55 protein-coding genes and 1 pseudogene (2 of these 56 running past the window's edge) are annotated in these 55420 nt (G+C 63.6%); 31 read left to right on the forward strand and 25 right to left on the reverse strand.

All coding sequences use genetic code 11. The features are described from left to right. Together KIH45_RS10805 and KIH45_RS10810 are read left to right on the forward strand one after the other, a co-directional pair. Positions 1–11, forward strand: the end of a protein-coding gene (locus tag KIH45_RS10805; RefSeq protein WP_213176001.1) for an SRPBCC family protein. Its footprint begins 523 nt before the window's first position; 11 of the gene's 534 nt are visible here — the last part of the coding sequence; its start codon lies beyond the left edge, outside the window; it ends in the stop codon at positions 9–11. Next, on the forward strand, positions 8–349 hold the full coding sequence (locus KIH45_RS10810; RefSeq protein WP_213176002.1) for a hypothetical protein: 342 nt from the start codon (positions 8–10) through the stop codon (positions 347–349). Before KIH45_RS10805 ends, KIH45_RS10810 begins: the two co-directional genes overlap by 4 nt. 7 nt (positions 350–356) lie before the next feature. Here KIH45_RS10810 and KIH45_RS10815 read toward each other — a convergent pair whose 3' ends face one another. The 3 genes from KIH45_RS10815 to KIH45_RS10825 form a co-directional block, all read right to left on the reverse strand. Further along, complete coding sequence (locus tag KIH45_RS10815; protein WP_213176003.1) at positions 357–740, reverse strand: hypothetical protein; 384 nt, start codon at positions 738–740, stop codon at positions 357–359. A 104-nt stretch (positions 741–844) separates the two neighbouring features. Continuing rightward, entirely contained in the window at positions 845–1273 is a 429-nt protein-coding gene (locus tag KIH45_RS10820; protein WP_213176004.1) for a cytochrome c, read from the reverse strand. A 104-nt stretch (positions 1274–1377) separates the two neighbouring features. Continuing rightward, complete coding sequence (locus KIH45_RS10825) at positions 1378–2253, reverse strand: energy transducer TonB (RefSeq protein WP_213176005.1); 876 nt, start codon at positions 2251–2253, stop codon at positions 1378–1380. A gap of 99 nt (positions 2254–2352) precedes the next feature. Between KIH45_RS10825 and KIH45_RS10830 the strand changes: the two genes are divergently transcribed. The 3 genes from KIH45_RS10830 to KIH45_RS10840 all read left to right on the forward strand — a co-directional run bounded on the left by KIH45_RS10830 (position 2353) and on the right by KIH45_RS10840 (position 3902). Continuing rightward, complete coding sequence (locus tag KIH45_RS10830; RefSeq protein ID WP_213176006.1) at positions 2353–2997, forward strand: hypothetical protein; 645 nt, start codon at positions 2353–2355, stop codon at positions 2995–2997. Positions 2998–3225: 228 nt separating this feature from the next. After that, complete coding sequence (locus KIH45_RS10835; protein ID WP_213176007.1) at positions 3226–3567, forward strand: Imm8 family immunity protein; 342 nt, start codon at positions 3226–3228, stop codon at positions 3565–3567. A gap of 173 nt (positions 3568–3740) precedes the next feature. Continuing rightward, the gene (locus KIH45_RS10840) at positions 3741–3902 is read left to right on the forward strand and encodes a YqaE/Pmp3 family membrane protein (protein WP_337925462.1); all 162 of its coding nucleotides are present in this window, start codon (positions 3741–3743) and stop codon (positions 3900–3902) included. A gap of 218 nt (positions 3903–4120) precedes the next feature. Here the strand turns inward: KIH45_RS10840 and KIH45_RS10845 are convergent, their stop codons facing one another. Continuing rightward, positions 4121–6391: an NADP-dependent malic enzyme gene (locus KIH45_RS10845; protein ID WP_213176008.1), complete on the reverse strand. Its 2271-nt coding sequence runs from the start codon at positions 6389–6391 to the stop codon at positions 4121–4123. A 148-nt stretch (positions 6392–6539) separates the two neighbouring features. Between KIH45_RS10845 and mutS the strand changes: the two genes are divergently transcribed. Genes mutS through KIH45_RS10860 form a run of 3 tightly spaced genes read left to right on the forward strand, consistent with a single transcriptional unit; the run spans position 6540 to position 9851 of the window. Beyond that, the gene (gene mutS / locus KIH45_RS10850) at positions 6540–9146 is read left to right on the forward strand and encodes a DNA mismatch repair protein MutS (protein ID WP_225899823.1); all 2607 of its coding nucleotides are present in this window, start codon (positions 6540–6542) and stop codon (positions 9144–9146) included. A gap of 42 nt (positions 9147–9188) precedes the next feature. Next, on the forward strand, positions 9189–9572 hold the full coding sequence (locus KIH45_RS10855) for a YidH family protein (RefSeq protein WP_213176009.1): 384 nt from the start codon (positions 9189–9191) through the stop codon (positions 9570–9572). A gap of 18 nt (positions 9573–9590) precedes the next feature. Continuing rightward, positions 9591–9851, forward strand: coding sequence for a hypothetical protein (locus KIH45_RS10860; protein ID WP_213176010.1), 261 nt, complete (start codon positions 9591–9593; stop codon positions 9849–9851). A 25-nt stretch (positions 9852–9876) separates the two neighbouring features. Here KIH45_RS10860 and KIH45_RS10865 read toward each other — a convergent pair whose 3' ends face one another. Next, complete coding sequence (locus KIH45_RS10865) at positions 9877–10191, reverse strand: hypothetical protein (RefSeq protein WP_213176011.1); 315 nt, start codon at positions 10189–10191, stop codon at positions 9877–9879. Positions 10192–10409: 218 nt separating this feature from the next. On the opposite strand from KIH45_RS10865, the gene exbB reads away from it, so the two are divergent. From exbB to KIH45_RS10900, 7 genes are all read left to right on the forward strand, one after another. Beyond that, positions 10410–11180, forward strand: a complete 771-nt coding sequence (gene exbB / locus KIH45_RS10870; protein WP_213176012.1) for a tonB-system energizer ExbB — start codon at positions 10410–10412, stop codon at positions 11178–11180. A gap of 3 nt (positions 11181–11183) precedes the next feature. After that, positions 11184–11612 (forward strand): TonB system transport protein ExbD, encoded by a 429-nt coding sequence (gene exbD / locus KIH45_RS10875; protein WP_213176013.1) that lies wholly within the window; start codon positions 11184–11186, stop codon positions 11610–11612. Next, positions 11609–12358, forward strand: coding sequence for an energy transducer TonB family protein (locus tag KIH45_RS19365; RefSeq protein ID WP_213176014.1), 750 nt, complete (start codon positions 11609–11611; stop codon positions 12356–12358). The genes exbD and KIH45_RS19365 overlap by 4 nt, the downstream gene beginning before the upstream one ends. A gap of 83 nt (positions 12359–12441) precedes the next feature. Further along, positions 12442–14787 carry a TonB-dependent receptor gene (locus KIH45_RS10885; protein WP_213176015.1) on the forward strand — a complete coding sequence of 782 codons (2346 nt, stop codon included), beginning with the start codon at positions 12442–12444 and terminating at the stop codon, positions 14785–14787. A 58-nt stretch (positions 14788–14845) separates the two neighbouring features. Further along, positions 14846–15529 (forward strand): Fe2+-dependent dioxygenase, encoded by a 684-nt coding sequence (locus tag KIH45_RS10890; RefSeq protein ID WP_213176016.1) that lies wholly within the window; start codon positions 14846–14848, stop codon positions 15527–15529. Then, on the forward strand, positions 15529–16113 hold the full coding sequence (locus tag KIH45_RS10895) for a ferric reductase-like transmembrane domain-containing protein (RefSeq protein ID WP_213176017.1): 585 nt from the start codon (positions 15529–15531) through the stop codon (positions 16111–16113). Before KIH45_RS10890 ends, KIH45_RS10895 begins: the two co-directional genes overlap by 1 nt. Next, positions 16110–16427 carry a PepSY domain-containing protein gene (locus KIH45_RS10900; protein ID WP_213176018.1) on the forward strand — a complete coding sequence of 106 codons (318 nt, stop codon included), beginning with the start codon at positions 16110–16112 and terminating at the stop codon, positions 16425–16427. Before KIH45_RS10895 ends, KIH45_RS10900 begins: the two co-directional genes overlap by 4 nt. A gap of 6 nt (positions 16428–16433) precedes the next feature. Here KIH45_RS10900 and KIH45_RS10905 read toward each other — a convergent pair whose 3' ends face one another. From KIH45_RS10905 to gluQRS, 3 genes are read right to left on the reverse strand one after another with little or no spacing between them, the layout of a single operon-like run. Further along, positions 16434–17006: a cob(I)yrinic acid a,c-diamide adenosyltransferase gene (locus KIH45_RS10905; protein WP_213176019.1), complete on the reverse strand. Its 573-nt coding sequence runs from the start codon at positions 17004–17006 to the stop codon at positions 16434–16436. 10 nt (positions 17007–17016) lie between these two features. Next, entirely contained in the window at positions 17017–17244 is a 228-nt protein-coding gene (locus tag KIH45_RS10910; RefSeq protein WP_066763587.1) for a hypothetical protein, read from the reverse strand. 9 nt (positions 17245–17253) lie between these two features. Beyond that, positions 17254–18111: a tRNA glutamyl-Q(34) synthetase GluQRS gene (gluQRS, locus tag KIH45_RS10915; protein ID WP_213176020.1), complete on the reverse strand. Its 858-nt coding sequence runs from the start codon at positions 18109–18111 to the stop codon at positions 17254–17256. Positions 18112–18395: 284 nt separating this feature from the next. Between gluQRS and KIH45_RS10920 the strand changes: the two genes are divergently transcribed. Beyond that, complete coding sequence (locus KIH45_RS10920) at positions 18396–19004, forward strand: HNH endonuclease (protein WP_213176119.1); 609 nt, start codon at positions 18396–18398, stop codon at positions 19002–19004. 150 nt (positions 19005–19154) lie between these two features. Here the strand turns inward: KIH45_RS10920 and hemH are convergent, their stop codons facing one another. The 3 genes from hemH to KIH45_RS10935 are packed head-to-tail and all read right to left on the reverse strand — an operon-like array spanning position 19155 to position 23407. Then, positions 19155–20192: a ferrochelatase gene (gene hemH, locus KIH45_RS10925; RefSeq protein WP_225899825.1), complete on the reverse strand. Its 1038-nt coding sequence runs from the start codon at positions 20190–20192 to the stop codon at positions 19155–19157. Between the two features lie 9 nt (positions 20193–20201). Then, positions 20202–22613, reverse strand: a complete 2412-nt coding sequence (locus tag KIH45_RS10930) for a xanthine dehydrogenase family protein molybdopterin-binding subunit (RefSeq protein ID WP_213176021.1) — start codon at positions 22611–22613, stop codon at positions 20202–20204. Continuing rightward, positions 22610–23407, reverse strand: a complete 798-nt coding sequence (locus tag KIH45_RS10935) for an Mrp/NBP35 family ATP-binding protein (protein WP_225899865.1) — start codon at positions 23405–23407, stop codon at positions 22610–22612. Before KIH45_RS10935 ends, KIH45_RS10930 begins: the two co-directional genes overlap by 4 nt. Before the next feature lie 354 nt (positions 23408–23761). Between KIH45_RS10935 and hflK the strand changes: the two genes are divergently transcribed. The 3 genes from hflK to KIH45_RS10950 all read left to right on the forward strand — a co-directional run bounded on the left by hflK (position 23762) and on the right by KIH45_RS10950 (position 27490). Further along, the gene (gene hflK, locus KIH45_RS10940; RefSeq protein WP_225899826.1) at positions 23762–24910 is read left to right on the forward strand and encodes a protease modulator HflK; all 1149 of its coding nucleotides are present in this window, start codon (positions 23762–23764) and stop codon (positions 24908–24910) included. Then, positions 24910–25758 carry a protease modulator HflC gene (gene hflC / locus KIH45_RS10945; protein WP_213176023.1) on the forward strand — a complete coding sequence of 283 codons (849 nt, stop codon included), beginning with the start codon at positions 24910–24912 and terminating at the stop codon, positions 25756–25758. Before hflK ends, hflC begins: the two co-directional genes overlap by 1 nt. Before the next feature lie 196 nt (positions 25759–25954). After that, positions 25955–27490: a Do family serine endopeptidase gene (locus KIH45_RS10950; protein ID WP_213176024.1), complete on the forward strand. Its 1536-nt coding sequence runs from the start codon at positions 25955–25957 to the stop codon at positions 27488–27490. A gap of 78 nt (positions 27491–27568) precedes the next feature. Here KIH45_RS10950 and KIH45_RS10955 read toward each other — a convergent pair whose 3' ends face one another. The 5 genes from KIH45_RS10955 to KIH45_RS10975 form a co-directional block, all read right to left on the reverse strand. Further along, positions 27569–29818 (reverse strand): transglycosylase domain-containing protein, encoded by a 2250-nt coding sequence (locus tag KIH45_RS10955; RefSeq protein ID WP_213176025.1) that lies wholly within the window; start codon positions 29816–29818, stop codon positions 27569–27571. 96 nt (positions 29819–29914) lie between these two features. After that, positions 29915–30331 carry a peptide-methionine (R)-S-oxide reductase MsrB gene (gene msrB / locus KIH45_RS10960; protein WP_213176026.1) on the reverse strand — a complete coding sequence of 139 codons (417 nt, stop codon included), beginning with the start codon at positions 30329–30331 and terminating at the stop codon, positions 29915–29917. A gap of 2 nt (positions 30332–30333) precedes the next feature. Next, a complete protein-coding gene (locus tag KIH45_RS10965) occupies positions 30334–30822 on the reverse strand; it encodes an NfeD family protein (RefSeq protein WP_213176027.1) in 489 nt (162 codons plus the stop codon). Positions 30823–30828: 6 nt separating this feature from the next. Further along, positions 30829–31815: an SPFH domain-containing protein gene (locus KIH45_RS10970; RefSeq protein ID WP_213176028.1), complete on the reverse strand. Its 987-nt coding sequence runs from the start codon at positions 31813–31815 to the stop codon at positions 30829–30831. A 110-nt stretch (positions 31816–31925) separates the two neighbouring features. Continuing rightward, positions 31926–32591, reverse strand: a complete 666-nt coding sequence (locus tag KIH45_RS10975; protein ID WP_213176029.1) for a hypothetical protein — start codon at positions 32589–32591, stop codon at positions 31926–31928. A 103-nt stretch (positions 32592–32694) separates the two neighbouring features. On the opposite strand from KIH45_RS10975, the gene KIH45_RS10980 reads away from it, so the two are divergent. Further along, entirely contained in the window at positions 32695–34194 is a 1500-nt protein-coding gene (locus KIH45_RS10980) for an HWE histidine kinase domain-containing protein (protein WP_213176030.1), read from the forward strand. A 19-nt stretch (positions 34195–34213) separates the two neighbouring features. On the opposite strand, the pseudogene KIH45_RS10985 reads toward KIH45_RS10980, so the two are convergent. Next, positions 34214–35721: pseudogene (locus tag KIH45_RS10985) on the reverse strand (YifB family Mg chelatase-like AAA ATPase). A gap of 211 nt (positions 35722–35932) precedes the next feature. On the opposite strand from KIH45_RS10985, the gene rpmH reads away from it, so the two are divergent. The 5 genes from rpmH to yihA all read left to right on the forward strand — a co-directional run bounded on the left by rpmH (position 35933) and on the right by yihA (position 39464). Then, entirely contained in the window at positions 35933–36067 is a 135-nt protein-coding gene (rpmH, locus tag KIH45_RS10990) for a 50S ribosomal protein L34 (RefSeq protein ID WP_066557510.1), read from the forward strand. A gap of 237 nt (positions 36068–36304) precedes the next feature. Beyond that, positions 36305–36727, forward strand: coding sequence for a ribonuclease P protein component (gene rnpA / locus KIH45_RS10995; protein WP_213176031.1), 423 nt, complete (start codon positions 36305–36307; stop codon positions 36725–36727). After that, positions 36724–36933: a membrane protein insertion efficiency factor YidD gene (gene yidD / locus KIH45_RS11000; RefSeq protein ID WP_144097828.1), complete on the forward strand. Its 210-nt coding sequence runs from the start codon at positions 36724–36726 to the stop codon at positions 36931–36933. Before rnpA ends, yidD begins: the two co-directional genes overlap by 4 nt. A 70-nt stretch (positions 36934–37003) precedes the next feature. Beyond that, the gene (gene yidC, locus KIH45_RS11005) at positions 37004–38782 is read left to right on the forward strand and encodes a membrane protein insertase YidC (RefSeq protein ID WP_225899867.1); all 1779 of its coding nucleotides are present in this window, start codon (positions 37004–37006) and stop codon (positions 38780–38782) included. A 1-nt stretch (position 38783) separates the two neighbouring features. Then, positions 38784–39464 carry a ribosome biogenesis GTP-binding protein YihA/YsxC gene (gene yihA, locus KIH45_RS11010; protein ID WP_213176033.1) on the forward strand — a complete coding sequence of 227 codons (681 nt, stop codon included), beginning with the start codon at positions 38784–38786 and terminating at the stop codon, positions 39462–39464. A gap of 191 nt (positions 39465–39655) precedes the next feature. Here yihA and KIH45_RS11015 read toward each other — a convergent pair whose 3' ends face one another. Continuing rightward, a complete protein-coding gene (locus tag KIH45_RS11015; RefSeq protein ID WP_213176034.1) occupies positions 39656–40978 on the reverse strand; it encodes a S41 family peptidase in 1323 nt (440 codons plus the stop codon). Positions 40979–41228: 250 nt separating this feature from the next. Here KIH45_RS11015 and KIH45_RS11020 point away from each other — a divergent pair, with 250 nt between their 5' ends. From KIH45_RS11020 to KIH45_RS11035, 4 genes are all read left to right on the forward strand, one after another. Next, positions 41229–41903: a glutathione S-transferase family protein gene (locus KIH45_RS11020; protein WP_213176035.1), complete on the forward strand. Its 675-nt coding sequence runs from the start codon at positions 41229–41231 to the stop codon at positions 41901–41903. A gap of 135 nt (positions 41904–42038) precedes the next feature. Next, positions 42039–42254: a hypothetical protein gene (locus KIH45_RS11025; protein WP_213176036.1), complete on the forward strand. Its 216-nt coding sequence runs from the start codon at positions 42039–42041 to the stop codon at positions 42252–42254. Between the two features lie 188 nt (positions 42255–42442). Further along, positions 42443–43084, forward strand: coding sequence for a ParA family protein (locus KIH45_RS11030; protein WP_213176037.1), 642 nt, complete (start codon positions 42443–42445; stop codon positions 43082–43084). A gap of 100 nt (positions 43085–43184) precedes the next feature. Beyond that, positions 43185–45053 carry a S8 family serine peptidase gene (locus KIH45_RS11035; protein WP_213176038.1) on the forward strand — a complete coding sequence of 623 codons (1869 nt, stop codon included), beginning with the start codon at positions 43185–43187 and terminating at the stop codon, positions 45051–45053. A 68-nt stretch (positions 45054–45121) separates the two neighbouring features. Here KIH45_RS11035 and KIH45_RS11040 read toward each other — a convergent pair whose 3' ends face one another. The 4 genes from KIH45_RS11040 to KIH45_RS11055 all read right to left on the reverse strand — a co-directional run bounded on the left by KIH45_RS11040 (position 45122) and on the right by KIH45_RS11055 (position 49893). Beyond that, positions 45122–45883, reverse strand: coding sequence for a helix-turn-helix domain-containing protein (locus tag KIH45_RS11040; protein WP_213176039.1), 762 nt, complete (start codon positions 45881–45883; stop codon positions 45122–45124). Between the two features lie 21 nt (positions 45884–45904). Next, the gene (thrS, locus tag KIH45_RS11045; RefSeq protein WP_213176040.1) at positions 45905–47902 is read right to left on the reverse strand and encodes a threonine--tRNA ligase; all 1998 of its coding nucleotides are present in this window, start codon (positions 47900–47902) and stop codon (positions 45905–45907) included. A 262-nt stretch (positions 47903–48164) separates the two neighbouring features. Then, complete coding sequence (locus KIH45_RS11050; RefSeq protein WP_213176041.1) at positions 48165–48581, reverse strand: hypothetical protein; 417 nt, start codon at positions 48579–48581, stop codon at positions 48165–48167. Between the two features lie 103 nt (positions 48582–48684). Further along, positions 48685–49893 carry a multidrug effflux MFS transporter gene (locus KIH45_RS11055; RefSeq protein ID WP_337925464.1) on the reverse strand — a complete coding sequence of 403 codons (1209 nt, stop codon included), beginning with the start codon at positions 49891–49893 and terminating at the stop codon, positions 48685–48687. A 247-nt stretch (positions 49894–50140) separates the two neighbouring features. Here KIH45_RS11055 and KIH45_RS11060 point away from each other — a divergent pair, with 247 nt between their 5' ends. Further along, complete coding sequence (locus KIH45_RS11060; protein ID WP_213176042.1) at positions 50141–51196, forward strand: NAD(P)-dependent alcohol dehydrogenase; 1056 nt, start codon at positions 50141–50143, stop codon at positions 51194–51196. Between the two features lie 374 nt (positions 51197–51570). Here KIH45_RS11060 and KIH45_RS11065 read toward each other — a convergent pair whose 3' ends face one another. The 3 genes from KIH45_RS11065 to leuC all read right to left on the reverse strand — a co-directional run bounded on the left by KIH45_RS11065 (position 51571) and on the right by leuC (position 54991). Next, a complete protein-coding gene (locus tag KIH45_RS11065; RefSeq protein WP_213176043.1) occupies positions 51571–52641 on the reverse strand; it encodes an OmpA family protein in 1071 nt (356 codons plus the stop codon). A 516-nt stretch (positions 52642–53157) separates the two neighbouring features. Continuing rightward, positions 53158–53562: a GFA family protein gene (locus KIH45_RS11070; RefSeq protein ID WP_213176044.1), complete on the reverse strand. Its 405-nt coding sequence runs from the start codon at positions 53560–53562 to the stop codon at positions 53158–53160. A 1-nt stretch (position 53563) separates the two neighbouring features. Then, on the reverse strand, positions 53564–54991 hold the full coding sequence (gene leuC / locus KIH45_RS11075; protein ID WP_213176045.1) for a 3-isopropylmalate dehydratase large subunit: 1428 nt from the start codon (positions 54989–54991) through the stop codon (positions 53564–53566). Positions 54992–55059: 68 nt separating this feature from the next. Here leuC and KIH45_RS11080 point away from each other — a divergent pair, with 68 nt between their 5' ends. Further along, positions 55060–55420, forward strand: the 5' portion of a protein-coding gene (locus KIH45_RS11080) for a sterol desaturase family protein (RefSeq protein WP_213176046.1). 176 nt of this gene lie beyond the right edge of the window; the window shows 361 of its 537 coding nt (coding positions 1–361); the start codon lies at positions 55060–55062; its stop codon lies beyond the right edge, outside the window.

The following is a 55420-nucleotide window of genomic DNA, read 5'->3' on the forward strand; positions in this document are numbered from 1 at the left end:
TCGACGTGTGAAACCTCTCGAAGACCCCAAGGCTGCGCAGTTCCTTTTCTACTCGGTCTTCTGCTTCATTTTCCCCGTGCTGGGTTTCGTCGTGTGGGATCAGGCGCTCGATTTCGATCCTTGCGCCAATGTCTTCACGCGGCCCGGGAAGTGCCTTGAATCAAGCTATTCCTTTGCCGGTGGCGGCGCTTTCGTGATCGTGCTCGGCGTAATGTTCGGCGTTGCCGCGATCCGGGGAAATCCCGGTGAGACGCGCGGGCCGCTGGACTGGATCCCGCCGTTCTGGCTGGGTCTGTGGATGACGGTGATCGGCAGCGCGATGATCTATTCGGCGCTTTCAATGATGTAAGCGCACCCTACTGTTCGGGTTCGTCAAAGCACTTTTGCGGCTCGGACGTGCCATATCCGACGAGCTTCACTCTCGACCGGTCGTTCCGGCAGACCCAAACCTTGATTTCGTCGCCGACCGCAAGGGCGCGGAACTTGTCGGTGGCATACATGACACGGCGACGTTCCTCGTGCAGCACACCTTCATCGTCCCGATACGTGAAACTGATGCTGCCTGCGGAATAGGAATTGGGCGGGTCAATCCGGTTCAGGTCCACCACTTCGCCCGGCACCGTCTGATGCGCGACAGCCCCGCCCAGCATCACGCCGCCGTAAACGATGATCAGGCCCATCAGCCACTGCCCCTCATCGCTTTGCAGGAAAGCGAAAAGGATGGCGCCCGCAATAATCACGAGAACCAGGCAACCGCATCCCAGCTTTTTCAACACGCCAGCCATCAGCGTATGGTTAGCGGAAACTGGTTAGAACTCCCTTTCACAAGGGCGGGCGCGAGGTATCAGCGCGGATCGCGAAGCGACATGATGTAGGCCGTGGCGATTTCGGCCTCATCCTCCTCAAGCAAAATCGTCATCGCGAACGGATCATCATGCCCGTCGAGAAAGAACTCGCGCAGGGTATCGTGATTGAAGTCCATTTCGTTGGCGACCGCCACGAAGCTGGGGGCCTGAGGATTGGGCGGCGCGACGCCCGGTCGTACCGCATGGCAACTGCTGCATCGCGCCTCGACAAAGGCCAGCCCGCGCGCGGCCTGCGATTGCTCCTCGGTCGCGGGGGCAAGGTTCGCCCCCGCCACAGGCGGCTCATCCGCGGTGTACCCGCATGCGCCCAGCAGGGCGGTGGTCAATGCAACGAACGATCGAGAAAGTGGCATGGCAAGCCTTTCCAGGTCGGGGGCAGCAAGACGTAAATACCCCACATCCCGCATCAATGCCAACCTGCCTGCATATGGCGGGTGTCTAAACGGCCGCCTTTATCCGCTCATTTCTCTCGGCAACCTGGACTGAATGGTCAGCGACCCGACCTTGAATATCAGCCGCCTCTCATCACCGACATCATGTGAAGGTAATAGCTTTTCACCGGCTGTGCGTCGGCATCGAGCGCCGGCTCGAACTGCGCGTCCTTGGTGATTGCGGCGCACATCTGTTCGTCAAGGTCCTGACTGACCGCACCTTCGATGACATGGCAGCCGATAACCTTACCCTCTTCATCCACGAGCAGGCGGACTTTCTGTCGCATGCTGCCTGCCTGAAAGAACTTTTTCTGCAGTGAAGACGTCTTCACACCCCAGCTGTCCCAGTCGATCGATGCTTTCTGGGAAAGGTTCCGCTGTTGTGCAGGATCAAGACCAAGCGACACGGCAAGATCGTCTTCGCAGGTCTGCATGACTTGCAGGACTTCCGCGATCGCCCCGGTTTGCAACTGGAGGTCCTGATTGAAAGTCTTTTCGATGAGCAACGCGGTAGCATCCGCATCCGTTTCCGGGCGCGGCATTTCAAAACCGGCCCCATTCCATCCACCCTCGGCGCTTACCCTTTCGAACATCTGGGGAGTTGCCGGTTCACCGGCGGGCAGCACACGCGCGACCGGCGCCTTGTTGCGCGCGGAAAGCGTGTTGCTGATGACTTGCACCGTCATCCGGTCGCTAGGCAGGAAACTCGAAAACTTGAGAACAGCCGCGTCCTCACCGTCGGAGAACTGCCGCGCAACTACGCACCTGTCTTCAGCGAAGTCGACAATCCACGAACCTGCCGGAGGAAGGACCAGCGGCCCATCGACATCGGTTGCAGAGACCGGCGGCGCCAAAAAGGCAAGACACGCACACAGCAGTCCAATTCGCTGTAAAAACAATATCATCTCCCGTCGGAATACTCGCCAAGGATGAGCAGGTTCGCCGACAGGATACAAGTCGTGGATCGCTTTTGGCTAACCAGCCGTCGGATTATTCGGCTTGTTTCGCGCTGAAAGCCGATTGTCAGGTGACGACCGATTGCGGACGTTCAATCAATGCCTAAACTGGGCGCGATGGTCCTGACTAATTCCTTCAAGCGGAAGCACGGTATCCTAGCAGTTGCCTTACTACTGCTGTTCGTGCTCGCCTACGTTTTTGTCGCCCGACCTATGCTTCACGTGATGGGCGCGACCACCTACGGGCCATTGTCGTCTCACTCCAAGAATATTGTCTTAGACGATGGTGAAGGCCTGCTCGCGAACTTACCGCCGCTATCCGCCCTTTCCGATGACAGCTTGCGTTTCGTGGCAATGCCCTCATTTGGGGATCGGTGGATGGCCGTTTCACTTTCAAAGACAGATGACCGGGTATCCGGCCAGTTGGTGGTTCTTGACCGCGAGACTGGATCAGTGAGTAAGCGCACCCTTCAAATGGATCAGTCGGACTTCGACCATCTGACTAAAAGATGGGATGCCCAGACAGACAACTATTGGGGCAGTCTTAGCATGTTCACGGACGGAACGCCCTTAGGCTTCGAACGCAAACGAGGTGGCATGACAACTTCAGGTATGGGCAACCACCCTTGCCACTACGATGCTCTCGGTAATCTTGCAGCAGTTTTCATTGGTCCGCACGCTGAGGAATTGCTTGATCTTAGTGCGCCGGACATCGACGAAAGGCTTGCGATCGACCTCTGCTGATCGCCGCGAAGGCGATGACTGTTAGCCACCCCATTCCGGTCGTAAGCGGACGCGATGGCTTTGTCCGAAAGCGGACTGGCAGCTTTGCGACATTTCTGGCCATAAGCGGAATGTCGGCAAACGACCCGATTGCGGACGTTCCGCTAGAAAGCTAGTCCATCTTCCATGCGGTTTTCTCGATCCAACAGCCCGACGACACAGGCCACGGTCCAGCCAGAACTTCGAACTTTGACAGGGCAGATCGACGAAAACCTGTCGGATCTTCATCCCGTCTCTGGAAGTTTCTGTCACACTCTTCGTGCAGAGATTGGCATTCGAGGTCAGAGCGGAGCTGACGCTTTCGAGTTTGAGGTGTGCTCACCCGAATGGCTGAATAACGAGTTGGACAGTTACTCCATTCTCCATGCAGGTAAACGGCTCGTTACAAAACGGTTCGATCCAGAGGTAGTCGAAGAATTTGTGCGCAAGAGATTGCTTCATGCGACCGGTCCCGATTGGGAGACTGTGGCCGCAAAGCTAGGTGAGTGGTCGCGCTGGGAGTTCGACGACTACAATGGTGATTTCCGCTAACCACCCCATTCCAGCCATTCAGGCATTTGTGAAAATTCCTCAAAAGCGGTCGCTGGCGATGGGCGCCTGAAGGAGTTACGGCTGGGCTGCACTACCTTCGCGTAGTCCCGCCGCCCCCGCCAAGGAACAAGGCCCGCGCTGCCGGATTGTCTTCAGCAAAAGGAGACATGCCGATGATGGCCATAATTACCCTGATTGCCACGATACTTCTGCCGCCGCTGGGCGTTGCGCTCAAGCATGGGCTGGGCAAGACTTTTCTGATCAACCTGATCCTGACGATCATCCTCTACCTGCCGGGCCTGATCCACGGCATCTACGTCAACTACATGCGGTAACGGCGCAGCCAACACCGGCGGTGGGGCGCGGAATAAGCGCTGTCCTACAGCATTGCGGCGCGTCATCATGCGCGTCGCTCTTTCCGATTGTCGAATTCGCCGGTGAACCTGTCACCTTGTCGCAGATACGCGAAACCCCGCGCTGGCCTTGGCCTCGCGCGGGGTTTGCAGTGGGTGACACGGTGTCACCTTTGTCACCCTGAAGGGCTTATTACAGGTCAGCCGACCACTTCGGCAGCGGCCAGAACCGCCAGCGTCAGAACGTCGGGCGCGATCGCGGTCATCGGCGCGATCTGGACCGGCTTTTCCATACCGACCAGCATCGGGCCGATCGTCGTCGCCCCTGCCAGTTCGCGCAGCAGCTTGGCCGACAGGTTGGCCGACTGCAGCCCCGGCATGACCAGCACGTTGGCCGGCGCGGACAGGCGGCTGAAGGGGTAAAGCTTCATGACCGTGGGGTTCAGCGCGGCGTCGGGCGCCATTTCGCCCTCGTACTCGAAGTCCACGCCTTCTGCGTCGAGGATGTGCACCGCCTCGCGGATGTTCTCAAGCCAGCGGCCCGCCGGGTTGCCGAAGGTCGAATAGGACAGGAACGCGACGCGCGGTTCATGGCCAAGTCGCTGGGCGACCTTGGCGGTCTCCTTCGCGATGTGGGCCAGCATTTTGGAATCGGGCCGTTCGTTGATCGTCGTGTCGGCAAGGAACACGGTGTAGTTCTTGCCCACCATCAGGTGGATGCCGAAAGGCACTTCGTCCTTGCCGTGATCGAGGACGAGACCGACTTCCTTGATCGTCTGCGCAAACGGGCGCGTCAGGCCCGAAATCATCGCATCGCCCTTGTCGAGCGCGAGGAGCAGGGAGGCAAAGACGTTGCGGTCCTGGTTGACCATGCGGCGCACGTCACGCTCCGTCGCGCCGCGGCGCTGCAGGCGGTTGTAGAGATAGTCCACCATCTCGGGGACATACTCGCTCTGCGCCGAGTTCTGGATCTCGTAAGTGTCGATGTCCGCGACGCCGAGTTCCTTGAGCTTTTCCTTCACCTTCTCGGTGCGGCCGACAAGGATCGGTTCGCCATAGCCGAAGTCGCGGAACTGGATCGCCGCGCGCAGCACGACGTCTTCCTCGGCCTCTGCAAAGACGACCCGCTTGGGGTTCGCCTTGGCCCGCTCGTAAACGCTGGTCAGCGCCGACGTCGTGGGGTTGAGACGGGCCTTCAGCTTGTGACGGTATTCGTCGAAGTCCGCGATAGGGGCCTTAGCGACGCCCGAATCCATCGCCGCCTTGGCAACGGCGGAGGACACGACTTCCATCAGGCGCGGGTCGAACGGCGCAGGGATAATGTAGTCGCGGCCGAACTGGTGGTTCACGCCGTAGGCCACGGCCACTTCCTCAGGCACGCGATCGCGCGCGAGTTCGGCAATAGCCTTGGCGGCGGCGATCTTCATCTCTTCGTTGATCGCAGTGGCCTGAACGTCGAGCGCGCCGCGGAAGATGAAGGGGAAGCCCAGCACGTTGTTGACCTGGTTCGGATAGTCCGAACGCCCGGTTGCCACGATCGCATCGGGACGCACGGCATGGGCATCGTCGGGCGTGATTTCGGGCGTGGGATTGGCCATCGCGAAGATGATCGGGCTGTCGGCCATGTTCTTGACCCATGCCGGCTTCAGCGCGCCGGCAGCGGAAAGGCCAAGGAACACGTCCGCGCCATGCAGCGCCTCCTCAAGGCTGCGCGCCTCGGTGGGGACGGCGTGCGCGCTCTTCCACTGGTCCACGTTTTCGCGGCCCGGGTAGATCGGGCCCGAACGGTCGCACACGATCACATTGTCGTGGCGCACGCCCATCGCCTTGATGAGCGCGGTACACGCCAGCGCCGAAGCGCCCGCGCCGTTCACGACCATCTTGAGCTCGTCCATCTTGCGGCCGGTCAGGTGGCATGCGTTGATAAGACCAGCGGCCGCGATGATCGCAGTGCCATGCTGGTCGTCGTGCATGATCGGGATGTTCATCTTCTCGCGCAGGGCCTGCTCGATGATGAAGCATTCGGGGGCGGCGATATCCTCGAGATTGATGCCGCCAAAGCTCGGCTCCATCAGCGCGACGGCGTTGATGAAGGCTTCCGGGTCTTCGGTGTTCAGCTCGATATCGATGGAATCGACGTCGGCAAAGCGCTTGAACAGGACCGACTTGCCTTCCATCACCGGCTTCGACGCCAGTGCGCCGAGATTGCCGAGACCGAGGATCGCGGTACCGTTGGAGATCACGGCAACGAGGTTCGAACGCGCGGTATAGCGGGCGGCATCGGCGGGGTTCCTGGCAATCGCCTCCACCGGCGCGGCAACGCCGGGCGAATAGGCGAGGGAGAGGTCGCGCTGCGTCGCCATGGGCTTGGACGCGATGATCTCGATCTTACCGGGACGGATCGTCTCATGGTAGAACAGGGCCTCGCGCTCGGTGAAGCTGGCTTTCGTGTTGCTTTCCTCGTCCGCCAAAGCGTCCTCCTTGCCTTCGCTGATGTGTGCCCGCCTATAACGCCTCCTGTCATAAGCGATAGGGGCAAAGGCGCGGTTTTATGGATCGGGGACAATCGTTGTGCGGAGCTTTGCCGAATCGGCGGGGCATACGCTAACGCTCCCGCCCATGGCCGGCGGCTCCACTCCCATGATGCAGCAATATTTCAGCCTGAAGGAACAGGCAGGGGATTGCCTGCTGTTCTATCGCATGGGCGACTTCTTCGAACTGTTTTTCGACGACGCGAAGACCGCTGCCGGCGTGCTCGACATTGCGCTGACGACGCGGGGCGAAAACGCGGGCGAGCCGGTGCCCATGTGCGGTGTACCTGTCCACTCTGCGGACAATTACCTGGCCCGCCTGATCCGCGCCGGATGCCGCGTCGCGATTGCAGAGCAGGTGGAGACCCCGGCAGAGGCCAAGGCCCGCGGTGGATCGAAGGCGCTGGTAAAGCGCGACATCGTCCGCTTCGTGACCGCGGGCACGCTGACCGAGGACACGCTGCTGGAATCGCGGCGCGCCAACGTGCTGGCCGCGCTGGCACCGCTTCGCGAAGAGGTCGGCATTGCCGCGATCGACATCTCGACCGGTGAAATGGCTCTGGAATGCGTCGCGCCCGAAGGGATAACCGCCGCCCTGTCCCGCATCGGCCCTGCCGAAGTCATCGTGCCCGAAGGCTGGGACGAAGCCCCGGCCGAAGCGATCGAACGGCCCCGCACTACGTTCTCCAGCGACGACGGCGAAGCGCGGCTGAAGTCGCTCCACGGTGTTGCCACGCTCGACGCGTTTGGCACGTTCGGGCGCGCGCACCTTGCCGCGGCGGGCGGGCTGGTCGCCTATCTCGAACATGTCGGGCGCGGCACGATGCCGCTGGTCCTGCCGCCGCGCCTGCGTGAGCCGGGTGGGCATTTGGCCATGGACGAGGCAACGCGCAGCAGCCTTGAGATCACCCAGTCCTCGACCGGGATGCGCAAGGGCAGCCTGATCGACTGCATCGACCGCTGCCTGACCGGCGCGGGCGCGCGCCTTCTGGCCGAGGATCTGTCCGCGCCGCTCGCCGATGCGGGCGCGATCCGCGAACGGCTCTCGGCGGTCGAATGGCTGTTCGACGACGCCCTGCTGCGGGAGGATTTGCGCCGCGCACTGCGAGCCCTGCCCGACATCGGCCGTGCTCTCGGCCGCGTCGTCGCGGGACGCGGTAGTCCGCGCGATCTTGGTCAGCTTCGCGACGGGCTTGGCGGGGCACGCAACCTGCACGACCTGCTCGGCCAGCATGAAAGTCTGCCCGCGCTGTTCACGCGCCTCCTGCCGGATCTGGCGGGCCATGGCGCGCTATGCGAGTTGATGACCCGCGCGCTTGTCGCCGCGCCGCCGACCGAGCGGGGCAGCGGCGGCTATATCGCCGAAGGCTACGACGCCTCGCTCGACGAACTGCGCACGATTTCAAAGAATGGCCGCCGGGCGATTGCTGCGCTGGAGCAGAAGTATCGTGACGAGACCGGCATCTCGACGCTGAAGATCAAGCACAATGGCGTGCTCGGCTATTTCATCGAAGTGCCCGCGCGCCATGCGGACAAGCTGATGGAAGCCGAAAGCGGCTTCACCCATCGCCAGACGATGAAGGACGCGGTGCGCTTCAACGCGCTTGCCCTGCACGAGGAAGCGAGCCGCATCGCCGAGGCGGGCGGGCGTTCGCTGGCAGCGGAAGAAGCGCACTTCGAGGAACTGGTCCAGCGGACGGTCGAAGCGAAAGAGGCCATCGCCGCCACCGCACAGGCCCTCGCCCGCATCGATGTCAGCGCAGGTCAGGCCGAACGTGCGGCTGAAGGCGGCTGGGTGCTGCCCGATATCCGCGAGGACAACGCGCTCGACGTCAGGGGCGGGAGGCATCCCGTGGTCGAGGCAGCGCTTGCGGCAACGGGCGAACGCTTCGTCGCCAACGACTGTGCGCTTTCGGTCAAAGACCGGCTCTGGCTGATCGGCGGCCCGAACATGGGCGGTAAATCGACCTTCCTGCGCCAGAACGCGCTGATCGTCCTGTTGGCGCAAGCTGGCGGATTCGTACCGGCCGAGGCGGCAAGCATCGGCATCGTCGACCGCCTGTTCAGCCGCGTTGGCGCATCCGACAACCTTGCCCGCGGGCGTTCGACTTTCATGGTCGAGATGGTGGAGACCGCCGCCATCCTGAGTCAGGCGACCGACCGCAGCTTCGTTATTCTGGACGAGGTCGGGCGCGGGACCAGCACTTACGACGGCCTTGCCCTTGCATGGGCGGTTGCGGAATCGGTGCACGAAACCGTCCGCTGCCGCTGTCTTTTCGCGACCCACTACCACGAGCTTTCGCGGCTTGCCGAAACCTGCGACGCACTTTCGCTGCACCATGCGCGGGCGCGGGAATGGAAGGGCGATCTCGTCCTGCTCCACGAACTGGCCGAAGGGCCGGCGGATCGCAGCTATGGTCTTGCCGTGGCGCGGCTGGCCGGTCTGCCCAAGCCGGTCATCGCGCGGGCAAAGACGATCCTCGACAAGCTGGAGAAGGGTCGCAAGGAAACCGGCGGGCTTGGTGCGGGGCTGGGCGAACTGCCGCTTTTCGCCGCGGCTGCCGAAGCCGAGGAAGAGCAGTGCGATACCTTGCGCGAGACTTTGCGCGGAATCGATGTCGATGCGCTATCGCCGCGTGAGGCGCTGGACATGCTCTATGCCCTGAAGCGCGAGGCGGGTGAGGACGCGACCTAGGGGTTGCTGGAACCGTTCGACGCTTTGGCCGGTTAGTCCGGTATGGGCGATGACGCGAAATTCGACCGGACCGAACTTGCCGAAGACCGCACAATCATGGCGGTCGAGCGTACATTCGCGGGCTGGATCCGCACCGCGTTTGCCGCAATCGGCATCGGGTTGGCTTTCAAGGCCCTGTTCGGAGAGCTCGAGCCCCCTTGGCTGGCACGCGTTATCGCGACGATTTTTATCCTTCTCGCCGCCTTCCTTGCCATCACGGCAGAACGTCGGGCGTGCCGCGCAGTCACGCGCATGAAATCCCATTCGGTCGATGCCCCCGATGCGCCCCATTTGCGTTACGTCGCCTGGGCCGTGGCTGCCGGGGCGGTCGTTCTGGCCATCGCGATCTGGCTGATGCGCAACGCGGATGTTCCCCTCGTCGGCTGACACCGTTAAGGGTTCGCCATGCAGTTCGACGATCTTCTTCTTCGCTATTTCGGTACTACCGATCTTGCCGCCGTTCCTCCGTCCGCGCGCGAAGCGGGGGTTGAGAAGATGCGTGTGGACTTCGGGCTGGAGCGCGATCCTGCCAAGCGCTTCGTAATCTGGGTGCTTCTGGCGATGAACGGGGCTGAGCCCGATCTCGACGTCGCATTCGAAGACGAGGCCGAGCGGGAAGCTGCGCGCAACCTGCTCGACCTCGTGATGTCCGCCCGCGAGGACTAGCCCGCCAGCGTTACTTTTTTCCGGCTCAACTCTCCGAGTTGCCGGGCTCATCCTTCATGACGTTCGACTTGCCGTACTTCGACGTGTTGTCGTCCATGTTCGGCTCGCCGCGATAGGCGCTCATGTCGATGCCGCCCTTGGTCATCTGCTTCATGTGATCGACGAGGTCTTCGGTATCGTCGTCCGACGTGATCGAGCCTTCGGGCTTTTCGCCGTCCTCGGTGCCGAAGCTACTGACGGCGCGGCCGATCGCCTGGTTGGCAAAGGTCTGGGCCTGTGCGTCTTCGTCGTGCTGCTCGTCGTTGAAGTTCTCGGGGGCGAGTTCACTGTTCTTCGCCATTGGTATTTCCTTTCATTCGGTCTTGCCTGACCTACGGCTGCGAGGCGCTCTGGTTCCCCAAGCACCCTATCCGCATGGCGATCACGTCTGCTCGATTGAGCCACGAAATATTCGGATCGGGCCAATTTGCTCTTGCGAATAACTCTCAACAGCAATAGTCCGCCTGTAGAACGAAGCGCCGTGCTGGCGAATCGTACGCATCAAGGACAGAGAATTTCGTGGGTCAGGCCAATCGCATCATCGCATCGCTCGTGAAGCCGCGTGGCCTCGTCATGCTTGCCGCGCTGGCGCTTCCCGGTGTTGCGCACGCTTCGGCTGACGGAATCCCGGGCCGCTTGTCGGTCGCCGACATGTTCCTGCAGGCCGACTGGGTGGTGAAGCTGGTCATGATCGGCCTGCTTGCCGCATCGGTGCTGACCTGGACGGTCTTCGCAGCCAAGCAGAAGCAGCTTTCCGCCATCGGCAAGGAAGAACGCACCCGCCTCGACGCGCTGCGCTCGCTGCGCGGGATCGGCGATGCCGAGGGCGCGATTGCCGCCAATCCGCTGATCGCCGCCGCGCGGGACGAGCTTTCGCTTTCCGCCGATGCTCTTGACGATCGCGAAGGGGTGAAAGAGCGCGTCGCCTCCCGCCTCGAACGCCACGAAGCACTTTGCGCGCGCCGCATGATGCGCGGCATCAACGTGCTTGCCACGATCGGTTCGACCGCGCCTTTCGTCGGCCTGTTCGGCACCGTCTGGGGCATCATGAATGCCTTCGTCGGAATTGCCGAGAAGCAGACCACGAACCTCGCCGTCGTCGCACCCGGCATTGCCGAGGCGCTGCTGGCAACCGCGATGGGCCTCATCGCCGCAATCCCGGCGGTCGTCATCTACAACCACTTTTCCAAGCAGGTCGCCGCCAACCGCGCCGTTATTTCCGATGGGTCAGCAGTCGTCATGCAGATCGTCTCGCGCGATCTTTCGCGCGGCACGGCCAAGGCGGGCTGAGCCATGGCGTTCAAACTCTCCGGCGGCGACGCGGACGAACTTCCCGTCAACCACGAGATCAACGTCACGCCGTTCATCGACGTGATGCTCGTCCTGCTCATCATCTTCATGGTCGCGGCCCCGCTTGCGACGGTTGACGTGAAGGTCGACCTTCCCGTCGCCAATGCCGAACCTTCGGCACGCCCTGACGAGCCGCTGTTCCTGACGATCGAGCAGGACGGCCGCCTGACCGTCAACGACCGTCCGGTCGAACTCGCCGCGCTCGGCAGTGCCGTTTCCGAAGCATCGGACGGCGACAACGAGGCCCGCGTCTTCTTGCGCGCCGACAAGGCCGTTCCCTACGAGCTAATCATGGACGCGATGAACGCGCTGCGCTCTGCCGGATACTTGCGCGTCGCCCTGATGGGCGCAGAGGGCACCGAAGTCTCGTGACTGCGGCCCACGCCTTTCACGACGACAAGCGTCTCTGGACAGCCGCCGCCGTCGGCGCGCTGGCCCTGCACGGTGCTGCGCTGGCCGCAGTCCTGCTGGTCCGCGCCGAAGACGCGCCGCCGCTGCCCGAGCCGGTGATGGAAGTGGAAATGCAGCCCCATGGCCCTGCCGAGGAAGCGACGAGCGCGAGCGCAGATCCGGCCCCGCCGGCGCCCGAGATGCAGCCCGTGGCGCAGGAACTGCCCACTTACCTCGCGCCGGAGATCGACATCCCCGAGGTGCAGGCCCCGCTGCCGCCCGATCCGGTCCGACTGCCGCCGCCGGTCAAGGTCCAGACCGCCGCACCCGCGCCGCGCATCGCGCAAGTCCCAACGCCGCAGCCCGCCGCAAAGCCGGCTGCCGTATCGCAAGGCGCAGGCGATGCGCCGGGCGACGATCCGCGCGCCAAGAAGAAAGCGGCGGACTACTACCGGCTCCTCATGGCGCACCTCCAGCGCAAGAAGAAATATCCGAGCGAAGCGAAGAAGGCTGGCCAGCAAGGCGTGGTCACCGTTCGCTTCACCATCGACCGTTCGGGCAATGTCACGACCAGCGCGATCAAGAACAGCAGCGGGCACGACCTGCTCGACACCGCCACGCTGGACCTGATGCAGCGGGTTTCGCCCTTGCCGCCCATCCCGAAGGAGATGGGGCGCGAGAGCCTGACCATCGCCCTGCCCATCGATTACGCGCTGTCCCGCAAATAGCGCCTACCGGCCCCGGGCCACCCAACCACCGACAACAAGAACACCATCGCGAACAACACCAGGATTGAGGGAACACATTGCAAATGCGTCGCACTAACAACATTCGCAAGCCGATCTCGCTGCGCCAGGGCACTGCCCTTGCCGCCGGCGTTTCGGCTGCCTTCCTTGCCCAGCCCGCGCTTGCGCAGGATGCAGAGGACGAGGAAATCGTCCTCGACACGCTGGAGATCAAGGACCACACCGCCGACTCCAACCCCTACACGCAGGAAGGCGCTCCCTATAAGGCGCGCATTTCCGGCGATGTACGCCGCGCCAAGCCGCTGTCCGAAACGCCCGCGACGATCACCGTCCTGACCGAGCGCCAGATTGAGGAATCAGGCGCCAACGACATGCGCGAGATCCTCTCGGCCCAGCCCGGCGTGACGATCGGCACCGGCGAGAACGGCAATGCCTTCGGCGACCGCTTCATCATCCGTGGCCACGAAGCGCGCAGCGATGTCTTTGTCGACGGCCTTCGCGATCCGGGCATGACGACACGCGAAAGCTTCGTCGTCGACCAGATCGAGATCACCAAGGGCCCCAGCTCGTCCTTCGCAGGGCGCGGCGCCACGGGCGGCGCGGTGAACTCGATCACCAAGCAGGCCAGCACCGACTACATGTTCACCCGCATCGACGGCGGCATCGGTACCGATGACTATTACCGCGCGACGCTGGACACCAATATCCCGCTGACCGACACGCTCGCCGTGCGCGTCAACGGGCTCTATTCCTATGAGGAGATCCCCAACCGCAATTATTCGGACCGCGACCGTTGGGGCGCGGCGGTTTCGGGCGCGTGGACCCCGAACGACACGATCCGCGTCCTGCTCGACTATTACCACCTGACGGCGAACGACACGCCCGACCTTGGCGGCTATGTTCCCGCGCCGACCGGCACGGCAGGCAACGTCACGGTTTACGGTCCGTGGGACGACGTGCCCAACTATGCGCAGGACGGCGACTTCCTCGACACCGAGGTCGACACGTTCACCGGCCGCATCTTCATCACGCCGTGGGACGGCTTCACCATCACCAATTCGACCCGCTATGGCGAGACGAGCAATGGCTATGTCCTGACAGGCCTTCGCGGCGGTGCCTACGATCCCGACGCCGGCACTTATGCGCCGCTGACGCTGAGCACGCATCAGGGCAATCAGGAAGTCGAATACTTCACCAACCAGTTCAACGTGCTGGGTGAATTCGACACCGGTTCGATCAGCCACTCGGTCATCGTCGGCTCGGAATATTCGAACATGAAGGTCGCCAACGGCACCTATGACCTTACCCAGAACGGTGCGACCAACTGCGTCACCAATGGCCGCTTCGGCGCCAGCCCGGGTTATTGCATCACGGACGAGAACCGGAACGTCATCATCGACGACCTGCATGGCCTGCTGCAGCGGGACATTGCCGACGGCACCATCGACAGCAACTGGAAGGTCGAAACCCTGTCGTTCTACGCGATGGACACGGTTGATCTGAACGAATGGCTCTCGGTCCACGGCGGCGTGCGTCTTGATGCTTTCGACTATTCAAATGACGTGCTTGGCCGCGGCGCTAGCGAGCCGACAAACTACACTTACTCGGACACGCTGTGGAACGGCCACGCCGGCGTCGGCGTCAAGCCGATGGAAGAGGTCTATCTCTACTTCAACTGGGGTACGGCCAAGAACATCAACGGCGGCGAATCCGACCTTGGCGGCAACTGCGGCTATGGCGGCATCTGCGTCGCTGACGGCACCGACATCGGTGACGGCCGCCCCGAAAGCAGCGAAAGCTTCGAGGCGGGCGTGAAGGCCGACCTGTTCGACGACCGCTTTATGGCGACCGCAGCAGTGTTCCAGATCACCAAGGACGACGTCTTCGAAAGCGCGGGCGACGGGTACAGCGAGGGCGGCTCGCTCAACACCGGCAAGAACCGCGTGCGCGGTGTCGAGTTCGGTCTTGTCGGCAACCTCACCTCGCGCCTGTCGGGCCAGGCCGCGCTGACCCTGATGGACAGCGAGATCACCGGTTCGAACGATCCGTCCAAGATCGGCCGCCGCCTGTCGAACTTCGCCAACACGCAGTTCAGCGGTCAGGTCCGTTACCAGGCGACCGATGCCTTCGCATTCGGCGGCACGGCAACGTACAAGAGCGCGATGTTCGCGGGCCAGCCCGACGATGCGGCAGGGTACAACGAGACGCTGGGCGTCTATACCTACCGCATCCCCAGCTACTGGGTCTTCGATGCTTTCGCGAGCTACCAGTTCACGCCGAACATCGGTGCGCGCGTCAACATGACGAACGTGGGCGACGAGGATTATTATCAGGCCGGTTATCGCAGCGGCCATTTCCTCTACAAGGGCGACGAACGCCGCACGACGCTTACCGTCACGGCGAAGTTCTGACGCCAATCAGGGTGGGGGCGGCCAGCGGTCGCCCCCGTCCGTTTATGAAAGCCCGACCATGCTGATCGTGATCGAGAATGTCCTGAGCGAAGACGAAGTCGCGAGTTTCCGCGAGCAGCTTTCGCGTGCGGGATGGGTCGATGGTGCCGACACGGCAGGCTCGCGCTCGGTCGCGGTAAAGCAGAACCTGCAACTTCCCCGCACCGACGACACCGCCCGCGAACTGGGCGAGACGATCCTGCGCAAGCTGGGCAACCATGCCGAATTCGTCTCGGCCTCGCTGGCGGAGAAGATCTGGCCGCCAGTGTTCAATTGCTATCAGGACGGCGGCCATTACGGCACGCATTCCGACGCCGCGCTGATGCGGCTTCCCGAAGCGGGTCTGACGCTGCGTTCGGATCTTTCGGCAACGATCTTCCTGTCCGACCCCGACGACTATGACGGCGGCGAGCTGGTGATCGAGGAAAGCTACGGCGCGCAGGCGGTGAAGCTGAACGCGGGCGACATGGTGCTCTACCCCTCGGGCAGCCTGCACCAGGTCACGCCCGTCACGCGCGGCCAGCGTATCTGCGCGATCACCTGGATGCAGAGCGCGGTGGCCGACGCCTCGGCCCGCGCGATGCTTTACGACATGGACCAGTCCATCCGCGCCCTGTCGGTCGGCAAGGCGAAGGACGATGCCGACATCGACCGGCTGATCCACGTCTATCACAACCTCGTACGCCGGTGGGCGAACGTGTGATGCGGCCAAGGAAAGCTCTCTTCTGGCTTGCGCTGGCAGTGCCCGCCGCGCTGATGATCGCCGACCTTGCCCGCGGCGCGCTGGCGATGGACCTGCTGCACCCGACGGGTGAGCTGTCGCTGCGGCTGATGGTCGTCGCGCTGCTGCCCGGGCCGCTGATCGAGGTATTCGGCCCCAACCGCTTCCTGCGCGGGTGGGTCGCCATTCGCCGCAATCTCGGCGTCGCCGCTTTCGGCTATGGCGCCCTGCACCTCGTTTTCTACGCGATCGACATGGGCGCGCTTGCCCCGATCATAGCCGAATTCGCCCTGCCCGCGATCTGGACCGGCTGGCTCGGCTTTGCCTTCATGCTTGCCGCCGCCGCGATCAGCACGAACCGCGCGATGGCGGCACTTGGCCGTCGCCGGTGGAAGCGCATCCAGCAGGGCGTCTATGCCGCGTTCATCCTCGCTCTGCTCCACTGGGCCCTGCTCGACAGAGCATGGGGTCCGTCCCTCATCCATCTCGCGCCGGTCGCCCTTGCATGGGCGCTGCGCTTCGCGGTGCAATTCCGCCGCCGCCTCAACCGAAGGAAAGTCGCATGATCCGCAAGTCCCTCGCCGTCATGGCCGCCACTGCCGCGCTGCTCTCGGCCAGCCCCGCGCTCGCCGATGGCGACGTGCAGTGCAACTCGGGCCCGCAAGCCAAGTGGCAGAAGATCGACAAGCTGAAGAAGAAGGCCTGGCTCGAAGGCTGGAAGGTCCAGAAGCTGCAGGTCGAAGGCGACTGCTACGAAGTCTATGCGCAGACCGAAAGTGGCATGGCGATCGAGGCGTTCTTCCACCCCGTGACGCTGGAAAAGCTGGTCGTGTTTCGCCGCGGCAGCGAAATCTACCGCAAGCAAGGTTTCACCGGCTGAGCGGGCTTACCCGCGCGAGGCGCCCGGCACCCAGAGCACGTCGCGCTTCCCGCCTTCGTTAGCCCCGCGGGCAAGCACGAAGAGCAGGTCCGACAGGCGATTGATGTAAGTAAGCGCCGCCGGATTGACCGGCTCTGCCGCGCCAAGCGCCGCAATCGTGCGTTCGGCGCGGCGCACGGTGGCTCGGGCGACGTGCAGGCGCGCCGAAGCCTCGCTTCCGCCCGGAAGGACGAAGCTGGTCAGCGGCTCGATGCTTTCATTCGCTGCGTCGATGCGAGCTTCAATCCATTCGGCCTGTTCGGGTACCATGCGCAGCGTCATTTCGCCGGGCGTGAAGTCTTCACCTGGCGTCGCAAGATCGGCGCCAAGGTCGAACAGGTCGTTCTGTACGCGGGTCAGCACATCGTGCGTTTCGCCCGCATCCAAGGCCGCTATGGCAAGGCCGATCGCCGAGTTCGCCTCGTCCACCGCGCCGATCGCATCCATGCGCGCGGCATGTTTCGGAAGCCGCGAACCGTCGACGAGCCCCGTCGTCCCGTCGTCACCGGTGCGGGTGTAGATCTTGTTGAGTTTTACCACGGCGCGAAGGTCAGGAAACGGCGGCCAGCAGGACCATCGCGACAAGGATCGCGGCGGCTTGGTACTTGATGCGCGACATCATCGCCTTGTTCTGGCGAAGCTGCATTTCTTTCACGCGTTCATCCCCGCCTTCGAGATCCATTTTCGTGCTTTGCAGGAATGCGACGATGCCGCGAACCAGCGAGACGACAACCATGGCGACAAGAGCCACCAGCGCGATAATGAGGATGTACTTCATGGCCCCCAGTTAGGGATTTTCGCGCCCGATTTCGAGTCCCGAAAGTGACAGGCCGTCGGGGAAGCGCCCCGCCCTGATATCGGCGGCCAGCGCCAGCCCGTCCTCACCCGCCGCGCGCCGGTCCGATAAGGCAGGCGAACCGCGCCGCTTGGCCAATTTCTCGCCGTTTTCCTCGACCAACAAGGCATGGTGGTGCCAGCGCGGCACCGGCAGGCCCAGCAGCGCCTGAAGCAGCCTATGCACATGGGTCGACGCGAAAAGGTCCGCGCCGCGCGTCACCAGCGTACTGCCGTCGCGCGCATCGTCGAGCGTCACGGCAAGGTGATAGCTTCCCGGCGCATCCTTTCGCGCCAACACGACATCGCCGAACAGGTCGGACCGCGCCTCCTGCTCTCCGGCCAGTTCGTCGATCCACGTCAGCGGGCCGGTGCGCGCCACAGCCTGCGCCATATCGAGCCGCCACGCAGCAGGCGCATCGAGATCGATTTCGGCGTGGCGACAGGTCCCGGGATAGACCGGACCGTCGGGGCCGACCTCGCTCGCCGCCGCCGCGATCTGCGCGCGGGTGCAAGTGCAGGGATAGACTAGGCCCATAGCCTTCAAGCGCTCCAACGCCTCGGCATGGGCGGTGATGCGTTCCGACTGGCGGATGGCCTCCCCGTCCCAATCGAGGCCGAGCCATTGCAAGTCGGCGAGTGCGCTTTCGGCAAATTCCACTCTGCTGCGCGCGCCGTCGATATCCTCGATCCGAACGAGGAACCGCCCACCCCGCTCCCGCGCGATGTCATGGGCGACGATCGCGGAAAAGGCGTGGCCAAGGTGCAGCGGGCCGTTCGGGCTCGGCGCAAAGCGGGTGACGGTTTCCATGGCCGGTGATCTAGCGCGACCCGCCCCAACGAGTCACGCTGTGGATCACCCTGTGGACGGGACGCGGACAACCCTGTGAACAGGACTGTGGATAGCCTGTGCGCGACCCTCTTGCCCAAACCGCCCCGCCATGCTGATTTCTTACATGCGATGCGTCATCAACCGGTCATGCTCGCCTGCGAAAGCGCGAACCGAAACGGCGGTGCCCCTGCCGAACCCTTCGGGGTTGGCAATCAGACGGGTCTTGCCGGCATGACGTGGCTGACAGGGGGGCGAATACGGCGATGTTCCAGTCCGGTCTGATCGAAACCAGGGCAAGGCTTTCCAGTGCGGACGGTGATCCGACGCGAAAGCTCAATAGCTGCCCGGCTCTTGTTCTGAATGCCGACTACACACCGCTATCCTATTACCCGCTAAGCCTCTGGCCCTGGCAGACCGCGATCAAGGCGATCTTCCTCGACCGCGTCGACGTCGTCGCCAGCTACGACCGGCAGGTCCACTCCCCCTCGCTCGACATGCAGATCCCCTCGGTGATCGCATTGAAGCAATATGTGAAGCCGTCGGAATTCCCCGCCTTCACGCGCTTCAACCTGTTCTTGCGCGACCGGTTCTCGTGCCAGTATTGCGGCAGCCCGCATCACCTGACGTTCGACCATGTCGTCCCGCGACGGCTTGGCGGGGTGACGAGCTGGGAAAACATCGTCACCGCCTGCGCACCCTGCAACATGAAGAAGGGCGGCCGCACCCCGAAACAGGCGCACATGGCGCTGCAGGTGCCGCCGATCAGGCCGACCAGCTGGCAACTGCAGGAACGCGGCAAGGGCTTCCCGCCGAACTACCTGCACGAGACGTGGCGCGACTGGCTCTACTGGGACATCGAACTGGAGGAGTAGCGCTCCGGTTCAAGAGGATTCCCGCCATCGCGGCCTGCAAGACGCAACTCGCTGCGCTTCCGGTGCTCACGACCCGAAAGGTCGCTGCGCGCCGGTTCTCGCGATTTGCGCCTTTCGCCACGCGCTGACGAAAATCGTCTTTGTCGTTTTCTAGATCCAGCCGCCCAGTTCGGTCCGGATCAGCGTTTCCAGCATGTCCATGCCCGGCTGCGTGTCGTTGAGGCAGGTCAGCGCGACGTAGCTTTCGCCGCCGTTTTCCATGAACGTATCGCGGCCTTGCAGCGCGATTTCCTCCAACGTCTCGAGGCAGTCCGCCGAAAAGCCCGGCATCGCCACCGCCATCGACCGCGTGCCCGACTTGGCCTCAGCCTCGATCGTCAGGTCGGTCGCGGGCTCCAGCCACTTGGCCTTGCCGAAGCGCGACTGGAACGTCGTGTCGACGCGCATGTTGGGAAACTCGCCCGCCAGCGCCTCTGCCAGAAGGCGCGCGGTCTTGCGGCAATGGCAATGGTAGGGATCGCCCAGTTCGAGCGTGCGTTCGGGCATCCCGTGAAAGCTGAGCAGCAGGACATCGGGCGCGGGCGAACTATCGGACAGCTGCCGCGTGATATCGTCCTTCAGCGCCGCGATATAGGCGGGATGGTCGTGATAGGGCGGCAGCGTACGGATCGCGGGCTGCCAGCGCATGTCGGCCAGCACCTTGCCTAGCGCATCGACCGCCGTCGCCGTCGTCGCGCCCGAATATTGCGGGTAGAGAGGCGCGAACAGGATGCGGTCATATCCGGCATCCTTCAGCGCGGTCACTTTATCCGCGATCGAGGGATTGCCGTAGCGCATCGCCCAGTCGACCTTCACCCCGTCGCCCAGCCGCACCTGAAGCGCCTTCGCCTGACGCGCGGTAATCGCGGCCAGCGGAGAGCCATCCTCACCCCAGACCTGCGAATAGGCATGGGCGGACTTTTTCGGCCGCGTATTGAGGATGATCCCGCGAAGGATCGGCTGCCAGACGATCGGCGGGATCTCCACCACGCGCCGGTCCGACAGGAATTCACCGAGGTAGCGCTTCACCGCGCCAGCCTCGGGCGCGTCGGGAGTCCCCAGGTTGACGAGCAGCACCGCGACCTTGCCGGTGGGTGCGTCGGGATGGCCTGCGGGCCTGTCCATCGGAGTGCCGGGTTTGCTGTCCATGACCGTTACTTAATCAGCCATCGTGCCGTCGGGAAGCTCCGAAGGTTCCGCTTCGGGCACATCGACGCTGTCCGCCTCGCTCGCCGCCTCGGTCACTTCGGGCGCGGGCGTCTCGCTGGGCGGGGGCGTCGGGGCAAGCGTGGTGCGCCCCAACGGAATCGGCAGTTCGCGGAACCGCGTGCCGGTGGCAGAGCGCAGCGCATTGGCGATCGCGGGCGCGACCGCGACCATGCCGATTTCGCCCGGATCGAAAGGCGGCGCATCGTTCTGTGCGAAGCCGACACTGATTTCCGGAATGCGCGAAAGACCTGCAAGCCGCAGCGCGCCCAGCGTCTGTTCCTGCGGCAACCCGCCCTTGAAGGTGACGCCCATGCCCAGCGCCTGGTTTATGCCGAAGAGCAAGCCGCCCTCGATCTGCTGCAGCGCCAGTTCATAGTGCGGGATACGCCCGATATCGCACCACGCCGCGATCGAGGATACTTCCACCCCGTTCTCGCCCGGCCTTGCCCGCACGACGACCGCGATGCGCCCACCGCCGCCTTCGCGGCCCGCGGGGTCGACCATCTGCCAGCAGGCGATACCCTGTGCCGTGCCTTCGCCGCCGCCGTCCCATTCGCCAAGCTGCGCCGCGCCTTGCAGGCATTCGGCCATGCGCGGGTTTCCGCCCAGCATTGCCATACGGTAGGCCAACGGTTCTTCGCCCGCTGCGCCTGCGACTTCGTCCATAAAGCTTTCGGTCACGAAACAGGCCCGCGCCTCGGCATTGCCGCGCATGCGGCCTGCGGGAAGGCCGGTATCGGCGGACAGGCTTTCGACCATGACATTGTCGATCGCATAGGGCGGCGCCATGCCGAAAAGGTTGGCCGGATCGTGCTTGCCGTCACTGGCATCCAATGCACGCTCGGGCGTCAGGCCTTCGAACAGGCGCGCATACATCTCGTGCGCGCCGGGCTGGCAGGCAAAGCGGCTGTGCCATGCGTGGACCGTGCCTTGCGGGCCAGTGATCGCCTTGACTTCGGCCACGGCAGGCGGGCGCGGCAGGGCCGTGAGATGCTCCTGCCAGCGCGAGTAGGTCAGTTGCACCGGGCGGCCCACGGCCCGGGCGATCGCGGCGGCTTCGCGCACGATGCGGTATTCGAGGCGCGCATCGAAGCTGCCCCCCGCACCGACGGGATAGAGCACGACGTCCTCGACCGGCAGGCCGACGGCGGCGGCGGCCTGTTCGCGGGCCTGTTCGGGTGCCTGTGCCGCGGCCCAGATCTCCAGCCTGCCCGACTGGAAGCGGGCGGTGGCGGTCGCGGTTTCGATCGTGCCGTGCAGCGCGGGCGCGATGGTATAGCGCGCCTCGACCACGCCCAGCCCTTCCAGCGCAACCTCGGTTTCGCCGCGCTGGAACATGACCTCGGGCGTGCCTTCGGCCAGCGCGCGTTCGAGGCCTTCGGCGATCGTCGTATCGTCGGGAAGTCCGCGTGTCGCCTTGAACAGCGGCTTCATCCGGCGCAGCGCCTTTTCCGCAGCCCATTGGCTGGAGCCTACAGCGGCGAGCCAGGAATCGCCCTCTACCCGTGCGATATAACCGGTGACGCGGCGGCCTGCTTCTTCGTCGAACGTGTCGAGTTCCGACGCGGCCAGGGGCCCGTGCGCAATGGCGGCAAAGACCATGCCGGGCAGGCGGATGTCGCCCGAAAAACGGAACGAGCCATCGACTTTCGACGGACCGTCGAGCCGCGGGTAATTGCCCACTGCGACCGTCAGGTCGGGTGAAGCGTCACTCATCGGATCGGGCCGCAGGATCGGCGGGCTGGGTGCGGAGAATTCCGCCGCCTCGTCCGCCAGCTCGCCAAAGCGCAGCTGCTTCTCGCCATGGACGATGAAACCGTCGCGGGCCTCGCATTCCTCGAACGCAACGTCCCAGCGTTCCGCCGCCGCCATCGCGAGCACGGCGCGCACGCCTGCGGCAGCCTCGCGGATCGGCATTTCGTAGGCGGCAATGGCTGTGCCGTCGGCAGTTGCCATGAGGCGGGTCTGGTTGGCGAAGTTCTTGGCAAGAAAGTCGTCGGGATCGTCGGCAAAGGACGGCAACCACGTATCGCGCAAACCGCCCCAACGCGCGGCAAGGACAGGATCGGCATATGCCGGGCTGATCGCTGCAGGCTCTACCGCGACCTGCCGCCAGTCCGCGCCCAGTTCCTCTGCCGCGATGCGGGGCAAAAGGGTCGTGATGCCCTGCCCCATTTCCAGCTGCGGCACGGCGATGGTGACGACGCCCGACCGGTTGATCTTGATCCACGCGTTGAAGGCCTGCTCGCCCTCACCCGCCGATAGCGGCACGGGATAGTCGCGCGGCAGCAGCGCGTATGCCGCGATCAGTCCGCCGCCAGCTGCGGCGCCAATCAGGAGCTTGCGCCGCGTAACCTTCATGCGCTTGCGATCTCTGCAAGGCCCGCCTTCTCGGCGACTTGCCGCGCAATATCGGCGAACCTGTCAGCAACCGGACCTTCACCGGCAGCGGGCGGGCGGCCTGCGTCGCTGTCAGTGCGAATGTCGATGGTGAGCGGGATGCGACCCAAGAAGTCATATCCCATCGTCTTGGCCGTCGCTTCCGCCCCGCCGTTGCCAAAGGGATCGCTTTCCTCTCCGCAATGGGGGCAGACGTATCCGGCCATGTTCTCGACCACGCCGATCACCGGCACGCCCGCCTTGTCGAACAGGCCGATCGCGCGGGTCGCGTCCATCAGGGCAAGGTCCTGCGGGGTCGAGACGATGACCGCGCCATCGGGCTTGAACCGCTGGATCATCGTAAGCTGAACGTCGCCGGTGCCGGGCGGCAGGTCGACGACGAGCGTGTCGACATCGCCCCATTCGGCATCGATCAGCTGCGCCAGCGCATTGCCCGCCATCGGCCCGCGCCATGCGATCGCCTGACCCGGTTCGGCAAGATGCCCCATCGACAGCATCGGCACGCCGAAACAGGTGTCGACGGGGATCAGCTTCTTGTCCTTTGCCTGCGGACGTTCGCCCTCGCTTGCCATCAGGCGCGGCTGCGACGGGCCGTAGATGTCGGCATCGACCAGCCCGACTTTCACCCCTATACTCGCAAGGGCGACGGCGATGTTTGCCGACACGGTCGACTTGCCGACACCGCCTTTGCCTGAACCCACCGCGATGATGCGGGGACCGCGCTTGGGCGGCGGGCCGTCGCCGCGTTCGGCCATCTGGGCAATGCGCAGCGGCGGCAGATCGAAATCGCGCACCGCGCCGCGCACCGCGATTTCCAGCTTGTCGCGGCCCAGCTGGTCCAGCCCGCCGACTTCCAGCACGATCGTCGTCGCGTCCTTGCCCAGCCGGAAGCTGGCGAGCCTGTCGCCTGCTGCGGTCTCGAGCGCGTTGCGGATTGCGGTTTCGTCGGGGGTCATCGCTGCGTCCAGTCGGCGGCAAGGGCCGTTTGCTCAGGTTTGTGCGCCATAATGGCGTTTGCGTGATGCGTCATTGGGCCTCTTGCACCATTGGCGGAAAAATCCAATGCCGAACCCCCTGTTTTTGCCCGTGACGATACCTATAAGGGAAGCATGACGAAAAAGGGTGGGTCCTTGAAGGACGGCATTTTGGCCATGGCCGGTAAGAGCCCGTGGGGCTCCTCGCCCGGCGGTGACGACAACGACAGCTCCGGCGTGAGCGGATCGGACGGCGGCGCGACGCCTCCGCCGGTATCCGAAGGCGGCAACAAACCGCGCAACCCGTGGTTGCCCGGCGGTGACGACGGTTCCTCTGGCCCGCGCAAGGCGGCCAATATCGAGGACCTGTTCAAGCACCGGCAGGCCCGCAAGGGCGGCGGTGGCGGCGGTGGTTTCCCCCGCATGCCGCAGGCACCTGGCGGCAAGAGCTGGGCGCCGCTGATCCTGATCGGCGTGATCGCGCTCTGGCTGCTGATTTCCGGCGTCCACCAGATCGGTCCGAAAGAAGAAGGCCTTGTCACCACGGCTGGCCGCTATTCGCGGACGATGGGTCCGGGCCTGCAATTCTCGCTGCCCTGGCCGATCCAGAACGTCGAGATCGAGGACGTGACCTCGATCCGCACCGACACGATCCCCGAGGGTGAGGCCGAGAAGCTGATGCTGACCGGTGACCAGAACCTTGTCGACCTGTCGTACATCGTGCGCTGGAACATCAAGGACCTGAAGCAGTACACTTTCCAGATCGACAACCCCGACCAGACCGTGACCGAAGTTGCCGAGGCCGCGATGCGCGCCTCGATCGCGGAAGTGACGCTGGACGATGCGTTGTCGGGTTCGGGCCGTGCCCAGGTCGAACAGGCCGTGCGCACCCGCATGCAGGCTTTCCTCGACGCCTATGGCGCAGGCGTTGCCGTGCAGGGCGTCGAAATCAAGAAGGCCGATCCGCCGTCCGCCGTCGTCGATGCCTTCCGCGAAGTGCTCGCCGCGCAGCAAGACGCGCAATCCGACATCAACCGCGCACGCGCTTGGGCCGAACAGGTCACCGCGCGGGCAGAGGGTGAGGCGACCGCTTTCAACAAGGTTTACGAGGAATACCGCCTCGCCCCCGAAGTGACGAAGCGCCGCATGTATTACGAAACTATGGAACGCGTTCTGAAACAGACCGACAAGACCATCGTCGAAGCCGACGGCGTGGTGCCTTACCTGCCCCTGCCCGAAGCGGGCCGCAACCGGACGTCCTCGTCCAGCGAAGGAGGCCAGTGATGGAACAGACCTGGCAGCGCTACAAGGCGTGGATCATTGCCGCAGGCCTCGTCGTCGTGGGTGCGCTTTCGACCGTGTTCGTCACGCCCGAAACCGAACAGGCGGTGATCCTGCGTAACGGGAAACCGCTAACCATCGTCAACAAGTTCCGTCCGAACGAGGATTACGGGAACACGGGTGCGGGCATCTGGTACCGCATCCCGCTGATCGACCGCGTCGTCTTCGTCTCGCGCCAGATCCTGGCCGTCGACATGCAGCGACAGGAAGTGCTCAGCCGCGACCAGCGCCGCCTCGAGGTGGACGCTTATGCGCGGTATCGCGTGATCGATCCGACCAAGCTGGTCCAGACCGCCGGTTCGACCGGTCGGGTCGAGGAACAGCTGCGGCCGATCCTGAACTCGGTCCTGCGCCAGCGTCTGGGCACTCGCAGTTTCCAGGCATTGCTGACCGCCGAACGCGGTGCAGCAATGAAGGAGATCAAGGAAGGCTTCGACAAGGAAGCGCGTGAATACGGCGTGCAGGTCATCGACGTGCGCATCAAGCGTGCCGACCTTCCCGCCGGCCGCCCGCTCGAAACCGCCTACACCCGGATGCAGACCGCGCGTAAGCAGGAATCGGACACGATCCGTGCGCAGGGCCAGAAGCAGGCCCAGATCATCCGCGCAGAAGCAGAGGCCGAGGCCGCGCAGACTTATGCGTCGGCCTTCAATAAGGACCCGAACTTCTACGACTTCTACCGCGCCATGCAGAGCTATGACGCGGTATTCACGGGCGATGACGACAACAGCTCGATCATCATGTCGCCCGACAATGAATACCTGCGCCAGTTCAGGGGAACGGGACGCTGAGCAGGTTCTTTAGTCTGAAGGGTGCAAAACGCGGGTACGGGATGTTTCCATTCAATCCGCGTTAAGCCCCCAACGGCTGGAATGGGGCGGGACATACTCGCCGGATCGGCAGGCCCGCCGCCTGCACGGTCCCTTGCCGGGCCCTCGGGATGGGGCGCGGCACCATGACGGAATGATGTGAAGAGGAATTCATAACGTGCGTTACGCCTATACGCTCACAACCGCACTGCTTCTGGGCGGAGCCGCGGTTTCGCTGGCCACCGGCTATCCCGCCGGCGCGCAGGTTGCCCAGAACGACGATACGACGATGGCCCGCGTGGTACCGCGCGGTGGCGCCCCGGCAAGCTTTGCCGACCTTACCGAACAACTGCAGCCTGCGGTGGTGAACATCTCCACCCGCCAGCGCGTGCAAGTGAACGGCGGCGGACAGAACCCGTTTGCCGGAACGCCGTTCGAGGGCCTGTTCGGCGGCCCCGGCGGCCAGCCCACCACGCGTGAGGCGCAGTCGCTCGGCTCGGGCTTTATCATGAGCGCGGACGGCTATGTCGTGACGAACAACCACGTCGTTTCGGCGCAGGGTCGCAACGGCACGATCGAGGCGATCACGGTTACCACCACCGACGGCACCGAATACGATGCCGAACTGGTCGGCACCGATCCGCAGTCGGACCTGGCCGTACTCAAGATCAACCGCGCCAAGCCCTTTCCCTTCGTGAACTTCGGCGACAGCCGTACCGCGCGCGTGGGTGACTGGATCATCGCCATCGGCAACCCCTTCGGCCTTGGCGGCACGGTGACGAGCGGGATCATCTCTGCCGTCTATCGCGCCACCGGTTCGGGCAATGCCTATGACCGCTATCTCCAGACCGACGCGGCGATCAACCGGGGCAACTCGGGCGGTCCGATGTTCGACATGGGCGGCAACGTCATCGGCATCAACAACGCCATCTTCTCGCCCACCGGCGGCAGCGTCGGTATCGGCTTTGCCATTCCGGCAGAGACCGCCGAACCGATCGTGCGCAAGCTGATCGCGGGCGAGGCGATCGAGCGTGGCTATCTTGGCATCCAGATCCAGCCGGTTAGCGAGGATCTCGCAGCATCGCTGGGCATCGATCACAACCGCGGCGAATTCATCCAGTCGGTCGTTCCGGGCGAAGCTGCGGCCAAGGCCGGCCTTCAGGCAGGTGACGTCGTGCTGCGCATCGCCGGCAAGGACATCACGCCCGAACAGACGCTGTCGTACATCGTCGCCAACACCGAACCGGGCACGCGTATCCCGATCGAACTGATCCGCAACGGCAAGCGCATGACGGTGAACGCCGTCGTCGGCACACGGCCGAGCGAGGACGAACTTTCGCAGAGCTTCGCCAATCCGGACGATGAAGGCGAAAATGGCTATAACAACCCGCGCACCGATGGCGACCAGTCGTACATCGCGGAAAAGCTGGGCCTGTCGGTTACGCCGCTCACTGCGAACATCGCTCGCCAGCTTGGTGTCGGCGAAGACGTCGAAGGTCTCGTCATCGCGGCGGTCGACGGCACTTCGGATGCGGCCACCAAGGGCCTGCGCCGCGGCGATATCGTGCTGACGGCAAACTACCGCGACGTCACCACGGTCGAACAGCTTGAAGGCATAGTCCGCGAGGCCGAGGACGACGGACGCGAGGCCGTTCTGCTGCGCGTTCAGCGTCGCGGCCAGCCCGCGATCTACGTGCCGCTTCGCATGCGCTGATCGGCATAGCGCCTTAAAGAAAAGGGCCGCTCCCGCATGCCGGGGGCGGCCCTTTCTCTTTGTCCGAAAGGTTCGTGCCTAACGGTCGCGCAAGGCGGCCTGGACGTCGATCACCCTGACGCCTGTATCGTCGGTACGCACGCCGCTTTGCTGTTGGCGATTGGACGCGCCCTGCTGACGGCCTTGCTGTTGCTGCTGACCAGCGCCGGACTGCGGCTCTTCCCGTCCCGTCGCGCGGTCGAGGAAATCCTCGTCCACGGCAGGGGGCGCAGCGGGCGACATGCCGTCGGGCCCATAACCACCGTCGCGATAGCCGCGATCGTCTTCGTAGCCCGGACGCGGATCACCGGGGCGCCAGCCATCGTCGGGCGGAGCAACGTAACTACCATCGGGGCCGCCACCATAAGGCTCGATGCGGTTCCCTTCCTCGTCGACGAAGTAGTAGTCGCCGGGCTGGCCGAACCATGCCTCGTCGTCAGGCTCAAGCTGCCATGCGGGAAGCTTCACCTCGGTATCGAATTCCTCGACCGGACGCTTGGCCACCGCGACTTTCATGAAGTCCGCAAAAGCACGCGCAGGGGCGGAACCGCCGGCAAGGCCCGGAACGCGCTTGGCATCGTCACGCCCCATCCAGACGCCGGTCGTGACCCCGCTGGAAAAGCCAAGGAACCAGCCGTCCTTGTTCGAAGAGGTCGTACCCGTCTTGCCCGCAACCGGACGTCCGATTTGCGCCGCGCGGCCCGTGCCGGTGCTGACCGCCGTTTGCAGCAGGTCGGTCGCTTGCGCCGCGACATAGGGCGCAACCAGAAGCTGCTCGCGCGATGCGCGGCGTTCGTACAGCAGCTCGCCACTCGACGAAGTTACGCGGGTGATGCCGTAAGGCTCGACCGAGGTGCCCTTTGCGGCCACCGCGGCAAAGGCACGCGTCAGGTCGATCACGCGCACTTCCGACGCGCCCAGCACCATCGAGGGATATGTCGAGATTGGCGAGGTAATGCCGAAACGCTGCGCCATCGAAGCGACGGTGCCAAAGCCCACTTCGTTGCCAAGCTGCGCCGCCACCGTATTCTTCGAATAGGCGAACGCCGCGCGCACATCGATCATGCCAGCATAATTGCCGCCCGAATTGCGCGGGCTCCACCCGTCGATGGTGATCGGCTTGTCCTCAACCGGCGTGTCGGGCGTAAAGCCCGCTTCAAGCGCAGCGAGATAGACGAACAGCTTCCACGCCGAGCCCGGCTGACGCAGCGCATCGGTCGCGCGGTTGAAGTTGCTTTCGACATAATCGGTGCCGCCCACCATGGCGAGGATCGCGCCATCGCGATCGAGGCTGACGAGTGCACCTTGCGCGCCCTTGGGCACGTTGTTCTGGATCGCGGTCGTCGCCGCTCGCTGCATACCGACGTCAAGCGTGGTCCAGACCTCGATCGGTTCGAACGTGTCAGGCACGATGAAGTCGAGCTGCGGCAGGACCCAATCGGTGAAATAGCGCACCGAGTTCTGGCCATATTCCGGCTTCAGCTCGATCGTGTCGAGATCGACATCCGCCGCTTCGCCCGCCGTAATGAAACCCTGTTGCTGCATGAGCGCAAGAACGGTCCCTGCACGGCCCACCGCGGCCTCTGCATCGGCGGTCGGCGAATAGCGGGACGGTGCCTTCACCAGGCCTGCGATAATCGCGGCCTCACCCACCGAAAGCTCATCCGCCGGATGGCTGAAGAACAGGCGGCTGGCGGAATCGATGCCATAGGCGCCGCCGCCGAAATAGACCTTGTTGAGATAAAGCTCGAGGATCTGCTGCTTGGTGAACTTGCGTTCCAGTGCCAGCGCCAGGATCGCCTCGCGCACCTTGCGGTCGAAAGTCTTGTTGTTGTTGAGGAAGATATTACGCGCCAGCTGCTGCGTGATGGTCGAACCACCCTGCCGGAAAGCGCCGGATTCCACGCGCACCTTTATCGAACGCAGCACGCCGATCGGATCGACGCCATAGTGATCGTAATAGCGCCGATCCTCCACCGCGATCATCGCGTTGCGCATGGATTCCGGGATCTGGTCATACGTCAGCCAGCGGCCATAACTGGGCCCGATGGACACGATCTCGCGCCCGTCACGCGCGCGAACGACGATCGTCTGGCCATGCTCGCTGGCTTTCAGCGAGGAATAGCTGGGAAGCGAATTCTTGGTCGTCCAGACCGCGATGGCCAGTGCGGCAACTGCCAGCAGGCCGATGACGAGGCCGGTAATGAACAGCCGCTTTATCCAGCGGCCCACGAAGGAACCGCCGCTACTATCTTCACGCTTGCTGCGCCGCCGTTGTTGTTTGGCCATTGCCGCCCGTCAGTCAGCCCGGACATGCCGGGGTAGGAAAACATGGCCACTTCATGGCCAAGGTCCTTCTAACGCTGGCTGAACAGCCTTGCGCGGTCAATCGTCCGACCCGTCCTTTTCCGCCTCGAAATCGAGCGCGGCGCTATTGATGCAGTAGCGCATGCCGCCTGCTTCGGGCGGGCCGTCGGGGAAGACATGACCAAGGTGGCCGTCGCAGTTGGAGCAGACGACTTCGGTACGGACCATGCCGTACGACGTGTCGCGATGCTCGGTTACGCTGTCGCCTTCGCTGGGCTTGGTAAAGGCAGGCCAGCCGCAGCCGGAATTGTACTTGGCGTCGGATTCGAACAGCTTCTGGCCGCATCCGGCGCAGTAGTATTCGCCCTCTTCATAGAACTTGTCGAACTTGCCGGTGAAGGCCCGTTCGGTCCCTGCCTCGCGCAGAACGTGGTACTGCTCGGGGCTCAGCTTATCGCGCCATTCGGCCTCGGTCCGGCCGGTCTTGTCGGTCATGATCAATCCTGCGTGATGCTTTTGGTCTCTGCAGGAACATGGGTAGCGGGCACCGGCCCTACAAGCAGGACCGACCCGTCATGGCCGGTGACGACCAGCCGCGTGCCGACTTCGGCATCCGCGCCGTGGGCCAGCCACTCGCTATCACCCAGCCGCACGCGCCCTTCGCCCCCGTCGATCGCCTGCGTCACCACGACGCGCGTGCCGACCAGCCGCGCGCCCTTGTCATTCATCAGCGGATCGGTCGTCTCGGTCCCCGCGTAATCGAACCAGCGCCGCGCGGCGAAGACCGAGAAGGCGGAGAACACGATGAACGAGAGGATCTGGATCGAAGTCTCGATATCGGTGACCGCGGTGATAAGACCGGTGAGAAACGCGGCCGAGGCCATCCAGATCAGGAAATACCCCGGCGCGATCATCTCCGCGCCGGCAAGCACCAGCCCGAGGATCAGCCAAAGCCAAGTCGCATCGAGATCGCCCAGCCAGTCCATGTCGCGTCAGTCCCCGTAAGTGCGCGGAACGCTTGGGCGGCGGGTCGTCACGCTGGCCCCGCTGTCGCCGGGCTGCGCGGCGCCGGCAGGCGGAGTGACGGCATCGCGCACCAATTCGCCGATCCCGCCGAGCGAACCGATAAGCTGCGTCGCCTCAACCGGGAATAGGATCGTCTTGGCATTGGGCGAGGTGGCAAAGCCCTCAACTGCCTCGACGTATTTCTGCGCGACGAAGTAATTCAGTGCCTGCGTGCCCGAAGACGCGATGGCTTCGGACACCACGCGGGTCGCTTCTGCTTCCGCCTGCGCCTCGCGTTCGCGAGCTTCTGCGTCGCGGAACGCGGATTCCTTGCGGCCCTCTGCCTCTAGGATGCGGGCTTGCTTCTGACCCTCGGCGCGCAGAATTTCCGATGCTCGGCTACCCTCGGCCTCCAGGATTTGTGCGCGCTTCTCACGTTCTGCCTTCATCTGGCGGGCCATGGCGTCGGAAATGTCGCGCGGCGGGCGGATATCCATGATTTCGACACGCGTGACTTTCACGCCCCACGGCGAAGTCGCATGGTCGACGACAGACAGCAGACGCGCGTTGATGTCGTCGCGCTTCGACAGTGTCTCGTCGAGGTCCATCGAGCCCATCACCGTGCGCAGGTTCGTCGTCGTCAGTGCCTGGATCGCGTTTTGCAGGCCCGACACCTCGTAGGCAGCCTTGCCTGCGTCCAGCACCTGGAAGAACACGACGGCATCAACGCCGACCATCGCGTTGTCCTTGGTGATGATTTCCTGCCCCGGAATGTCGAGGACCTGTTCCATCATGTTGATCTTGTGCCCGACGCGGTCGATCAGCGGCACGATGATGTGCAGGCCCGGATTGGCCGGCTTGGTGAAGCGGCCCATCCGCTCGATCGTGTAGACGTAGCCCTGCCGAACGACGCGAACGCTGCTGAACAGGAAGATAAGCAGCACCGCCAGCAGGACGATGAGAAACAGATCCATGTGATACGACCCCCGTATTTTCCCCGCGCGGCCAGTCGATCCCGTCGCCGCCCGCGCTTTATATCATGCGCGACAGTCGCTTGCCGCCGCGCGCGGGTCAATAGTGCGTCTCAGTTCTCAGGCTTGGCCAGTTCGAAGCAGGTGCCAATGTCATAGCGCTGCACCCCGCCCGGCGCTGCTGCGGTTTCGGCCACGCTCTTCGCCTCATGAGCAAGAACCGCATCTGCCTCACCCTCCGTGCGCCCTTGTTCCGCCAGTTCGCGGCGGGCACGGGCCTCCAGCACCGCTGTCATGATCCGCAGGTCCCTCGCCCGGTCGCTAGGCCCCTCAGCCTTGTGCACTTCGTCAAAAGAGAGCCGCATGATTGCAGTGCATTGCGGCAGGTTGGGTTCGATCAACGGTTCGACTTCGGCATCGAGCAGAGAAAGGCACGGCGGCATCACCGCGCGTAGCACGCCATCGGCATCGCCGTCGGTCGCGGCCTGAGCCTGAAGCCCGGCTGCCGCATCGCGCATGGCGGCGGCGACCTGTTCCTTGCTCCATCCCGCATCGATCAGGGAAGCGCCAGTGCGCACCATGTATTCGCGTCCACGCCAGCGAAGCGGCGGGTAGCTTCGCATTCCTCCCCGCTGCTGCTCACCCGCGACAATGGCGAACGCGGCGGAACAGCGAACGGCGGCGCGATTCTCTGCCGATAGAGCCGGTTCAGCCGCCGCGCCCTGCAGAAAAACAAGCGAAGCGGCGAAAGTGAAAATATGCGGTAAAAGACTGATCATCGCCGCGATTGTTGCCTTGAATCCATAGTGCCGGTCAAACGTTTGCAGGCCCGACACTCTTGTCATTTGATCTTCCGATATTCTCGGTTATCTACAGCAGCCTATGGCCTACAACCATGAGGATCTGAGCAGCAGCGCCTTTGACGGCAGCGGCAACGAGGAACGGCGTCTCGCCGAGCTCGAGGCGTATGAGATTCTCGATACGGAGGCGGAGCGTGGTTTCGACGATATCGTCTTCCTCGCCAAGAACGCCTGCGGAACGCCGGTCGCCCTGATCAGCCTGGTCGACGACAAGCGCCAGTGGTTCAAGGCGCGGTCCGGTTTCGATGCCTGCGAAACGCCGCTCGGCTCTTCGGTTTGCCGTCACGGTCTTGCATCGCGCAACCTGCTCGTCATTCCCGACCTTACGGCCGATGCGCGCACGCGGGAAAATCCGCTGGTTACGGACGACCCGTGCATCCGGTTCTATGCCGGCGCGCCTCTCGTCACTCCGCGCGGCACGGTCATCGGCATGCTTTGCGTGATCGATACCAAGGTGCGGCCCGAAGGGCTGACCTGCGATCAGCAGCGTTCTTTGCAGGCGCTGGCCGGCCAGGTCATCAGCCAGTTCGAACTGCGCAAGGCGATCAAGCAGAAAGACGCCGCGATCAGGCATGAGCGCGCCGAAGCAGAGATGCAGCGCCGCGCGGTCGAGCGACTGCAGCTTGCGGAAGAAGCAGGGCACGTCGGCGCCTTCGAAGTGAACTTCGAAAAAGAGCGTATCGTCGGTACGCGCGAGTTCTGGCGCATTCACGGTCTGGACGAAGCACCGTTCTATTCGATCGCCGACATGAGCCGGCTGGTCGGAGGGACCAGTGACATCGATGCGGCCATGCGATCCGGTGGGATCGAGCAGGGCGAATTCGCGATCCGCCGCGCCAATGACGATGCAGAGCGTTGGCTGGAAGTCCGATCGAAAGTGATCCACGACGATTCAGGCAATGTCATCGGCCTGACCGGTGTGACGACCGACGTGACCGATCAGCGCGCGATCAATAACGAGATTTCCCACCGGCTGAAGAACACGCTGGCACTTGTGCAGGCGATTGCCGGTCACACGATGCGGCAAGTAACCGACCCTGAACCGGTGCAGGAATTCAATCGCCGCGTCTCTGCACTGGCCACGGCGCACGACATCCTGCTCAGCCGCACGCAATCGGCAGCGGGCGTGATGGAATTGGCCGAAGGCGTACTTTCGCGCCTGTCGATCGATGACCGCGTCGATCGCTGCGGACCAGACGTAAAGCTCGCTTCGCGCTCGACCCTGGTGCTTTCGATGCTTCTGCACGAACTGGGCACGAATGCGATGAAGTACGGCGCGCTGTCTTCGCCCGAAGGCCGGGTCGGCATGAAAGTACATCTCGAGGATCGAGACGGGGCCGAATGGCTAGTGATCGAATGGCTGGAAAGCGGCGGTCCGCCGGTTATCGCGCCTGATCGCAAGGGCCTGGGCGCGCGGCTCATCGAACGGGGTATCGCACCCGACGGCGAGACCGAGATCGAATACAACCACAACGGTTTCCGCGCGACGATCGCCTCGCCCATGGCGCAAGTCGGCGCCTGAGCCCCAAAAATCTGACAGATCAGGCCCGCGGGGGCTGGCGGCGATAGCTTAGCGCCTCGGCAACATGGATGCGCCCGATGTCGCGCGCACCGGCAAGGTCCGCGATCGTGCGGGCGACGCGCAGGATCGGACATAGCCGCGCGCCGACAGCCGCATCGCGTCGGCTGCCTGCATCAGCAGCTTGCGACCGGCTTCGTCGGGCTGGGCGAAAGACTCCAGCGCTTCGCCGTCGAGGTCGGCATTGGTGCGCGCGTCGGTCCCTTCCAGCCGCGCAGTCTGGATGTCCCGCGCCCGCGCCACGCGCGCGGCCACTTCGGCACTGCCCTCTACCGGCGGCGGCAGGGCGAGATCGCGGGCCGATACGGGATCGACCTCGACATGAAGGTCGATACGGTCAAGCAGCGGGCCGGAAACCTTGGACTGGTAATCGGCCGCACACCTGGGCGCGCGCGAACAGGCGAGCGCCGGATCGCCCAGATGTCCGCAGCGGCAAGGGTTCATCGCCGCGATCAACTGCACGTTCGCAGGGAAAGTAACGTGCGCATTGGCCCGCGCCACGCTGACTTCCCGCGTTTCCAGAGGCTGCCGCAGCGAATCGAGCACGGCGCGCTGGAACTCGGGCAGTTCGTCGAGGAACAGGACGCCGAGATGCGCCAGACTGACCTCGCCCGGCTTCACTTTCAGCCCCCCGCCCGTAAGAGCGGCCATCGACGCCGAGTGGTGCGGTGCGCGAAACGGACGCGCGCGGCTGATCCGCCCGTCTTCGAGCAGGCCTGCGACCGACTGGACCATGCTTGTCTCCAGCGCCTCACCGCTTGTCAGAGGCGGAAGGATACCCGGCAGGCATGACGCGAGCAGCGACTTGCCCGCACCCGGCGGGCCGATCATCAAGAGGTTGTGGCCGCCAGCCGCCGCGATTTCGAGCGCGCGCTTGGCGGTTTCCTGCCCCTTCACCTGCCTCATGTCCGCCTTCGGCGCGGCCATCTCGATCGCGCCGGCATCGGGCGCGGGCAGCTGCTGCGTGCCTTTAAGATGGTTCAGAAGGCTGATGAGGTCGGGCGCGGCGATCACCGCCTCGCCATCGGCCCAGGCCGCCTCGGGCCCTTGCGAGGCAGGGCAGATCAGCCGCTTGTCGTCGGCGGCCGCGTGCATCGCGGCCAGCAGGACCCCGGGGGAGGCAACGATTCGTCCGTCGAGCGCGAGTTCGCCGACAACGACATGGTCGGACAGTTGCTCGGCATCGGTAACGCCCATCGCAGCCAGCAGAGCGAGGGCGACCGCAAGATCGTAGTGCGAACCTTCCTTGGGCAGGTCGGCAGGCGAGAGGTTGATCGTAATCCGCTTGGGCGGCAGGGCAAGGCCCATCGCGGCCAGCGCTGCGCGAACACGTTCGCGACTCTCTCCTACCGCCTTGTCGGGCAGGCCGACGATGTTGAAAGCAGGCAGTCCCGGTGCCAACTGGCACTGAACTTCCACGCTGCGCGCCTCCAGCCCGAGATAGGCCACGGTGCGGACCAGTGCGACCATGTCTTTGATGCGACCCCGAAATTTCCTTTATTCGTTGTCATGGACCGGGATATAATCGCGTGTCGAGAGCCACGATCACGCTAACCACATGCTTGACTCTGTTCCGTCATGCCCGTAACGGCGCACGCACACAGGCGGTCGCCTTCAACGGCGGCCCTTTTTGTTCGTGTCGCAGATGCGGCCATCAGTCGAAGATTTTGAGGAATTCGCCATGAAGCGCACTTTCCAGCCGAGCAACCTCGTGCGCAAGCGTCGCCACGGTTTCCGCGCCCGCCTCGCCACCCCCGGTGGTCGCAAGGTTCTGCGCGCCCGTCGTGCACGCGGCCGCAAGAAGCTGAGCGCCTGAGCCTAAGCGCGTGTCCGCGTCCGGTATGATCCGGACGCACCGCCTTGCTCGACGGCCCGCGCCCATCTGGGTTTGCGGGCCGTTGCTGTTTGGTTTGGCACGCCGCAACCCAGACAACGGGGCACAAAGCGACACCCGCAAGCGCGAACGCGCGCCCGAGCTTATGCGAGGAAGCCAAGCGGACCGGACGGTCCGCGCCCGGCGTCTGAGGGCCGAGGCGACAGCCTCAAACCAAACATGACAAAACCCACGGTCATCCGAAAGCGATCCGATTTCCTTGCCGCCAATCGCGGCATCAGGGTCGCTCGTCCCGGTTTCGTCCTGCTTGCCCGCCCCAATGGGATCGAGCCGCAGGCGATGCGGTACGGCATTACGGTGACCAAGCGAATCGGCAATGCGGTCGTGCGCAACCGGATGAAGCGCCGGTTTCGCGAACTGCTCTGGGCGAACCTTCCCGAACATGGCCTTCCCGGGCATGATCACATCCTGATAGGCCGCGACGGCGGGGTAGAGCGGGACTTCGAGAAGCTGGGCGAGGAACTGCGCATGGCACTGTCCCGTGCCCGCGACGGCAAAGGCGATCCGCCGCGCAGTCGCAGGCCCGGCCCCCGCCGCAACGGCCCGAAACAGGGCGGCAAGCAGGAGAAGCGCACGTCATGAAGTGGATCCTGATCGGCATCGCCCGCCTGTGGCAGATCGGCCCTTCGGCCATCCTGCCGCCATCCTGCCGCTTCAGCCCCTCGTGTTCGCAGTACGCGATCGAGGCGCTTCGCAAGTACGGCGCGATTAAGGGTGGCTGGCTGGCGACCAAGCGGCTATTGCGCTGCCACCCGTGGGGCGGGTGCGGCCATGATCCGGTTCCCTGACCGGCATCGGCCTTATTTATTTGGACGTAAAATTACCGAAGGTTTCGAGGTGGAAAACAACCAGCGCAACATGATCACGGCAGTGGTGCTTATCGCACTGCTGATGCTCGGCTGGGAGCTGGGTCTCAACTATTTCTACCCGCAACCGGAAGAGCCGATTGCGGCGGAATCTACTGAGATCGCGGCAACGGGCGAAGAGGCACCCACGGTCCAGCGGACCCGTGAAGGCGGCCTGACCGACCCTGACCAGATCGCCGAGGAAGAGGCTGACCTCGACCAGTCGCTGGGCAGCGCCGACCGCATCGCCATCGACGCGCCCGAAGTTGCCGGCTCGATCAACCCGGTCGGCGCGAAGATCGACGATCTCGTGCTCAAGACCCATCGCCAGACGCTTGAGAAGGATTCGGGCCCCGTCCGTCTCTACAGCCCGGAAGGCACCCCCGCGCAGCAGTTCGCGCAGTTCGGCTTCATCGGTGACAACGTGCGCCTGCCCGGCCCCGACACCGTTTGGGAGGCCGAAGGCGATACGCTGACGCCCGACAGCCCGGTGACGCTCACCTGGAACAACGGCGAGGGTCTCAACTTCTCGATCCGTTACGAGATCGACGATCATTACATGATCACTGCAACGCAGACCGTTGCGAACACCAGCGGCGGTGATGTCGCGGTGCGCCCCTTCGGCCTGATCAATCGCACCAGCAACACGGCCAGCGTCGACACCTGGACGGTTCATTCCGGCCCGATCGGAGCGTTCGACGGTTCGGTCGAATTCGGCAACGACTACGACGATGTCGCCGAGGAAGGGACTGTCGCCGGCAAGGGCGCGGCGAACTGGATCGGCTTTACCGATATCTACTGGCTCTCTGCCCTCGTCCCGCAGGACGGCGCGACGACCAGCACCGATTTCCGTTCGCTGGGCGATGCGAAGTTCCGCGCCGACGTGATCTATGACGCGATGACCGTGCCTGCGGGCAAGCAGGTTTCGCGCAGCACGCAGCTTTTTGCCGGTGCCAAGGAAAGCGACGTTCTCGACATGTACGAGGAAACGGGCATCGCGAACTTTGGTCTTGCCATCGACTGGGGCTGGTTCCGCTGGTTCGAAAAGCCGATCTTCTGGCTTCTGAAGTGGCTGTTCGAGCTCGTCGGCAACTTCGGTGTCGCGATCATCCTGCTGACCGTGATCGTTCGCGGCCTCATGTTCCCCATCGCCCAGCGCCAGTTCGCCTCGATGGCGGCGATGAAGGCGGTGCAGCCCAAGATGAAGGCGCTGCAGGAGCGGTACAAGGACGACAAGCAGATGCTCCAGTCCAAGATGATGGAGCTCTACCGCGAAGAGAAAGTGAACCCGCTGGCTGGCTGCCTGCCGATGTTCCTGCAGATCCCGGTGTTCTTCGCACTGTACAAGGTGCTGATGCTGGCGATCGAAATGCGCCACCAGCCGTTCATCCTGTGGATCCGGGACTTGTCGGCCCCAGATCCGCTGCACTTCCTGAATCTGTTCGGCCTGCTCGATTTCGACCCGCCGGGCTTCCTTGCCATCGGCATTCTGGCCCTGCTGCTCGGTTTCACGATGTGGCTGCAGTTCAAGCTGAACCCGGCACAGATGGATCCGGCCCAGCAGCAGATCTTCATGCTGATGCCGTGGTTCATGATGTTCATCATGGCCCCGTTTGCGGCAGGCCTGCTGATCTACTGGATCACTTCGAACATCCTAACGATCGGCCAGCAGAAGTGGCTCTATTCCCGTCATCCGCAGCTCAAGGCCGCGGCGATGGAAGAGCAGAAGGAAAAGCTGAAAGCCGATCTGGCCAAGGAAAAGGCGGAAAAGGCCGGGAAGGCCAAGGGCTAAGGTGGACGAAAGCCTTCCCGAAGATCCCGGCCAGGCCCTGTACGAGGAACGTGCGCGCAAGCTCTTCTCAGGGCCCGTGACGTTCCTGCTGTCGGCCCCTGCGCTCAAGTTCCTGCCCGAACCAACGGTGCCGGAGATCGCTTTTGCGGGCCGGTCGAACGTGGGCAAGTCGTCGCTCCTGAACGCGTTGACGGGGCGCAAGGCGATCGCGCGCACCTCGGTCACGCCGGGGCGCACGCAGGAACTGAACTACTTCAATGTCGGCGGAACAGAGGACGGGAGCGAAGAGCCCGAGTTCCGGCTGGTCGACATGCCGGGCTATGGCTTTGCCAAGGCACCGCCGCAGGTCGTGAAGAAGTGGCGTTACCTCGTGAACGATTATCTGCGCGGGCGTCAGGTGCTGCGCCGCTGCCTGCTGCTGATCGATTCGCGCCACGGCATCAAGCCGGTCGACCTGGAGGTCATGGAGATGATGGACATCGCCGGTGTCTCCTACCGCGTTGTCATGACCAAGGCCGACAAGGTAAAGGCGAGCGAGCTTCAGAAAACCATCGAGAAGGTTATGGCCGAAGCCCGTAAGCACGCGGGCGCGTATCCCGAGATTTCGGTGACCAGTTCCGAAAAGGGCATGGGCATCGAGGAACTGCGCGGCTTCGTTCTGCAAAGCGCCGAGGGCGGCTGAGCCAAGACTTGCCGCGGGTGACAAAGGTTACACCCTGTCACCCACCTCCAACATGTCAAAACCCCAGGACCTGCGTGGCTTTGAGCCTTGTACGGCGCAGGGTGACACCTTGCGGGTAGAGCGGACCGGACGATGGCAAAGAACGACCTGCCGTGTGGCGGGGCATGGCCGAGTAGGAAAATCATTTCGGATCACTTTTGCCGGGCCAGTTCGGCCAAGGCGCTCACTGCTTTCCAATGGCCGGCCACAGGTTCGGAAGGCGGATATGGCTGCAAGTCGATGTCCGGTTCGAGGCCGAATTCTTCGTAGACCGTGCCATCGGGCGCGGCGAACACCTCGTTCGACAGTTCGACGAGCCAGCCGTTCGGCAGCCGTTTTGCCAAGGGGGTCGAATAGGCACCCCGTGTCGTCTGCCCCGCTTGTGTCACGCGCGGGTTCTGCCGCAAGGCCAGCATGGCCAGTTCACCCCCGCTTACGGTCACGTCGCTGGTCAGCGCATAGACCGGCCCGGTAAAACGCGGGCCGTCTGCGGGTTCGATCACGTGAGGAAACGGCGCAAGCTGCGAACCTTGTGCCTGCGTGGTGAAGCCGACATAGGGCTCATCCGTGAACCGCCCCGGCAAGGCTTTTGCGATCTGGTCCCAGCCGCCACGGTTGTTCGACAGGTCGACGATGACCGCGTCCATCCCGTCGAACGCGTCGAAAGCCTCGTCCATGATGCGGTCGAACTCTGCCAGTTCAGCCTCGGCCCAGGCGTCGCTGCCGAAATCGTCCCGATCTGTGAAACCGCCCATCTGGAAGATCTGCAGATAGCCGACCTTGCCGTCGATAACGCCCCAAACAATCCGGTCCCGCCCCGTGTGATGGGCGCTATCGCCAAGGCTTTCCAGCGTCTGGCCGAGCAGTCCGATCAGCCAGCGCGTTTCGCCCCCGTCGGAGGCGCGCATGCGCGGCAGGGTTTCGCCCAGCCCGTCCTGCACGCGCCGCCTCTCACCGTTCACTTCGCCGATCAGCTTGGTGTGACTGTCGGACAGGCCGTCCATATAGGATGCCAGCGCATCCCAGAGCGCGGCATCGTCCATGCCCGGTGTTATCGCCGCGCGTAGGCGCTGCGCCCTCGTTTCGTGATCGGGGGGCCGCCGGTCGAAAAAGGCATAGTGCCGCTCGAACATATCCAGAAAAGTCTCCGCCACGAATTCCGGATCGGTCGGGGCCTCCTCGATGCATATCTCTGGCATGGCGGGCAGCCGGTCGAACACGACATTTGTGTCGCCGCGCAGCAATTGCATGATCGCGCGCTCTCCGTCCGGCAGCATGCGGAAAAAGCGGTAGCTCACCGAATCCATCTCGGTCTGCCCTGCCGTGTCCCGCGGTGGCAGATAGCAGGCATCCCCGATCTCGAACTGGTCGACACCGGTTTCGCCAATGCGCAGCAACCGGCCATAGCCGCGACTTTGCCAGACGCCCCGCACTGCCGGGTCCGTCTGCCCGGTCGATGTCGTGATTTCGGTCAACGGCCCAGCATCGAGCCATGGCCGGGGCGACGGCGGTGCCTGGGTCGCACATCCGGCAAGAGCCGTCGAAGCGAGGGTTAGGGGAAGTGCAAAGCGCGTAGTCATAGGCAGAACTTCAAGCCAACGGGCCAATCAGACAAGCTGCCAAGGCGCTTATGCACGATCGGGTTGGACGCGCCCTTGGCCGATCTCCCCTCGACACCCCAGCCTGCCACCGCTAACTCCGTTGTTCAGGTAACAGGGCGTTTTCATGAAACTCATCATTGGCAATCGCAACTATTCCAGCTGGTCGTTGCGCGGCTGGCTTGCTTGCAAGCAGTCGGGACTTTCGTTCGAGGAAATCACCGTCAACATCAGCGGCGAGGACTGGGAAAACGCCAAGCGCGAATGGGATGACGTTCAGCCCTCTTCGGGCAAAGTGCCGATCCTGTGGGACGATGACGTCGTCATCTGGGACAGCCTCGCCATACTCGAACACCTTGCCGACAAGATCGGCGGAGAGAACGGGCGCAACCGATTCTGGCCCAAGGACCCGGTCGCGCGCGGGCTGTGCCGTTCGATGGTCGCGGAAATGCATTCGAGCTACCTGCCGCTGCGCCGCGCGATGCCGATGAACGTGCGCCGCCGGATCGAAGGGCACGAGATTCCCGACGAGGCGAAGGCCAACGTCATCCGCATCCTCTCGCTCTGGGCAGAGGCGCGCAGCCGGTTCGGCCATGGCGGGCCGTTCCTGTTCGGCACCTACAGCGCGGCCGACATCTTCTACGCCCCCGTGGTCAGCCGTTTCTTTACCTACGGCATCGGCGTCCCCGGCTTTGCGCAGGCCTATATGGAGGCCATGTGGGAACATGACTGGATGCAGCAGTGGGTCGAAGGCGCAGACCACGAAGACTGGCGCATCGAGGCATTCGAAGTCGCCGATTGAAGGATTTAAATCCAAAAAATCAGTGGCTTGCTGAATTTCGTCCGAATTGTGGCGAGAATATGGACATTGCGCCGCAACATGCAGTATATTGCACCTGCGCACTCGCTTTCGAGTCTGCATAGGGAATGTATCGCCATGAAAAAGACTGCACTCACCATCCTCGCAACTGCAACCGCTTTCGCCCTCGTCGGCTGCAGCCAGGAAGCTGCTGAACCCGAAGTCGAAGTGACCGAAGAAGCAGTGGTTGAAGAGCCCGTCGTCGAAGAGCCGATGGTCGAAGCCACCGAGACCCCGGCCGTCGAAGAGACTGAAGCCGTCGTCGTCGAAGAAACCGAAGCCGCCGCTGAGTAATCTCGCGAAGCTTCGTGAAAGGGCCTCGCTCCGCAAGGAGCGGGGCCTTTTTCTTTGCCTTATTTGCGCGAAGTCGCCCCTCTTTTCGCAGGTGCAGCATTCTTCTTCCCATCGCGCGGTTTGAGGCGTATCATGCGCCAACACACCGGGGCCTTCGCGATCGGCCCGCATGAGGGGAAGTCCAGAAAATGCCCACCGTTGCCATCGTCAGCCAGAAGGGCGGATCGGGCAAGACGACGCTTGCCCTGCACCTTGCCACCGCCGGCGCCTATTCCGGCAAGAAGACGATCGTCGTCGATACCGACCCGCAGGCAACTGCCGCGGCATGGGCCGACTGGCGCGGTGATTTCCTTCCCGAAGTCGTAACCAGTCCCCCTGCCCGCCTTGCCCGCACGGTCGAAAAGCAACTGGCCAGCGGGGTCGAGCTTGTCGTCATCGATACTCCGCCCCACGCCGATGCCTCTGCGCGCGAAGCGATCAAGGCCGCCGACCTCGTGCTCGTGCCCAGCCGCCCGCGCGCGTTCGATCTCCATGCACTGGAGGCCACGGCCGAAATGCTGCAGTTCGTTGGCAAGGAAGGCAATGTCCTGATGAACGGCGTGCCCGCCCGCGCGACGAAGATGGTCGCCGATGCCAAGGCCAAGGTCGAGGCGCTGGGCCTGTCGGTCTGCCCCGTCATGTTCGGCGAACGCGCCGCATTCCACCGCGCATCGGGCGACGGCGAATCCGCGACAGAGTTCGATCCCGAAAGCAAGGCAGCGGACGAAGTACGCGACCTTTGGAAATGGGTCTGCAAGGCCGCCGGCATGAAAGTTGGCAAGAAGTTCTGACGCCTAGCGACAAGGTTTCACTTGCGATCATTTCTGCTTTGACGCAGCCTTGACCCATCCAGGGCCGGATTCTCCGGCCGATTCCGGATGGGGGGAATCCATGTTCAAGAGCCGTATTCTGGCAGCAACCTTGCTTGCCTGCTCCTCGCTTGTCGCCATGCCTGCCTTTGCGCAGGACAAGGCGGAGGACGGGCGCATCATCGTCAAGACACAGGACGATCTGCCGCGCTTTACCTACAAGATCGACATGAAGCCGAGCGAGCTTCTCGTCGCCGACGACGCCACGTTCAACGCCTTTGCCACGAATGTAGAGGCAGATCTCGACGACACGCTCGCCAAGTACCTGATCGAGGACAAGGCGACGATGCGCAGCGTGCTCGACCTGAAGGGCAAGATCGCGCTGCTGAAGGGCAACGATTCGGTCACGATGAAGACCATTGGCCAGGAACGCGCGCTTGAGGAAAAGCCCGATGCCAGGCTGATCAACGGCATCCGCGAAGAGGCCATGATCCACGCGACCGAACAGGCCCGTGCGTCCAGCGGCGAGGTCTATGAAATGGCCTATGCCAGCTACCTCGAAAAGGCAGTGTCGCAGCTTCCGTGGGATGTCGTTGGCACCGGCTTGAAGTCGATGAAGCGCAGTGCGCTGATCGCCGGCACCGGCAGGCTGATCGGTGTCGCGCAAGTCGATCTGGACCCGACCTACGAAGCCAACAACGGCAACATCTCGCAGAATATCGCATCGACGCTGGTCTACTTGCGCTATTCGATGAACCGCTGGGTGCCGGTTGCGGACGAGACCGCACAGGTCCTGTCCAAGCAGATCGCCGCCAACGACGTGCGCAAGCCCGACATCTGGGAAGAGCGTGAAGTGACGCTAACCGAAGACGACGACCTGACCCCCGTGGTCGTCGCTATCTGGGATTCGGGCGTCGATCTCGATCTCTTCCCGGGCCGCGTCTACACCGGCGCAACCCCGACGGAGACCACGGACGAGAGCGGTATTGCCTTCGACCTGCTGTCCATGCCCGAACTGGGCGACCTGCAGCCGCTGACCGATGCGCAGGAAGCGCGCTATCCGGGCATGCAGGACGATATGAAGGGGTTGAGCGACCTTCAGAACTCGATCGAAAGCCCGGAGGCCGATGCCGTTGCCGCGCGTATCGCGAACCTGAAGCCCGAGGATACCGAAGACTATTTCGAAACGCTGGGCCTGTTCGGCAACTACTCGCACGGGACGCACGTTGCCGGCATCGCCGCACGCGGAAACCCTGCGATCCGGCTGGCCTATGGCCGCATTACCTTCAACTGGGAAACGATGCCGCCCAAACCGACCGTGGAACTGGCAGAGCGGTCCGCCGCCACGATGCACGCCTATGTCGACTGGTTCAAAAAGAACAACGTGCGCGTCGTCAACATGAGCTGGGGCGGATCGCCCGCAGGCTATGAACCGGCGCTGGAAAAGCACGGCATGGGCAAGGACGCGCAAGAGCGTAAGGCCATGGCCCGCCGCCTGTTCGATATCGAGCGTGACGCATTGTTCGCCGCGATCGAGGGCGCACCCGACATCTTGTTCGTCACTGCGGCGGGCAATTCGGACAGTTCGAACAGCTTCGACGAATCCATGCCGTCGAGCTTCGTGCTGCCCAACATGCTAACCGTCGGCGCGGTCGACCAGGCGGGCGATGAAACCGGCTTCACCAGCTATGGCGAGAATGTCGTGGTCCACGCCAACGGCTTCGAAGTGCCCAGCTACGTTCCTGGCGGGCGCACCATCCCGTTTTCCGGCACGTCGATGGCATCGCCCAATGTTGCGAATCTCGCGGCCAAGCTGATCGCGCTCGACCCTTCGCTCACGCCGACGCAAGTGAAGGACATCATCGTCGAAACCGCGACGCCGACAGAGGACGGGCGCCGCAACAACATCAACCCGAAGGCAGCGGTCGCCATGCTGGAAAGCATGGACTGACCAACCGCTTTAGGGGAACCATGAAAAACGGCGCGGGCGGCATCACGCGGCCCGCGCCGTTTTTCGTATCAGCGGATGAAGTAGCCCACGACTTTCCAGTCCGCGCCTTCCTTGCGCATGACGACCGTTTCGATCGCCGACGGCGCCTTGGCGAAGTCAGAGGCGAATTCCAGCATTTCGTATTCGCCATCCGGCGCATTGGGCAGCTTTTCGCGTGCCGTTGCCTTCACCAGCGTGCGCGACTGGATAGCGCCAAGGGGCCCGCGGACCGGCTTTGCCATTTCGGCCCAGCGTTCGGCGGTGACGCCTGCGTGAAACAGCTCTCCGGCTTCCTGCCAGCTTTGCTCGTATTCGGCCGCATCGGTAAGCTTTAGCCAGCTTCGCGCGGCGGCCTCGCTTTGCGATGCGACTTGCTGGACCGCTTCGGTCTTTTCGGGCTGTGCGCTACTTCCGGCGCCAACGCCGCCCAGAACGGCAAGTGCGATGATGAGTGACATGATGAGCATTCCTCCGGCTAGCCACACGAGGGGCAGGCCCCGGCGGCGGCGTTCGACATGCCCTTGTTCTATTATGCCCGCAGCAGGCGGCGCGCCCCCGATTTCTTCGGGTGCAAGATTTTGGGGTGCCTGCGCCTCCGCCTCACCCAAGATTCTTGCGGCCTCGCGGCTGCTGGTCACCCCGAGTTTCTGACGGGCATTGCGCAGCCTGTCGTTCACCGTGTGAACCGACAGGCCAAGCTCGGACGCGATGGACTTCGCCTCGTGACCGGCGAGCAGCATTCGCAGGGTTTCCTTTTCCCGCGAAGTCAGGCTCTCGGTCGGATCGGTCATCGCGCCCCTCTCTTTCGCGCCTTACCGAATGTCGGGCGCGCTGGCCTCGGTCTTCAGCATGGCGATCGCTTCATCAAGGCTCATCACCTTCTGGTGCTGCTGGCCCAGCGTGCGGACGGCAACAGTGCCTTCCTCGGCCTCGCGCATGCCGACGACCAGCAGGTGCGGGACCTTGGCGTGGGAATGTTCGCGCACCTTGTAGTTGATCTTCTCGTTACGAAGGTCGCTTTCGACGCGGATCCCTGCGGCCTTCAGCTTGGCAACCGCCTCGTTCGCATAGCCATCGGCGTCGGACACGATCGTCGCGACCACGGCCTGCACCGGGGCGAGCCAGACCGGCAGGCGGCCTGCGAAGTGTTCGATCAGGATGCCGATAAACCGTTCATAAGAACCGAAGATCGCGCGGTGCAGCATGACCGGACGGTGCTTGCTGCCATCCTCGCCCACGTAAGTCGCGTCGAGGCGTTCGGGCAGGACGCGGTCCGACTGGATCGTGCCGACCTGCCAGGTGCGGCCGATGGCGTCGGTCAGGTGCCATTCGAGCTTGGGCGCATAGAACGCGCCTTCGCCGGGCAGTTCTTCCCAGCCGTATTCTTCCGTCGCGAGGCCCGCTTCCATGACCGCGTTGCGCAGTTCGTCCTCGGCCTTGTCCCAGTCCGCATCGCTGCCGAAACGCTTTTCGGGGCGCAGGGCGAGCTTGATCGAATAAGTAAAGCCGAAGTCCTTGTAGACCCGGTCCGCCAGTTCGCAGAAGGCGCGGACTTCGTCGACGATCTGGTCTTCGCGGCAGAAGATGTGCGCGTCGTCCTGCGTGAACTGGCGCACGCGCATGAGACCATGCAGCGCGCCGTGCGGCTCGTTGCGGTGGCAGCAGCCGTTTTCGTAAATGCGCAAGGGAAGGTCGCGGTACGACTTGATCCCCTGGCGGAAGATCAGGACGTGCGCGGGGCAGTTCATCGGCTTCAGCGCCATCCAGTCGGCATCGCCGCTGACGATCGCGCCTTCATCTTCCACGTTCGGCACTTCGTCGGGAATGACGAACATGTTCTCGCGGTACTTGCCCCAATGGCCGGACTGCTCCCACTGGCGCGCGTCCATGACCTGCGGGGTCTTCACCTCGTTATAGCCCGCACCGTCGATGGCGCGGCGCATGTAGGCTTCGAGCTCGCGCCAGATGACATAGCCGTGCGGGTGCCAGAAGACGCTGCCGTGTGCCTCTTCCTGCAGGTGGAACAGGTCCATCTCGCGGCCCAGCTTGCGGTGGTCACGCTTGGCGGCCTCTTCCAGCCGCGTAAGATAGGCATTGAGCTGCTTCTTGTTGAGCCAGCCGGTGCCGTAGATGCGCGTCAGCTGCGCGTTCTTCTGGTCGCCGCGCCAGTAGGCACCGGCAACGCGCATCAGCTTGAAGGCCTGCGGATCCAGCTTGCCCGTCGAGGGCAGGTGCGGACCGCGGCACATGTCGAGCCAGTCGTTACCCGACCAGTAAACGGTCAGTTCCTCGCCCTCGGGCAGTTCGGCGGCCCACTCGGCCTTGAAGGTCTCACCCTCGGACGACCACTTGTCGATCAGCTGCTGGCGGGTCCAGACCTCGCGGCGCAGCGGCTTGTCGGCCTTGATGATCTCGCGCATCTTTTCCTCGATGGCGGGAAGATCGTCCATGGAGAACGGTTCGCGCGAGGCGGGCGCCATCACGTCATAGTAGAACCCGTCGTCGGTGGCCGGGCCGAAGGTGATCTGCGTGCCGGGCCAAAGGGCCTGCACCGCCTCTGCCAGAACGTGGGCATAGTCGTGGCGGGCGAGTTCCAGCGCCTCTTCCTCGTCGCGCGAGGTGACGAGAGCGAGCTGCGCATCGCCGGTAAAGGGGCGCGAGAGGTCCACCAGTTCGCCGTCCACCTTGGCGGCAATCGCAGCCTTGGCGAGGCCGGGGCCGATCGCGGCGGCAACATCCGCCGGGGTGGAGCCAGGCTCCATTTCGCGTACCGAACCGTCGGGCAGGCTGATCTTCAGAAGCTGCGTCATCGTCTCTTCGTCTCGAATTCGAATTACGGGCGGCCATGGCACATGGAGGCGCACACGCAAAGAGGCGTCTGGGAAAGGTTTGCCCGATCGGGAAAAGGAGACGCCGCCCTTGCCCGAACCGTGCGGGCGGCGGTGGCTTGCTGGCTAGCGCGCGACCGTCCGCCCGGGAGTAGTCCGGGTGGTGGTAGTCGTCGTGGTTGTCAGCGTGATGGCCATGGCAGCGCGACTAGCACGCGCGGGCGCGCCTGTCATGCCTTTCGGCCTATTCGCTTTCGGCGGGCGGGGCCTTGCAGTTCTCGACGCAGTGCGAACCCTGTCCGGGGCGGAAACCGCCGCTGACCCGGATCGCGCTGCCATTGGCCAGATCGTAGGTTTCCGCATCCGTCCCTTCGAGCGCATCGACCCCGGCGGGCACGGCATAGCCGCCACCACCACCACGGCGGCGCGATGGCGCGTGCGGGCGGACGGAACGGGCCTGCCGCGTCGTGCTGAGCGCGCTGCTGGCGCGGTTGATCGAGCCGGTGATCGAACGTCCAAGATTGCGCTGGGCAGAGCCTGTCGCCTGCCCCGTGCCGCCAAGGATAAGCGCGCTTTCCGCCGCGTCCTGCGCGGCCGCCGCGCCGGGCGTCATCATGGCTGCGCCGACGACGCCTGCGACAAGAACCGATTTTCTGACCATCCGAACCCCCTGTTCGCGCCGGAAGCGCGTTCCACGCAGGCATCATACGCCTCTTTCCCAGATCCGCCAAAACGGAGGACCACGGGAAACGGTTTGGACTATCTCAAACCCCGTCGTGCCCGCCCCGCCCCAGTGCCATAACGCTAAGCAGCGCGGCGATCGCGGTCACCAGCACGATCGCACCCATCGGACGCGGCGTGCCGTCGGCGAACAGGCCGACCAGCAATGACGAGAAGATGCCGCTGCCATATTGCAAGGCACCGACCAGCGCAGAGACCGCGCCGGAACGCTCGGGTACGATCTCCATCGCGCCGGTGATCGAGTTGGCAATGACGAACCCGGCGGCGGCGGCATAGAAGAACAGCGTCACGACCAGTCCGGCCAAACCGCCGAAGTCAGTGATTGACGCGATCGCAACGCCCAGCGCGGACACCGCGGCCAGCACGATGCCCGCCTTCAGCATCGCGTCGACACCGTAGCGGTGGACCAGCCGCGCATTGATGAGGTTGGCCCCCATGATGCCAAGAATGTTGAGCCCGAAAAGCCAGCCGTAATGCTGCGCGGGCAGCCCGTGATAGTCGATGTAGGCAAACGGAGAACCTGCGATATAGGCGAACATCCCGGCATAGAAGAACCCACCCGCACCCGTGTAGGCCAGGATACGCCGATGCTTCAGCAAGGCCACGTAACGCCCCAGCGCCTCGCCCAGTCCGATCGATTGTCGCCTTCGCGGCGGCAGCGTTTCGGGAAGCGTGATCAGTGCGGCCAGCATCAAGATGCCAAACCCGGCAAGACACCAGAAGATCACGCGCCACCCACCGATCAGCAGGATCTGCCCGCCCAGCAAAGGCCCGATCAGCGGCGCAACCGCCATCACCGTCATCAGCGTCGACATCATCGCCGCGGCCTGTGGCCCGGCATAGAGATCGCGGATCATCGCCCGGCCCAGCACCACGCCAGCCGACGCGCCCAGTGCCTGCACGACCCGCGCGCCGATCACGGCCCAGATCGTGGGCGATAGTGCGCAGGCAGCTGATCCGACCACGAACAGCGCGATGCCGCAGGCCACCGGCACACGCCTGCCATAGCGGTCGCCGACCGGCCCCCAAATCAGTTGCCCGATGCAGAAACCGACGAGATAGCCCGACACAGTCCATTCGGTCGCGCCAAGCCCCGCGTTCAAAGCCCGCGCCATCGTTGGCATCGCGGGCAGGTAGAGGTCGGTAGAGATGGAAGCGAAACCGATCAGCGCGCTCAAAATGGCGAGAAGGCGCAAGTTACGCCCGCCGGTCATGGTGTTCTGTACGGTCACGCGCACTCTCATTTCAGTGACCGGCGTCTTCGGCAAGCAATTCACACCGGCCGCCGCCAGCCCTAGGCGCCTTTCCGCCTGTTAATCGACGCACTTCGATACAGGGGATGACCACGCGCACGGCAGGTTCGATGAATCCTGCTCATAGCTGCATCCAGTTTTGCCCCCGTTATCCGCTGCGTCCCACCCCCTATATTGTGCGCTGCAGCAATCTGTCCGGAAGAATCCGGATCCAAACGGAGCAAACATGAAAACAACTGCTTACGCCGCGCATGACGCGCATTCGGACCTCGTCCCCTACACTTTCGAATATCGCGACTTGCGCGACAACGACGTCGCGTTCGAAGTGCTCTACTGCGGGGTCTGTCACTCCGACCTTCACACGGTCCGCAACGATTGGGGCAACGCGGTCTATCCGGTCGTGCCGGGCCATGAAATCGTCGGCCGCGTGATCGAGGTGGGTTCCTCTGTCAACAATCATGCCGTGGGCGATATCGTCGCGGTCGGCTGCATCGTCGACAGCTGTCAGCACTGCGACCAGTGCGAGAAGGACCAGGAACAGTATTGCCGCGAAGGTTTCACGCCGACTTATGGCGCTCCGGACCGCATCGACGGCAAGATCACGCAGGGCGGCTATGCCAAGCACCTAGTCTCGCGCGAGGAGTTCGTCCTGAAGATGCCCGAAGGCCTCGACATCGCAAAGGCAGCGCCGCTGCTATGTGCCGGTATCACCACCTACTCGCCGCTGCGCACGTTCGGCGTCACCAAGGGCAGCCGCGTCGCGGTGATCGGACTTGGCGGGCTTGGCCACATGGCGGTGAAGATCGCATCGGCCATGGGCGCGCACGTCACCATGATCAGCCGCACGCCCGACAAGGCGAAGGACGCGGACGAACTGGGTGCCAATGCCTTTCTGCTGTCGAGCGACGAAGAGGCGATGGCCAAGGCCGCGAACGGATTTGACGTGATCATTGATACGGTACCGGTCGATCACGACATCAACCCCTACCTGCCGCTGCTCGACATCGATGGCACACTTGCCCTCGTCGGCCAGATCGGTCCGATCGGCCAGCCGACAACCGTTCCGCTCATTTTCGGTCGCCGCCGCGTGGCCGGTTCGCTGATCGGCGGTATCGCGGAAACGCAGGAAATGCTCGACTTCTGTGCCGAACATAACGTCCTGCCCGATGTCGAGATGATCTCGATCGACCAGATCAACGAGGCTTACGACCGGCTCGACCGCAGCGACGTTCGCTATCGCTTCGTGATCGACATGGCTTCGCTCGAAGGCCCTGCCGCCTGATCTTGCCGGCAACGCGGGCGGCGCAAGTCGCGCGTCCGCGATGTGCCGGAGACCGGCAGCGATATCAGGACTATCCGGAAGGCCGCCGCACTGGCGGCCTTCCTTTTTTCTAGGCCTTGGGCAGCGCCCAGCCAAGCCTGGAATCCAGCAGCGCAACCTGCTGTCCGGCTTGACGAGCACAGCGCCAAGTCGGTGGATCAGGTGAAGCTGTCACCGCTGCTACAATAGAAACATTGGGGCTGGTGCGAACCGGCCCCTTTTTATTGGTCGGCGCACGCGTTCTTTCGGCAAAATCGTGACAGCCAGACAACAAAAAAGGGGCCGGCGTGAACCGGCCCCTTTCTCTTGTTTCGTTTCCGAGTGATCGGAAAGAATTACATGCCCGAACCCGGACCGTACGTGATTTCCACGCGGCGGTTCTGGAGTTCGCGAACACCGTCGGCGGTCGGCACGCGCGGGTTGCTTTCACCGAAAGCTTCGCTCGTGATGGCCGATGCCGGGATGCTGCGGGCCGTGAGGTAGGACTGGACCGAGTCGTTACGACGCTCGGACAGGCCCATGTTGTACTGCACCGAACCCGAACGGTCGGTGTAGCCTGCGAGCATGATCGGAACGCTGTCGCAATCGGCGTAAGCCGCAACGGCGCTGTCGAGGATGCTTGCAGCCTCAGGGGTGATTTCAGCCGAATCCCAGTCGAAGAACACGATGTACGGACCCGTGTTGCAGACCGCTGCCGGCGGCGGCGGCGGGGGCGGCGGGGGCGGCGGGGGCGGCGGCGGCGGCGGCGGCGGCGGCGGCGGCGGCGGCGGCGGAGCCATGCCGAAGTTGTACGCCAGCGTCGCCATCAGCGAGTGCGTGCGCAGATCGTGATCGATGGTGTCGCCGGTTTCCGAGACAGCCTTGATGTCGTCGTGACGGAAGTAGCGATACTTGAGGCCAACGTCCCAGTTGTCGGTCAGCGGCGTGCGGATGCCCGCGATTGCCTGCCAAGCGAAACCGGTGTCGGAATCGTCAAGATAACCAGCGCCTTCGACGTCGGTGCGTGCAACACCGGCACCTGCGCCGATGAAGCCCTGCAGGCCGTCGTCGTCACCGAAGTCGAGCATACCGTTGAGCATGAAGCTCAGCGTGTCGTAGTTCACCGAGACGTCTTCGTCAGCGATGTCGGTACCGCCGATGGTGATGCCATCGTCGCCGCCATGCTTCCATGCGGTTTCGGCTTCGAGGCGGAAGCCGCCGAAGTCGTAACCCACGATGCCACCAAGATCCGAACCGTAGTCCCAATCCAGTTCGGCAGCATTTTCGACGTCGTTGATTTCGACATCGGTATTCTCGGTCAGCGTAGCACCGCCGTCGAGTTCGATATACCAGGCATCGTCACGGGCCATCGCCGGCGCAGACAGCACCGTCGAAGCCAGAGCGAAGCCAACAATGGCTTTCCTCATATTTTCCTCCTGAAAAATTCGAATATTCGAGCTCAGTTCGCCCAAAACGCACTTCAAGCTAAATTCGTTCCCCCTTTTTCGAACTTTCGCTAAAAAAACATTATGTTCAGGCATGATGGGCGCTCGATGCCCATCCAGCAAGACAATCTGATGACTCACCTTGTCGCACAGGATTCACCAATTCGGAAGAACGGTAACTTTTGCCTGTGCAAGATTGTTCGACCTATCCTTCTGATCACGCCTGTTCAGGGGGGCAGCGTGATCAATCCGGAATGGGCAAAAACCCTATAACAAGGACCTGATAATCAACTGGAAATTGTCCTCCTGATCCAGTTCCGTAGACCTCGCCATCCCGTAACGATAGGCAAGATGGCTGTGCCTACGACGAATTTCCTATCAATCCCCTAAACCGCAAATCAAGCAGCAAAACATTTATCAGGCTGTTTTTATGGTTCAGGCGAGCCGCATCGTGGCCGACATTTGCGACAGCTTGGCGAAATCGCACGTGCCCATTCGTCAGAACGCCTTGCCGTCGCCCATCGCGCCCTTGCCAGTGCGCGGGGTTGGCGTGTCGCTGTCATCGGTCATGGCGAGGCCGTCGGACCAGACCGCGGGGATGCCGGTCAGCTCATCCAGCGGGAAAAGCCGCATGTTCACACCCATGCGGTCGCCGGCAGTCTCACCGTAGGGCGTCCACGCGACGGTCGATCCGCAGGCGGGGCAGAAGTGGAAGGTCAGGCAGCGTTCGATATCGGTGCGGCCGAATTCGGCCGTCTTGCCCGCGATCTCGACTTCGCCCGACGCGAAATAGCCCCACCCTGCGCCCATCGGGCGGCAGGCGGAGCAGTTGCAGAAGTTCACGTAGTCGGGCCTTCGCGCCAGCGTCACGGTAACCGTTCCGCAAGCGCAGTGCCCTTTCACGTCACAGGTCGCGAACGTCAGTAAGGTGGCCGGTCACCGCTGCCGCCGCCGCCATCGCGGGGCTGAGCAGGTGGGTTCGAGCACCCGGACCCTGACGGCCCACGAAGTTGCGGTTGCTGGTCGATGCGCAGCGTTCGCCCGCAGGCACCTTGTCGGGGTTCATCGCAAGGCACGCCGAACAGCCCGGTTCGCGCCATTCGAGGCCGGCATCGGTGAAGACCTTGTCGAGGCCCTCTTCCTCAGCCTGCTGCTTGACGAGGCCGGAGCCCGGAACGACGATCGCCCACTTCACGCCACCGGCCTTCTTGCGGCCACGAACGACGTCGGCAGCGGCGCGAAGATCCTCGATGCGGCTGTTGGTGCAGGACCCGATGAAGACGTTTTCGACCGGAATGTCGGCCATCTTTGTGCCCGGCGTCAGGCCCATGTAGTCGAGGCTGGCCTGCGCGGCCTTTTGCTTCGATGGATCGGCAAAGCTTGACGGATCGGGGACGACGCCGCCGATGGCGACAGTGTCTTCGGGGCTGGTGCCCCAGGTGACGGTCGGTTGGATGTCGGCAGCGTCGATGTGGACCGACTTGTCGAACTTCGCGCCCGCATCGGTGGGAAGCGTCTTCCACCAGGCCAGCGCCTTGTCCCAGTCCTCGCCGGTCGGCGCCATCGGGCGGCCCTTCACATAGGCGAAGGTCTTTTCGTCCGGCGCGATCAGGCCTGCGCGCGCGCCGCCTTCGATCGCCATGTTGCACACGGTGATGCGGCCCTCGACGCTCATGTCCTCGAACGTGGAACCGCAGAATTCGATCACGTGGCCGGTGCCGCCGGCAGTGCCGATGACGCCGATGACGTGCAGGACGACGTCCTTGGGCGTGACGCCAGCACCCAGCTTGCCTTCGACGCGGACTTCCATCGTCTTGGACTGTTTCAGCAAAAGTGTCTGCGTGGCGAGCACATGCTCCACCTCGCTCGTGCCGATTCCGAAGGCCAGCGCACCCAGACCGCCGTGCGCAGCGGTATGCGAATCGCCGCAGACGATCGTGGTGCCGGGCAGCGAGAAGCCCTGTTCGGGGCCGACGACATGGACGATGCCCTGTTCCAGATCGGCATCGCCGATGAGGTGGATGCCGAATTCGGGCGCGTTGCGTTCCAGCGCTGCCAGCTGCTGCGCGCTTTGCGGATCGGCGATCGGCACACGGTTGCCCGCAGCATCGCGGCGCGCAGTGGTCGGCAGGTTGTGGTCGGGCACGGCAAGCGTGAGATCGGGGCGGCGCACCTTGCGGCCCGAAACGCGTAGCGCCTCGAAGGCCTGCGGGCTGGTCACTTCGTGGACGAGGTGACGGTCGATGTAGATGAGACAGGTGCCATCATCACGGCGTTCAACGACGTGGGCGTCCCAGATCTTCTCGTAGAGAGTGCGCGCTTGTTCGGTCATGATGAGCGCGCATTTGCGCGCCTGAGCCGCCGATTGCAAGCACTGACACGGGCGGGTATCAGGGCGCCATGGGTCTTACCGAGAAGATACTGATCGTACTGGCAAGCGCTGCGGCGATGGAATTCATCGCTTGGGTCTCGCACAAGTACATCATGCACGGCTTTGGCTGGGGCTGGCACCGCGATCATCACCAGCGCCACGACGGCTTTTTCGAGAAGAACGACCTCTATGCCCTTGTCGGCGCGGCGATGAGCATTTCGATGTTCGCGCTGGGCAGCCCGCTCGTCATGGGCGCGTCTGCGTGGGAGCCTGCGACGTGGATCGGGCTGGGTATCCTTGTCTATGGCGTGATCTATACGCTGGTTCACGACGGGCTCGTCCACCAGCGCTGGTTCCGCTACGTGCCGCGCCGCGGATACCTGAAGCGGC

This window comes from Croceicoccus gelatinilyticus, assembly GCF_018398395.1.
Classification (GTDB): Bacteria; Pseudomonadota; Alphaproteobacteria; order Sphingomonadales; family Sphingomonadaceae; genus Croceicoccus; species Croceicoccus gelatinilyticus.

Coding starts and splice junctions, on each gene's coding strand:
- KIH45_RS10820 (WP_213176004.1), bottom strand. CDS start 1,273: ATGCGGGATGTGGGGTATTTACGTCTTGCTGCCCCCGACCTGGAAAGG.
- KIH45_RS10830 (WP_213176006.1), top strand. CDS start 2,353: ATGCCTAAACTGGGCGCGATGGTCCTGACTAATTCCTTCAAGCGGAAG.
- KIH45_RS10840 (WP_337925462.1), top strand. CDS start 3,741: ATGATGGCCATAATTACCCTGATTGCCACGATACTTCTGCCGCCGCTG.
- mutS (WP_225899823.1), top strand. CDS start 6,540: ATGGCCGGCGGCTCCACTCCCATGATGCAGCAATATTTCAGCCTGAAG.
- KIH45_RS10855 (WP_213176009.1), top strand. CDS start 9,189: ATGGGCGATGACGCGAAATTCGACCGGACCGAACTTGCCGAAGACCGC.
- KIH45_RS10860 (WP_213176010.1), top strand. CDS start 9,591: ATGCAGTTCGACGATCTTCTTCTTCGCTATTTCGGTACTACCGATCTT.
- KIH45_RS10865 (WP_213176011.1), bottom strand. CDS start 10,191: ATGGCGAAGAACAGTGAACTCGCCCCCGAGAACTTCAACGACGAGCAG.
- exbD (WP_213176013.1), top strand. CDS start 11,184: ATGGCGTTCAAACTCTCCGGCGGCGACGCGGACGAACTTCCCGTCAAC.
- KIH45_RS10885 (WP_213176015.1), top strand. CDS start 12,442: ATGCGTCGCACTAACAACATTCGCAAGCCGATCTCGCTGCGCCAGGGC.
- KIH45_RS10890 (WP_213176016.1), top strand. CDS start 14,846: ATGCTGATCGTGATCGAGAATGTCCTGAGCGAAGACGAAGTCGCGAGT.
- KIH45_RS10895 (WP_213176017.1), top strand. CDS start 15,529: ATGCGGCCAAGGAAAGCTCTCTTCTGGCTTGCGCTGGCAGTGCCCGCC.
- KIH45_RS10900 (WP_213176018.1), top strand. CDS start 16,110: ATGATCCGCAAGTCCCTCGCCGTCATGGCCGCCACTGCCGCGCTGCTC.
- KIH45_RS10910 (WP_066763587.1), bottom strand. CDS start 17,244: ATGAAGTACATCCTCATTATCGCGCTGGTGGCTCTTGTCGCCATGGTT.
- gluQRS (WP_213176020.1), bottom strand. CDS start 18,111: ATGGAAACCGTCACCCGCTTTGCGCCGAGCCCGAACGGCCCGCTGCAC.
- KIH45_RS10920 (WP_213176119.1), top strand. CDS start 18,396: ATGTTCCAGTCCGGTCTGATCGAAACCAGGGCAAGGCTTTCCAGTGCG.
- hemH (WP_225899825.1), bottom strand. CDS start 20,192: ATGGACAGCAAACCCGGCACTCCGATGGACAGGCCCGCAGGCCATCCC.
- KIH45_RS10930 (WP_213176021.1), bottom strand. CDS start 22,613: ATGAAGGTTACGCGGCGCAAGCTCCTGATTGGCGCCGCAGCTGGCGGC.
- KIH45_RS10935 (WP_225899865.1), bottom strand. CDS start 23,407: ATGGCCGAACGCGGCGACGGCCCGCCGCCCAAGCGCGGTCCCCGCATC.
- hflK (WP_225899826.1), top strand. CDS start 23,762: ATGACGAAAAAGGGTGGGTCCTTGAAGGACGGCATTTTGGCCATGGCC.
- hflC (WP_213176023.1), top strand. CDS start 24,910: ATGGAACAGACCTGGCAGCGCTACAAGGCGTGGATCATTGCCGCAGGC.
- KIH45_RS10955 (WP_213176025.1), bottom strand. CDS start 29,818: ATGGCCAAACAACAACGGCGGCGCAGCAAGCGTGAAGATAGTAGCGGC.
- msrB (WP_213176026.1), bottom strand. CDS start 30,331: ATGACCGACAAGACCGGCCGGACCGAGGCCGAATGGCGCGATAAGCTG.
- KIH45_RS10965 (WP_213176027.1), bottom strand. CDS start 30,822: ATGGACTGGCTGGGCGATCTCGATGCGACTTGGCTTTGGCTGATCCTC.
- KIH45_RS10970 (WP_213176028.1), bottom strand. CDS start 31,815: ATGGATCTGTTTCTCATCGTCCTGCTGGCGGTGCTGCTTATCTTCCTG.
- KIH45_RS10975 (WP_213176029.1), bottom strand. CDS start 32,591: ATGATCAGTCTTTTACCGCATATTTTCACTTTCGCCGCTTCGCTTGTT.
- KIH45_RS10980 (WP_213176030.1), top strand. CDS start 32,695: ATGGCCTACAACCATGAGGATCTGAGCAGCAGCGCCTTTGACGGCAGC.
- rpmH (WP_066557510.1), top strand. CDS start 35,933: ATGAAGCGCACTTTCCAGCCGAGCAACCTCGTGCGCAAGCGTCGCCAC.
- rnpA (WP_213176031.1), top strand. CDS start 36,305: ATGACAAAACCCACGGTCATCCGAAAGCGATCCGATTTCCTTGCCGCC.
- yidD (WP_144097828.1), top strand. CDS start 36,724: ATGAAGTGGATCCTGATCGGCATCGCCCGCCTGTGGCAGATCGGCCCT.
- yidC (WP_225899867.1), top strand. CDS start 37,004: ATGATCACGGCAGTGGTGCTTATCGCACTGCTGATGCTCGGCTGGGAG.
- KIH45_RS11020 (WP_213176035.1), top strand. CDS start 41,229: ATGAAACTCATCATTGGCAATCGCAACTATTCCAGCTGGTCGTTGCGC.
- KIH45_RS11025 (WP_213176036.1), top strand. CDS start 42,039: ATGAAAAAGACTGCACTCACCATCCTCGCAACTGCAACCGCTTTCGCC.
- KIH45_RS11030 (WP_213176037.1), top strand. CDS start 42,443: ATGCCCACCGTTGCCATCGTCAGCCAGAAGGGCGGATCGGGCAAGACG.
- KIH45_RS11035 (WP_213176038.1), top strand. CDS start 43,185: ATGTTCAAGAGCCGTATTCTGGCAGCAACCTTGCTTGCCTGCTCCTCG.
- KIH45_RS11040 (WP_213176039.1), bottom strand. CDS start 45,883: ATGACCGATCCGACCGAGAGCCTGACTTCGCGGGAAAAGGAAACCCTG.
- thrS (WP_213176040.1), bottom strand. CDS start 47,902: ATGACGCAGCTTCTGAAGATCAGCCTGCCCGACGGTTCGGTACGCGAA.
- KIH45_RS11050 (WP_213176041.1), bottom strand. CDS start 48,581: ATGGTCAGAAAATCGGTTCTTGTCGCAGGCGTCGTCGGCGCAGCCATG.
- KIH45_RS11060 (WP_213176042.1), top strand. CDS start 50,141: ATGAAAACAACTGCTTACGCCGCGCATGACGCGCATTCGGACCTCGTC.
- KIH45_RS11065 (WP_213176043.1), bottom strand. CDS start 52,641: ATGAGGAAAGCCATTGTTGGCTTCGCTCTGGCTTCGACGGTGCTGTCT.
- leuC (WP_213176045.1), bottom strand. CDS start 54,991: ATGACCGAACAAGCGCGCACTCTCTACGAGAAGATCTGGGACGCCCAC.